The organism is Prauserella flavalba (genome assembly GCF_003202235.1).
GTDB classification, from domain to species: Bacteria; Actinomycetota; Actinomycetes; order Mycobacteriales; family Pseudonocardiaceae; genus Prauserella_A; species Prauserella_A flavalba.
Map to the genome: position 1 here is coordinate 116,388 of NZ_MASU01000009.1, position 57,671 is coordinate 174,058.

At 71.0% G+C, this 57,671-nt stretch carries 49 protein-coding genes and 1 riboswitch (2 of these 50 cut by a window edge); of the genes, 14 read left to right on the top strand and 35 right to left on the bottom strand.

The features are described 5' to 3' along the window. The 5 genes from BA062_RS22565 to BA062_RS22585 all read right to left on the bottom strand — a co-directional run. Positions 1-1,444, bottom strand: partial view of a hypothetical protein gene (locus BA062_RS22565; RefSeq protein ID WP_110339892.1) — the 5' portion only. It extends 356 nt beyond the left edge of the window; only the first 1,444 of its 1,800 coding nucleotides appear in the window; it begins with the start codon at positions 1,442-1,444; its stop codon lies off the left edge, out of view. Positions 1,445-1,514: 70 nt separating this feature from the next. Next, positions 1,515-3,350 carry a hypothetical protein gene (locus BA062_RS22570; protein WP_110339894.1) on the bottom strand — a complete coding sequence of 612 codons (1,836 nt, stop codon included), beginning with the start codon at positions 3,348-3,350 and terminating at the stop codon, positions 1,515-1,517. Between the two features lie 371 nt (positions 3,351-3,721). Next, entirely contained in the window at positions 3,722-4,210 is a 489-nt protein-coding gene (locus tag BA062_RS22575; RefSeq protein WP_110339896.1) for a glutathione peroxidase, read from the bottom strand. A gap of 72 nt (positions 4,211-4,282) precedes the next feature. Beyond that, entirely contained in the window at positions 4,283-4,642 is a 360-nt protein-coding gene (trxA, locus tag BA062_RS22580; RefSeq protein ID WP_110339898.1) for a thioredoxin, read from the bottom strand. Beyond that, positions 4,639-5,052 (bottom strand): MerR family transcriptional regulator, encoded by a 414-nt coding sequence (locus BA062_RS22585; RefSeq protein ID WP_110339900.1) that lies wholly within the window; start codon positions 5,050-5,052, stop codon positions 4,639-4,641. Before BA062_RS22585 ends, trxA begins: the two co-directional genes overlap by 4 nt. A 79-nt stretch (positions 5,053-5,131) precedes the next feature. On the opposite strand from BA062_RS22585, the gene BA062_RS22590 reads away from it, so the two are divergent. The 3 genes from BA062_RS22590 to BA062_RS22600 all read left to right on the top strand — a co-directional run bounded on the left by BA062_RS22590 (position 5,132) and on the right by BA062_RS22600 (position 6,917). Next, a complete protein-coding gene (locus tag BA062_RS22590; RefSeq protein WP_110339902.1) occupies positions 5,132-5,584 on the top strand; it encodes a VOC family protein in 453 nt (150 codons plus the stop codon). A 19-nt stretch (positions 5,585-5,603) separates the two neighbouring features. Continuing rightward, positions 5,604-5,966 carry a VOC family protein gene (locus BA062_RS22595; protein WP_110339904.1) on the top strand — a complete coding sequence of 121 codons (363 nt, stop codon included), beginning with the start codon at positions 5,604-5,606 and terminating at the stop codon, positions 5,964-5,966. Between the two features lie 81 nt (positions 5,967-6,047). Beyond that, positions 6,048-6,917: an LLM class F420-dependent oxidoreductase gene (locus BA062_RS22600; protein ID WP_110339906.1), complete on the top strand. Its 870-nt coding sequence runs from the start codon at positions 6,048-6,050 to the stop codon at positions 6,915-6,917. Positions 6,918-7,035: 118 nt separating this feature from the next. Here BA062_RS22600 and BA062_RS22605 read toward each other — a convergent pair whose 3' ends face one another. From BA062_RS22605 to BA062_RS22625, 5 genes are all read right to left on the bottom strand, one after another. Beyond that, positions 7,036-7,842: an MHYT domain-containing protein gene (locus tag BA062_RS22605; protein ID WP_110339908.1), complete on the bottom strand. Its 807-nt coding sequence runs from the start codon at positions 7,840-7,842 to the stop codon at positions 7,036-7,038. Next, positions 7,839-8,426, bottom strand: a complete 588-nt coding sequence (locus BA062_RS22610; protein WP_110339910.1) for a GTP-binding protein — start codon at positions 8,424-8,426, stop codon at positions 7,839-7,841. Before BA062_RS22610 ends, BA062_RS22605 begins: the two co-directional genes overlap by 4 nt. Continuing rightward, positions 8,407-8,793: a DUF742 domain-containing protein gene (locus tag BA062_RS22615; RefSeq protein WP_110339912.1), complete on the bottom strand. Its 387-nt coding sequence runs from the start codon at positions 8,791-8,793 to the stop codon at positions 8,407-8,409. The genes BA062_RS22610 and BA062_RS22615 overlap by 20 nt, the downstream gene beginning before the upstream one ends. Beyond that, positions 8,790-9,218: a roadblock/LC7 domain-containing protein gene (locus tag BA062_RS22620; RefSeq protein ID WP_110339914.1), complete on the bottom strand. Its 429-nt coding sequence runs from the start codon at positions 9,216-9,218 to the stop codon at positions 8,790-8,792. Before BA062_RS22620 ends, BA062_RS22615 begins: the two co-directional genes overlap by 4 nt. A gap of 65 nt (positions 9,219-9,283) precedes the next feature. Continuing rightward, positions 9,284-11,638, bottom strand: a complete 2,355-nt coding sequence (locus BA062_RS22625) for a sensor histidine kinase (RefSeq protein WP_110339916.1) — start codon at positions 11,636-11,638, stop codon at positions 9,284-9,286. Positions 11,639-12,081: 443 nt separating this feature from the next. On the opposite strand from BA062_RS22625, the gene BA062_RS22630 reads away from it, so the two are divergent. The 3 genes from BA062_RS22630 to BA062_RS22640 all read left to right on the top strand — a co-directional run bounded on the left by BA062_RS22630 (position 12,082) and on the right by BA062_RS22640 (position 14,565). Beyond that, the gene (locus BA062_RS22630; protein ID WP_146240061.1) at positions 12,082-12,822 is read left to right on the top strand and encodes a hotdog family protein; all 741 of its coding nucleotides are present in this window, start codon (positions 12,082-12,084) and stop codon (positions 12,820-12,822) included. A gap of 88 nt (positions 12,823-12,910) precedes the next feature. Continuing rightward, the gene (locus BA062_RS40270) at positions 12,911-13,828 is read left to right on the top strand and encodes a cobalamin-binding protein (protein ID WP_110339920.1); all 918 of its coding nucleotides are present in this window, start codon (positions 12,911-12,913) and stop codon (positions 13,826-13,828) included. Continuing rightward, positions 13,825-14,565 (top strand): GNAT family N-acetyltransferase, encoded by a 741-nt coding sequence (locus BA062_RS22640; protein ID WP_210406963.1) that lies wholly within the window; start codon positions 13,825-13,827, stop codon positions 14,563-14,565. The genes BA062_RS40270 and BA062_RS22640 overlap by 4 nt, the downstream gene beginning before the upstream one ends. Before the next feature lie 13 nt (positions 14,566-14,578). Here BA062_RS22640 and BA062_RS22645 read toward each other — a convergent pair whose 3' ends face one another. From BA062_RS22645 to BA062_RS22660, 4 genes are all read right to left on the bottom strand, one after another. After that, a complete protein-coding gene (locus BA062_RS22645; RefSeq protein WP_110339924.1) occupies positions 14,579-15,409 on the bottom strand; it encodes an HpcH/HpaI aldolase/citrate lyase family protein in 831 nt (276 codons plus the stop codon). Positions 15,410-15,454: 45 nt separating this feature from the next. Further along, the gene (locus tag BA062_RS22650) at positions 15,455-16,174 is read right to left on the bottom strand and encodes a GAF and ANTAR domain-containing protein (RefSeq protein ID WP_110339926.1); all 720 of its coding nucleotides are present in this window, start codon (positions 16,172-16,174) and stop codon (positions 15,455-15,457) included. After that, positions 16,171-16,782 (bottom strand): GAF and ANTAR domain-containing protein, encoded by a 612-nt coding sequence (locus tag BA062_RS22655; protein WP_146240062.1) that lies wholly within the window; start codon positions 16,780-16,782, stop codon positions 16,171-16,173. The genes BA062_RS22650 and BA062_RS22655 overlap by 4 nt, the downstream gene beginning before the upstream one ends. A 214-nt stretch (positions 16,783-16,996) precedes the next feature. After that, positions 16,997-18,610 carry a sensor histidine kinase gene (locus BA062_RS22660; protein ID WP_245959955.1) on the bottom strand — a complete coding sequence of 538 codons (1,614 nt, stop codon included), beginning with the start codon at positions 18,608-18,610 and terminating at the stop codon, positions 16,997-16,999. 249 nt (positions 18,611-18,859) lie between these two features. Between BA062_RS22660 and BA062_RS22665 the strand changes: the two genes are divergently transcribed. Both BA062_RS22665 and BA062_RS22670 read left to right on the top strand, forming a co-directional pair. Further along, positions 18,860-19,975, top strand: a complete 1,116-nt coding sequence (locus tag BA062_RS22665; protein WP_110339932.1) for a WD40/YVTN/BNR-like repeat-containing protein — start codon at positions 18,860-18,862, stop codon at positions 19,973-19,975. After that, positions 19,972-20,268 (top strand): MoaD/ThiS family protein, encoded by a 297-nt coding sequence (locus BA062_RS22670; RefSeq protein WP_110339934.1) that lies wholly within the window; start codon positions 19,972-19,974, stop codon positions 20,266-20,268. Before BA062_RS22665 ends, BA062_RS22670 begins: the two co-directional genes overlap by 4 nt. Before the next feature lie 9 nt (positions 20,269-20,277). Here BA062_RS22670 and BA062_RS22675 read toward each other — a convergent pair whose 3' ends face one another. After that, positions 20,278-21,549, bottom strand: coding sequence for a cytochrome P450 (locus tag BA062_RS22675; RefSeq protein WP_425452939.1), 1,272 nt, complete (start codon positions 21,547-21,549; stop codon positions 20,278-20,280). A 92-nt stretch (positions 21,550-21,641) separates the two neighbouring features. On the opposite strand from BA062_RS22675, the gene BA062_RS22680 reads away from it, so the two are divergent. Further along, a complete protein-coding gene (locus tag BA062_RS22680; RefSeq protein ID WP_110339938.1) occupies positions 21,642-22,661 on the top strand; it encodes an LLM class flavin-dependent oxidoreductase in 1,020 nt (339 codons plus the stop codon). Here BA062_RS22680 and BA062_RS22685 read toward each other — a convergent pair. Further along, the gene (locus tag BA062_RS22685) at positions 22,658-23,050 is read right to left on the bottom strand and encodes an SCO5389 family protein (RefSeq protein WP_110339940.1); all 393 of its coding nucleotides are present in this window, start codon (positions 23,048-23,050) and stop codon (positions 22,658-22,660) included. The genes BA062_RS22680 and BA062_RS22685 overlap by 4 nt on opposite strands. 325 nt (positions 23,051-23,375) lie before the next feature. Then, the gene (locus tag BA062_RS22690) at positions 23,376-24,341 is read right to left on the bottom strand and encodes a metallopeptidase (RefSeq protein ID WP_110339942.1); all 966 of its coding nucleotides are present in this window, start codon (positions 24,339-24,341) and stop codon (positions 23,376-23,378) included. 219 nt (positions 24,342-24,560) lie between these two features. Here BA062_RS22690 and BA062_RS22695 point away from each other — a divergent pair, with 219 nt between their 5' ends. Beyond that, on the top strand, positions 24,561-25,019 hold the full coding sequence (locus BA062_RS22695) for a hypothetical protein (protein WP_110339944.1): 459 nt from the start codon (positions 24,561-24,563) through the stop codon (positions 25,017-25,019). On the opposite strand, the gene BA062_RS22700 is transcribed toward BA062_RS22695, so the two are convergent. The 11 genes from BA062_RS22700 to BA062_RS22750 form a co-directional block, all read right to left on the bottom strand. Next, positions 24,980-25,654 (bottom strand): CBS domain-containing protein, encoded by a 675-nt coding sequence (locus BA062_RS22700; RefSeq protein ID WP_110339946.1) that lies wholly within the window; start codon positions 25,652-25,654, stop codon positions 24,980-24,982. The genes BA062_RS22695 and BA062_RS22700 overlap by 40 nt on opposite strands. 246 nt (positions 25,655-25,900) lie before the next feature. Continuing rightward, positions 25,901-26,377, bottom strand: coding sequence for an anthrone oxygenase family protein (locus BA062_RS22705; protein WP_110339948.1), 477 nt, complete (start codon positions 26,375-26,377; stop codon positions 25,901-25,903). A gap of 151 nt (positions 26,378-26,528) precedes the next feature. After that, on the bottom strand, positions 26,529-29,222 hold the full coding sequence (locus BA062_RS22710; RefSeq protein ID WP_110339950.1) for a family 78 glycoside hydrolase catalytic domain: 2,694 nt from the start codon (positions 29,220-29,222) through the stop codon (positions 26,529-26,531). Positions 29,223-29,347: 125 nt separating this feature from the next. Further along, positions 29,348-30,250, bottom strand: coding sequence for a methylenetetrahydrofolate reductase (locus BA062_RS22715; RefSeq protein WP_210406964.1), 903 nt, complete (start codon positions 30,248-30,250; stop codon positions 29,348-29,350). Between the two features lie 89 nt (positions 30,251-30,339). Next, positions 30,340-31,797, bottom strand: a complete 1,458-nt coding sequence (gene ahcY, locus BA062_RS22720) for an adenosylhomocysteinase (RefSeq protein WP_110339952.1) — start codon at positions 31,795-31,797, stop codon at positions 30,340-30,342. A gap of 11 nt (positions 31,798-31,808) precedes the next feature. Further along, a complete protein-coding gene (metH, locus tag BA062_RS22725; RefSeq protein ID WP_110339954.1) occupies positions 31,809-35,357 on the bottom strand; it encodes a methionine synthase in 3,549 nt (1,182 codons plus the stop codon). Between the two features lie 2 nt (positions 35,358-35,359). Then, a complete protein-coding gene (locus BA062_RS22730) occupies positions 35,360-36,337 on the bottom strand; it encodes a carbohydrate kinase family protein (protein WP_110339956.1) in 978 nt (325 codons plus the stop codon). Positions 36,338-36,405: 68 nt separating this feature from the next. After that, the gene (gene metK / locus BA062_RS22735) at positions 36,406-37,605 is read right to left on the bottom strand and encodes a methionine adenosyltransferase (protein WP_110339958.1); all 1,200 of its coding nucleotides are present in this window, start codon (positions 37,603-37,605) and stop codon (positions 36,406-36,408) included. Between the two features lie 48 nt (positions 37,606-37,653). Further along, entirely contained in the window at positions 37,654-39,357 is a 1,704-nt protein-coding gene (locus BA062_RS22740; protein ID WP_110339960.1) for a glycine/sarcosine N-methyltransferase, read from the bottom strand. Between the two features lie 888 nt (positions 39,358-40,245). Further along, on the bottom strand, positions 40,246-41,514 hold the full coding sequence (locus tag BA062_RS22745) for an alkaline phosphatase family protein (protein WP_110339962.1): 1,269 nt from the start codon (positions 41,512-41,514) through the stop codon (positions 40,246-40,248). After that, on the bottom strand, positions 41,511-43,139 hold the full coding sequence (locus tag BA062_RS22750; protein ID WP_110339964.1) for an alkaline phosphatase D family protein: 1,629 nt from the start codon (positions 43,137-43,139) through the stop codon (positions 41,511-41,513). The genes BA062_RS22745 and BA062_RS22750 overlap by 4 nt, the downstream gene beginning before the upstream one ends. Before the next feature lie 147 nt (positions 43,140-43,286). Between BA062_RS22750 and BA062_RS22755 the strand changes: the two genes are divergently transcribed. Both BA062_RS22755 and metE read left to right on the top strand, forming a co-directional pair. Continuing rightward, positions 43,287-45,017, top strand: a complete 1,731-nt coding sequence (locus BA062_RS22755; RefSeq protein WP_110339966.1) for a GGDEF domain-containing protein — start codon at positions 43,287-43,289, stop codon at positions 45,015-45,017. 293 nt (positions 45,018-45,310) lie between these two features. Continuing rightward, positions 45,311-45,528, top strand: a riboswitch (cobalamin riboswitch). Positions 45,529-45,568: 40 nt separating this feature from the next. Then, positions 45,569-47,881 (top strand): 5-methyltetrahydropteroyltriglutamate--homocysteine S-methyltransferase, encoded by a 2,313-nt coding sequence (gene metE / locus BA062_RS22760; protein ID WP_110339968.1) that lies wholly within the window; start codon positions 45,569-45,571, stop codon positions 47,879-47,881. Here metE and BA062_RS22765 read toward each other — a convergent pair. Continuing rightward, positions 47,851-48,951, bottom strand: a complete 1,101-nt coding sequence (locus tag BA062_RS22765) for a hypothetical protein (RefSeq protein WP_210406965.1) — start codon at positions 48,949-48,951, stop codon at positions 47,851-47,853. The two genes, metE and BA062_RS22765, sit on opposite strands and share 31 nt — an antisense overlap. Positions 48,952-49,251: 300 nt before the next feature. Between BA062_RS22765 and BA062_RS22770 the strand changes: the two genes are divergently transcribed. Both BA062_RS22770 and BA062_RS22775 read left to right on the top strand, forming a co-directional pair. Further along, a complete protein-coding gene (locus BA062_RS22770; protein WP_110339970.1) occupies positions 49,252-50,118 on the top strand; it encodes a DUF5753 domain-containing protein in 867 nt (288 codons plus the stop codon). Positions 50,119-50,166: 48 nt separating this feature from the next. Continuing rightward, the gene (locus tag BA062_RS22775; protein ID WP_110339972.1) at positions 50,167-51,039 is read left to right on the top strand and encodes a helix-turn-helix domain-containing protein; all 873 of its coding nucleotides are present in this window, start codon (positions 50,167-50,169) and stop codon (positions 51,037-51,039) included. Positions 51,040-51,241: 202 nt separating this feature from the next. Here the strand turns inward: BA062_RS22775 and BA062_RS22780 are convergent, their stop codons facing one another. From BA062_RS22780 to BA062_RS22805, 6 genes are all read right to left on the bottom strand, one after another. Continuing rightward, positions 51,242-51,913, bottom strand: a complete 672-nt coding sequence (locus BA062_RS22780; protein ID WP_146240063.1) for a hypothetical protein — start codon at positions 51,911-51,913, stop codon at positions 51,242-51,244. A 160-nt stretch (positions 51,914-52,073) separates the two neighbouring features. Further along, positions 52,074-53,792, bottom strand: a complete 1,719-nt coding sequence (gene tsrT / locus BA062_RS22785) for a tryptophan 2-C-methyltransferase (RefSeq protein ID WP_110339976.1) — start codon at positions 53,790-53,792, stop codon at positions 52,074-52,076. A 93-nt stretch (positions 53,793-53,885) separates the two neighbouring features. Next, on the bottom strand, positions 53,886-54,176 hold the full coding sequence (locus BA062_RS22790) for a helix-turn-helix transcriptional regulator (RefSeq protein ID WP_245959956.1): 291 nt from the start codon (positions 54,174-54,176) through the stop codon (positions 53,886-53,888). A gap of 92 nt (positions 54,177-54,268) precedes the next feature. Next, positions 54,269-55,240, bottom strand: a complete 972-nt coding sequence (locus tag BA062_RS22795; RefSeq protein ID WP_245959957.1) for an AraC family transcriptional regulator — start codon at positions 55,238-55,240, stop codon at positions 54,269-54,271. A gap of 725 nt (positions 55,241-55,965) precedes the next feature. Beyond that, positions 55,966-57,357, bottom strand: coding sequence for a tryptophanase (locus BA062_RS22800; RefSeq protein ID WP_110339978.1), 1,392 nt, complete (start codon positions 57,355-57,357; stop codon positions 55,966-55,968). Positions 57,358-57,373: 16 nt separating this feature from the next. Beyond that, positions 57,374-57,671 carry the 3' portion of a heterodisulfide reductase-related iron-sulfur binding cluster gene (locus tag BA062_RS22805; protein ID WP_245959958.1) on the bottom strand. The gene runs 236 nt beyond the window's last position, so the window shows 298 of its 534 coding nt (coding positions 237-534); its start codon lies beyond the right edge, outside the window; the stop codon is at positions 57,374-57,376.

Below are 57,671 nucleotides of genomic sequence, written 5' to 3' on the forward strand. Positions count from 1 at the left end.
TCGTGAGCAGCCACGGCGCGAGCTGGATGCCGTAGACGTAGGTCGGGGCCACCTGCTGCAGCCGCGCCGCCCGCGTGGTCGCCGTGTGCGCGGCCTCCCAGCCGCCCACGACCACGAGCGCGGCGTCGGCCGCGGGTTCGGCGAGCACCGGCAGCCCGCGACGGCCGGCCTCCTCGCGTACGGCGGCCGCCGCGGCGACACCCCTCGGCGACTCGTCGCCGGCCAGGGTGATCGCGGGCGTGCCGTGGTCGGCGAGGAAGCCGATCTGCTTGCGCAGCGCGTCGGCGTCGTCCTCCGACAGCGTGTCGGCAGGGCAGGCGCCGAGCACGGCCCTGGCACCGGCGACGAGCCCGCCCAGCGCCGCCGTGGCGCATTCGGGACCGTCCACACCGGACGCGGATTCGGGTCCGCGCTCCTCACCGGCGTCGACCTCCACCGAGTCCTCGTCGCCGTCGTGCCGGATCACCAGCTCACTGCGACCCGGCGGCAGGTCCACCTCGGCCCACGTACCGCCTGCGCCCGAGCGCAGCACGGCGGGCTCGGACAGCCCGCCCTCGACGCCGACGACGAGACCCTCGCCCGCGCTGCCGGGAAAGTGCACGAGGTTGCGGCCCGGCCGCTGCGGGCTCACGAGCACGGGCACGTCCCGGTCGTGCACCGACACGGTGGCGAGCAGCGGCACCCCGGGCGTGGGCAGCTCGGCGGGCTCCGGGACGACGGCGAGCGCGCTCCACGCCACGAAGGCGGCGGCGATCCCGGCCGCACCGAGCCGGTACGCACGGCCGGGGCCGTCCTGCCGCCGCAGGACGAGCACGGCGACGACCGTCGCCGCGGCGGGCAGGACGATCACAGCGGCGAGCAGGAGGCCGAACGCGGTCTCGTACAGGCGCCGGTCGGCGCCGAGCCCGGACAGCCCGAACCGGACCAGCCCGGCCACCGTCAGCAGCACACCGAGGGTGAGCGCGAGCGGCCCTGGACGCACCGACGAACCGCGCCACGCCGAGCGGTTCGCGCCGAGGGTCACGAGCGCGGCGCCCAGCCACACCGCGGCCCCGCCGACGTAGACCGTGTCGACGGCGAACTCGGGCCCGGAGCGGCCGAGCGCGGTCTCCAGCACCACGAGCAGCAGCAGCGCGGCCGACACCCAGCGGGCCAGCGGCGGCCTGCCCAGCAGGAGGGGGACGGCGAGCGTGAGCGCCGCATGCACCACGCCGCCGACGACGTTCACACCCAGCACGGGCACCGAGACGATCGCGAGCGTGGCGGCGAGGCCGCCCGCCGCGCCGGTGGCGAGCACCACCCGGCGCGACGGCGCGGCGACCGAGGGCCTGAGCAGCCCGGTTCCGGCGACCAGCACGGTGCCGAGCAGCAGGACGAGCCGGATCAGCAGCGCCGTCAGGTCGACGGCGGCGGAGCCGGTGCTCGCGTGGGGACCGTGATCCATGAGGGGTTCTTCCCGTTGTTCCAGGGGGTCGCGGATGCCGCGACCGGCACCCGCGACCCCGGTGATCCGGCTACTTCACGTCCGCGTCGGCGACGACGAACAGCTCCGAGTGCGGCTTCGCGTTGCCGAAGTCGCCGTGCGGCCAGGACTTCCGGTTGAAGTTGATGCCCACCTGCCCGGTGAACTCGTCGCGGAAGTTCTCGTCGACCGCGACGCTGCCGTCCTCGCCCAGGTTCAGCATGTTGACCTTGTGGTCACCGTCCAAACCGGACCGCGCGACGAAGTAGTTGGACACCGCGAGCCGGGTCGGGCGGTCGGTCTCCGTGTACAGGCCGTCGTCGTCGAGCACGAAGTTGTCGTAGGCGCCCCAGTGCGGGCCCGCTCCCGGCGTGCCGGGGTTGATCGGCGCCGCGCCCGCGACGGTCGGGCAGTCGGCCTCGGCACCGCCCTGCTCGGACTCGGTGATCGTGTCGATCCTGCACTCGAAGTCCGTGCCCGCCGCGAGCAGCTTCTGGATGTCCAGCACGTAGACACCGCCGGTCGCCCCCGGGTCGTCGGGGCCGAGCGTGCCCTTCTGCCTGCCGGTGATGGCGCGGTAGAGGAAGCGGTCGTCGGGGCTCGTCTGGATCCACCCGCCGTTGGAGCTCGACCCGACGCTGTCGTTGCCGGGGTAGATGCTCTTGCTCGCGGCGCCGTCGTCGAACACCTGCGTCCAGCGTGGCGCGGGCGCGGTGATGTCCGGTGTGTAGAACACCGCGCCGCCCTGCATGGTCTGGGCGAACGCACCCTTGTGGCCGGGCAGGTTGGTGACGGTGGTCTCCATGACGGCGCGGCTCTCGGCGTAGAGCGGGTCGGCCTTCGCGGCGCGCGGGCCGTCCGGCAAGTACGAGACCGACTTGAGCCTCGGCGCGTTGCGGTCGGAGATGTCCCACGTGCGGACGGTCGGCCTGCGCAGGTACGGCGAGGGCTGCTTGACCGGGTCGAGGATGATGTTCCTCGGCTCGGCGTAGTCGCTCGTGACGAGCGTGTCGAGGTCCTCGCGCGCCTGGATGCCGTGCGGGTTGGCGCACGTGGCCTGACCGAGCGTGGGCAGGTTCTCGCACAGCTTCTCGTTGTCGCCCTGCGGCGTCGCCGCGGACGTCTGCGAGAGCACCTGCCCGTTCTCGTCGAACCGGATCACGGCGCCGGGGCTGCCCGCGAAACCGTTGCTCAGCACGGTCTGACCGTTCTCGTAGGTGTAGGGGCCGGGGGCGACCGGCCCGCCCATGTAGGTGCCGTAGGCGGTGCCGTCCTCGAGCACCCAGTACGCGTCGGGCACGGAGCCGCCCAGCGTCTGCGTCGGCAGGCTGATGCCCTTGAGCTTCAGCTCGGGCAGGGCGCTGACGTCGAACGCGTAGGTGGCCGCGGCGAACAGCGCGCCCGCGTAGATCGTGTCGCCCTTGTGCCACACGTACTGCATGTGGTGCGGTTCGTTCTCCACGAGCGGCCCGACGGTCGCGGTGTTCACCACCTTGCCGTACGTGGACGATCCCGGCGTCGCGTCGATGACGGCGAGGAAGTCGGGGCCGGGCAAGGCGTTCTTCACCTTGTTCAGCCCGCCCGCGATGGTGCCCGGGAGGTTCTTGACGTCCTTCACCACGGTGTCGGCGATGTTCTCGTCACCGGCCCACACCAGCAGCCATTTCTTGCGCTGGCCCTCCTGTGCGGCGCTGCGGGCCACGTCGGACACGACATGGTTCTCCACCCAGTACCGATTGCCGTCGGCGGCGGTCTTCGCGTCGGTGAACACGTCGACATCGGCATAGGCGCCGGCGCCGGACCCCGTGTAGGTGAGTGCCCCGGCGGCGAGCACCGCCGCGAGCACACCTGTCAGCCCTTTTCGCCACAGGGGCGATTTCCTTGACATTCGAACTCTCCGGTTCTCAGGACAACCGTTGAAATGAATTGCCGCGCCGACCCCGGGGCGCGACGAGGAACGAGCGGATCAACGGGAAATTGTTCCGCTCGGAAAGAAACACTCAGGCGGCCTCGGAGGTGGGGAAGCCCGTCGCTGCCGGAATTCGACAAACACTCGCACAAAATGCGCGAACGAGATCGCCATGCGCGGGATCATGGCGGCCCCGGTTAACGGCTGTCAATTCGATGTCAAAGATTGGGATTAACGCGAACGAGTGAAAAAGGGTTGGGTTCTTACTGAAAGAAATGCCGCGCCCCGCCGGTATGACCGGCCGGACGCGGCGAGTACAAAGAGGACAGTGGGGTGGCGCCCCGCCGGTGTCACCGGCCCAGCGCGGCCTCGATGGCGTCGACGACCTCGGCCGCCTCGGGCTCGGTGCGGGGCCGGAAGCGCGCGAGCACCTCGCCGTCGCCCGCGACGAGGAACTTCTCGAAGTTCCACTGCACGTCGCCCGCGGCGCCCTCGGCGTCGGGCACACGCACGAGCTCGGCATACAAGCGATGCCTGCCCTCGCCGTTGACCTCGATCTTCTCGAACATCGGGAAGCTCACACCGTAGGTGGCCGAGCAGAACTGGGCGATTTCCTCGGAGGTCCCCGGCTCCTGCCCCATGAACTGGTTGCACGGGAAGCCCGCCACCGAGAAGCCGCGGTCGGCGTAGCGCCGCTGGAGCCGCTCCAGCCCCTCGTACTGCGGCGTCAGGCCGCACCGGGATGCCACGTTGACCACGAGCAGTGCCTTGGCGCCCAGCCCGCCCAGCGTCGCGGGGTCGCCGGAAAGGGTGCGCAGTTCGATCTCGGAAACCGACATGATCCCGACCCTACCCGCGGCACCCCGCAGTGAAGGCCACCTTCACTGCGTTCAACGCAGTGAAGGTGGCCTTCACTGCGGTCGTGGCGGGTTCAGTGCGTCGTCCAGCTCGGCGGCCAGGCGGGCCTTCGGCCGCGCGCCCACGATCGTCCGGATCGGGCGCCCGTCCCGGAACAGGATCAGCGTCGGCAGCGACATGACCTGATAGTCGCGTCCGGTCAACGGGTTCTCGTCGTTGTTGATCTTGCGGATGGTCAGCGACCCCGCGCGTTCGGCCGCGAGCTGCGCGAGCACCGGCGCGATCATGTGGCACGGCGGGCACCACTGCGCCCAGAAGTCCACCAGCACGGGCCCCGGCCGCTCGAGCACCTCGGCGCGAAAGGTCTCGTCGGTCACGGCGAGCACCTCGCCGGTCACGTCTGCCGTGGTCATCGGCTCTCCTGTTCGTTCGGTGGTGGCGCGCTGCCGGGCACGACACAGGGCAGCGGGCGGCGCGCGAGCGCCGACGCGAGCTTGGCGACGAGGCCCGAGCGCACCTCGCCGAGCTGGGTCAGCAGCGCGTCCACCTCGGCGAGCTTGCGTTCGTAGACCTCGATCGAGTCGGCGCACGAGTCGCCCGTCTCGTGCCCGGCACGCAGGCACCCGACGAACGGCCTCGTGTCGTCGAGGCTCAGCCCCACGGCCTGCAACGTGAGGATCTCGCCGACAAGGCGGACGTGCTCCTCGCCGTACTCCCGGTAGCCGTTCGCGGCCCTGGGCGCCGTGAGCAGTCCCTGCGACTCGTAGAAGCGCAGTGCCCTGGTCGTCGTCCCCGCCCGCCGGGCGAGCTCGCCGATTCGCATGAGAGCGAGCCTAAGGATTGACGTCAGCGTCAAGGCAACCTGGAATGTGGCACAGGTCACACAACGAAGGAGAACGACGATGAGCAGGATTTCGAGCTTCCTGTGGTTCACCGACCAGGCTGAGGAGGCTGCAGGCTACTACGTGTCCCTCGTGCCCGGCTCGAAGGTCGGCGAGGTGACCAGAGGCCCCGACGGCAAGGTCCTGTTCGTGACCTTCGAGCTCGACGGCCAGCGGTTCGTCGCACTCAACGGCGGGCCGCAGTTCCCTCCGACGGAGGCCTTCTCGATCTTCGTCACCTGCGACTCGCAGGCCGAGGTCGACGAGCGGTGGAACACGCTCACCGCGGAGGGGGAAGAGGGACAGTGCGGCTGGCTCAAGGACCGCTACGGGGTGTCCTGGCAGATCGTGCCGCGCAGGCAGCTCGAGCTGCTCAACGACCCCGACCCCGAGCGGGCCCGGCGGGCCATGGACGCCATGCTGGGCATGCGGAAGCTGGACGTGGCCGCGCTGGAGGCCGCGGCGCGGGGCTGACGCCTGGCACGGTGAACGCATGAACGCGCCACTCACCCTCGGCACCGTGGTACTCGGCGTCGACGACGTCCCCCGCGCGATCCGGTTCTGGACGGCCGCGCTCGGCTTCGTCCTGCGCGAGGAGCCCGACGACACGTGGGCCGTGCTGGTGCCGCCCGATCGCGGCGGCACCGGGATCGCGCTGGGCAAGAGCATGTCGCAGGTGCAGCGCCATCCCCGCGTGCACCTCGACCTCTACGCCCAGGATCAGGCGGCCGAGGTGGAGCGGCTGCTGAGCCTCGGTGCGACGCGCGTGGACTGGGACCGCTACCCCGCCGACCCCGACTTCGTCGTGCTGGCCGACCCGGACGGCAACCGCTTCTGCGTCGTCGACAAGGGCTGAGGTCCGATCCGGAGTTGACCTGGAGCGCGCTCCAGGATCTAGCGTGACGGGAGGATTCGTCTACGGGTAAAGGGGATTTTCATGGAGCTCGGTTTCCACGTGCCGAACTTCGAGATCGACGGCGGCAACACCGCCATCGCCGGTGAGCTCGCCAGGGTGGGCGCCGCGGCGGAAAGCTCGGGGGCCACCTGGCTGTCGTTCATGGACCACTTCTTCCAGATCGAGCCCGTCGGCCTCCCGGCCGAGGCGCACATGCTGGAGGGCTACACCACGCTCGGTTTCCTGGCCGCGCACACGTCCACGATCGAGCTGGGTCTGCTCGTCACCGGCGTGACCTACCGGCATCCCGGGCTGCTCGCCAAGATCGTCACCACGCTCGACGTGCTCTCCGGGGGACGGGCCGCGCTGGGCATCGGCGCCGCCTGGTACGAGCGCGAGCATCAGGGCCTCGGCGTGCCGTTCCCGCCGGTCGCGGAGCGGTTCGAGCGGCTGGAGGAGACGCTGCGCATCTGCGGGCAGATGTGGGATCCGGAGAACAACGGACCCTTCGAGGGCCAGCACTACCGGCTGGCCGAGACGCTCTGCTCCCCGCAGCCGGTGCACCGGCCCCGCGTGCTCATCGGCGGCGGCGGCGAGCGCAAGACGCTGCGCCTGGTGGCCCGGTACGGGGACGCGTGCAACCTGTTCGGATCCTCGCCGGAGGAGGTGGAGCACAAGCTCGACGTGCTGCGCCGGCACTGCGACGACGTCGGCCGCGACTACGACGAGATCCGCAAGACGGTGCTGGTGCACGATCCGCGGCCGGACGAGGGCGACGAGTTCGTGCGCGCGATGGCGCCGTTCGCGAAACTGGGCGTGCACACCGCGATCGTCATGCCTCCCGGCGGCGCACCCGCCGCGTGGATCGACCGGGTGGCGCCCGTGGTGCCGAAGCTCGCCGAGCTGAGCTAGCACCGGGGCACTGACGCGGCCACCCAACCGCGGTGAAGGCCACCTTGCCTGCGCCCGCTCGTCTCCCCCACCACCCAAGCGGAGGCGCTGCGCCGGTTGAACGCAGTGAAGGTGGCCTTCACCGCACGGCGATCCCGGAGCGGGCGGGAGCGTGGGGTTCCGGTGTCCCCGCGGGCGGCTCCTCGTCGCGCTCGCCGGGCGCCGGGGCCATCAGCACCGCGCAGATCGGCACGGCCATCGCGATCGCCGCGAGCACGAACACCGGGAAGAGGAACGAGAACACCTCCACCCCGGCCGGGTCCGGCGCCGCCATGTCGAGGTTCACGCGGACCGCGGCCATGCCCGTGTAGTGCATGCCCGTCACCGCCACACCCATCACGAGCCCGGCGAGGAAGCGGTGCACGAGCCTCCTCGTCGCCGCCGTGAACCACAGCGCGGCGGTGGCCGCCACGACGGCGATGAGGATCGAGAGCAGCACCAGCCCGGCGTGGTAGCCGATCTCGCCCTTCACCTGCACCGCCCACATTCCCGTGTAGTGCATGAGGTTCACCGCGAGCCCGGTGATCACGCCGGCGGCCACCAGCCGCCACCACGAGAACCGCGACCGGGCGCCGAACGCGAGCAGCCCGAGGAACACGGCGGCGACGGCGAGCACCGCGGAGAGGATCGTGCGCGCGATGTCGTAGCGCACCGGCATGCCGGGCGTGGAGAAGCCGAGCATCGCGATGAAGTGCATGACCCAGATGCCGGTGCCGCCGATGGAGAGGGCGGCCAGCCCGAGCCACGCCAGCCGGATCTTCGGCGCCCGCGCGTGGCGGGCCTGCAGCGTGCAGGCGAGGCCGAGGGTGCAGCCCACCACCGAGGTGAGGTAGGCGAGCACCATCAGCCACGCCCCCATCTCGAAGTGCAGGACGTCGTGGCTCATCGCCGGCTCCTCTCCGCGCGCAGTTGCGCGATGGCGTGCTCGCTCGCGGCGATCAGCGCCTGCTTGGTGGATTCCGTGGACCGCGCGTCGCACGTGAGCACCGGGACGTCGGCCGCGAGCGCGAGCGCCTCCCTGACCTCCGGCACCGGATGCCTGCGGGCTCCGTGGAACTCGTTGACGGCCACCACGAACGGCAGCCCCTTCGACTCGAAGAAGTCGATGGCGGCGAAGCTGTCGGCGAGCCTGCGCGTGTCGGCGAGCACGACCGCGCCGATGGCGCCGCGCACCAGGTCGTCCCACATGAACCAGAACCGGTGCTGGCCCGGCGTGCCGAACAGGTACAGCACGAGGTCGTCGGCGAGCGTGATGCGGCCGAAGTCCATCGCGACCGTGGTGGACAGTTTGCCGGGCACGGCCCTGTTCTCGTCGACGCCGATACCGGCCGCCGTCAGCACCGCCTCGGTGCGCAGGGGCACGATCTCGGAGATGGCGCCGACGAACGTGGTCTTGCCGGCCCCGAACCCGCCGGCGACCACGATCTTCGCCGACGCGGCCTGGCCGGCCTCAGAGGGTGCGTAGTCCACTGAGGACCCTTTCGAGCAGGTCGTGGCGCTCGTCCCAGCTCGCGTCCTCGCCCAGCGTGTCGCGAACGAGCACGTACCCGGCGCCGAGCAGGTCGCTGACGAGGACCCTCGCCACGCCCAGCGGCACCGACAGATGGGCGGCGATCTCGGCCACGGACCGGGGCCGCAGGCACAGCTGCGTCACCATCGACGCGGGACTCGCGCGGTTGTAGGGCACGGCGTGGCCCTCCGGCGTGGTCTGCACCAGTGCCTCGATGGCGAGCTCGATGATCGGCCGGGTCCGGCCCTCGGTCCACGCGTAGGGACGCGCCAGCGACGGCGCGGACCTCTGCTCGCGCCGGAAGCCGGGTCGGTCGGCCTCACTCACGGCCTGGCCTGGTGCGCCGGAGGACGGCGCATCGGCGTGTCGACCATCTTGCCGACACGGTCGACGAGCAGGGTCATCTCGTAGCCGACGAGGCCGATGTCGCAACCGGAACCGGCGAGCACGACGAGGTTGGAACCGTCGCCGACGCTCATCAGCAGCAGGAACCCCTGCTCCATCTCGATCACCGACTGCACCACCCGGCCCGCCGTGAACAGGTCGGCGGTGCCCACCGCGAGGCTGGAGAGCCCGGAGGCGATCGCGGAGAGCTGGTCGGCCCTGTCCTTGGGCAGGTTCTTGTCGGCCGCCACGAGCAGCCCGTCGGCCGACACCAGCGCGGCGTGCGCCACGCCCGCGACCTCCTCGGTGAACGCCGACACCAGCCAGCCGGTGCTCTGCGCCGTCGAGGCGGTGGTGGCTTCCGTCATGGTTCCTCCCCGTCGTCGCGGCAGGCCGGGCACGGTCCGCCCCGCGGCTGCGCCGGTGTCGTTCGTCATCGTGGGTCCGCCTTTCCCTCCGGGGCCGTGCCGGAGTCGGCGCGAAGCCGGGCCGCGCGCATGCCGTTGTAGTGCCGGGCCAGGTTGTTCCTGACGGCGTTGGGATCGCGGAATCCCGTGGCGGGCCCGGTGCGCGTGCGCGGCGCGGCGGCGCCGGGGGCGAGCTGGGCCCCCGGTGTGCGCGTCGGCAGCCCCGCCGGGGTCAGCTGCGCCGGGACCGGGGCCTCGATCGCGCTCTCCGCGGCGCGTCTGGTCTCGTCGACGGGGCTCTTCCAGTTCGCGGCGGGCCGGTCCGGCCCCGGACTCACCGGCGACTCGGCGAACCAGTTCGACACCACGTTCTCGTAGATCGGCGTGCGGGTCGGCGGCGGCACGGACCGGTCGCGGCCGAGCATGGGCTCGGCGACCGGGTCCGCGGGTGCACCGCGCCGCGAGCCGTTCGCCGCGAGCGCCGGCTCACGCACACCGTCGGCGAGCACCAGCTCGCCCGGCACGTGCACGCTCGCGGTGATGCCGGAGCGGCCCGCCTTCGCCATCGTCGGCCGCAGGCGCACGGTGACGCGATGCGGTGCCGCGAGCCTGCCCACCACGAACAGGCCCATGCGCCGCGTCGTCTCCGGGCTGACGGCGTCGCCCGCGGCGAGCCTGCGGTTGGCGTCGGCGAGGTCCTCCGGCGTCATCCCGAGCCCGTGGTCGACGACCTCGACGAGCAGCCCGCCGTCGGAGCCCCGGTCGGCGGTGAGCACCACCTTCTCCTCCGGAGGGGAGAACCGGATCGCGTTCTCCAGCAGCTCGGCGAGGATGTGCACGACGTCGGCGGCGACGTGCGAACGCACCGACCCGTTGGGGGCGTTGACGACCGTGATGCGGCGGTAGTCCTTGACCTCGGAGGTGGCCCCGCGCAGCACCTCGATGGCCGAGACCGGGCCGTGGTCGCGGCGCGACGGCGTACCGCCGGCGAGGACCTGGAGGTTCTCGCCGTTACGGCGCAGGCGGGTGGCGAGGTGGTCGAGGCGGAACAGCTCCTCCAGCCTGCCGGGGTCGCGCTCGTCGGACTCCAGCTCCTCGATCACGCTCAGCTGCAGCTCCACGAGCGACTGGCTGCGCCGCGAGAGCGTCATGAACATCTCGCCGACCTGCTTGCGCAGCTCCGCCTGCTCGCCGGCGAGCAGCACCGCCTGGCGCCGCATGTCGTCGAAGGCGCGCGCGAGCTGGCCGATCTCCTCGTCGCCCTCCACGCCGACGGTCTCCACCTCGCGCCAGTCGATCTGCTCGCCCGCGCGCACGCGCTCGATCGTCGCCGGGAGCGTGCGCCGCGCGGCGTCGAGCGCCGCGGCATGCAGCGTGCGCACCGGCCACACCAGCGAGCGGGCCACGAGCAGCGCGATGGCCAGCGCACCGAGCAGCGCGGCGAACACGAGCGCGGTGTCGCGCAATGCCTCCGAGCGGCCCTCGTTGGTCCGCTCCGTCACCGTCGCCGACAGCGAGTCCTCGAGCCCGCCGATCAGGTCGTCGAGCGCCGCCGCCTCGCGCGAGAGCGGCGCTGCCAGCGCCGACAAGTCGGCGATGCGGACGTCGGTGAGCGCGTTGCGCAGCGCGTCCTGCCGGGCGGCCGCCGACGCGATCACCGCCTGGAAGCGCTCCGCCTCCTCCGGTGACATGCCACGCTGGATCTGGTTGCTCAGCACGGTTTCCTCGGCGGCGACGCGGTTCGCGGCCGCGAGCGTCGTCCGGTCGGACGGCCCCGGCCGCGCCGAGTTGAGCAACGCCTCCTCGACGGCGAGGTTCATGCGCAGCTGCATCATCGAGCGCGTGGTGGCCGCCGTCGCGTCGAGGTCGCTGCTCCCGGCTCCGGCGATCAGCCCGGGCACGAGCTCGCTGAGCGTGAAGACGAGGTCCCGGTAGCCGTCGGTGAGCAGGATGGGATCGCCGGAGGCTCCGTCCGCCGTGCGCAGTCCAGTGAGCCCGCCGAGCGCGGTGTTGAGCTCGCGCCCGGTGTCCGCGGGCAGCCCTGCGAACTCGGCGTCGCGCTGCACCTCGGCGACCTTCGCGTCGACCTCGTCGATGCTCGCCCGCAGCGCCCCGCTGCCGGGCTGGGCCGAGGCGGTGACCATCTCGTCGGCGACGAGCTCGGCCAGCTCGACGGTGCCGCGCAGCACGGGCAGCTGGTCGCGCACGGCGCTGAGCCTGCCGGCCTCGTCCAGTGCGGCCTGCACGCGAAGACCGGCCAGCACCAGCGCGACGACGACCGGGAGCAGCAGCACCACCGCGATCTTCATCCGCAGGCTCCACGCCCTCGGATGCCACGACGCGCCGGCCTGCCGAGGAGATCTCGGCGCTGTATCGTCCATGTTCTCCGTGGCCCGCCCAGTTTGCCGTAAGGGTATGTCTCACGAATTCCGTGCAATTTCTCGCCGCGCGTACTCAGCGACGAGTCCCCAGGTGATCAGTCACGAGGAGACAACCGCAGCGGGATTCCTTTGTCAAGGCGGGAAGTCGAATTCGCGGCATGGAGCAACTTTTTCAGAACCGCGTTCCGCCGAATGCCGCAATACCGGTGAAGAACGGTCGGCTTCGCCGGCGAAGCGGGTTGGAAAAACATTGGCGAGGTGAACACCGGAAAGGTGCGGGTTCCTCACGGCCGCACCGAAGACGGCCGGTCCGGTGTGGACGGCAGCTCGTCGCCCACCGGCCGCAACGACCCGGCGGGCAGCTGCGACTTGCCCGGAAAGCAGCCATGAGGCGATGGGAACGATCGTTCGTGTCGCAGGGCACCCGGCCGCATTGGAGCACCATGACCACCCACCGGTACCTCGAGGACTTCGAGGTGGGGCAGCGATGTTCGGGCGAGCCCCGGCAGCTCTCCGCCGACGATCCCGCCGACCTCGGCCACTTCGGACCCGGCGCGCTCAGCGCGCTGTTCCAGCAATCCGGCGGCCTGCTCCTCGACGCGTGCTGGCACTACCGTGCGCCCATCAGGGCGGGCAGCACGCTGCGCTTCGAACAGACCGTCACCCGCTGCCGCCGCACCACCGGCGGCGAGAACGGCATCGTCACGCGGCACGGCGTGCTCGTGGACGAGCACGGGCGCACGGTGCGCGACGGCAGTGTCACCGTGCTCGTGCCCGCGCGGGCCGAGGGCCCCGACCCGGCCGGCCGCGCGTTCTGCACCCCGGCGTGGGCCGGGGCGCTGGCGGCCCGGCTCGGCGAGGACGACCGGTTCACCTCGGCCACCGGGAACTGGGACGGCACGATCGGCCTGCGCTGCGGCGACGACGAGGTGCAGCTGCGCGTGTACCGCGGCGCGGTGATCCAGGCGGCCGAGCGGACCCCGCACGGTGCGACGTTCACGCTCGGCGCGAGCGAGCGGACCTGGACGGAACTGCTCACCGGGCCCGGCGATGACCTCGCGCAGACCGTGCCCGGGCCCTTCGACGTACGGGGCGACGGCGAGGAGTACCTGCGGCTGACGAGAGCGATCGCACTGCTCATCGAGCACGCGCGCGAGCTCGCGGCCGGCCGCGGTGCGGTCTGACCGCCCGGACCCCACGGCCGAGCCCGGCCCGGCCGGGCTGTCCAGCAGATCCTGGCCGGGCCGCCGGGGCGCGGCCTAACCTGAGCCGATGCGGATCGTCTCACTGCTGCCCGCCGCCACCGACATCGTCGCCGAGCTGGGCAGGCTGGAGGACCTCGTCGGGCGCACGCACGAGTGCGACTGGCCCGCCGAGGTGGCCTCGGTGCCGGTGGTGACCGGCGAGGAGATCGGCGCGCACCTGGGCAGCAGGGAGATCTCCGCCGCGGTCGGCGGTTCCCACCAAGGCTCCGCACTGTACACAGTGGACACGGAGCTGCTCGGCAGGCTCGCGCCGGACGTCGTGCTCACCCAGGACCTGTGTGACGTCTGCGCCGTGTCCTACGCGCAGGTGTCGGCCGCCGTGCGGGTGCTGGAGTCCGGGCCGCGGGTGTTCAGCCTGGAGCCGCGCACGCTGCCCGAGGTGCTGGACTCGCTGCGCGTCGTGGGCGAGGCGCTGGGCTGCGCCGACGTCGCCGGGCGGAGGATCGCCGGGCTGCGCGCACGGCTCGACACGGTGCGGGAGCGGGTGGCCGGGCTGCCCCGGCCGAGGGTGGTCGCGATCGAGTGGCTGGACCCGCTGTGGCCCGCGGGCCACTGGGTGCCCGAGCAGATCGAGGCGGCGGGCGGCACGGCGCTGCTGGCCCGGCCCGGTGAGCACACGACGCCGATGTCCTGGCAGGTGGTGCTCGACGCGCGGCCGGACGTGCTGCTGGTGCTGCCATGCGGGTTCACGCCGGAACGCACCCTTGCCGAGCTGGACCTGCTCACCGGACAGCCGGGCTGGGGCGACCTGCCCGCCGTGCGCGACGGCGCGGTGTGGGTGCTCGACGGGCCCGCCTACTTCAACCGCCCCGGCCCGCGCGTGGTCCGCGGGGCCGAGGTGCTGGCCTTCGTGCTGCACGGCGTCGAGCCGCCGGAGCCCGTGACCGGGGCCGAAGCCCGCCGGATCGAAGGGACCGCGCGGTGACCGTGGTGCGGGAGCTGCAGGAACGGGCCGCCCGCGCGCTGCCCGCCGAGCACGTCGAACGGGACGGCGGATGGTGGCTGCGCCACACGCGCGGGGCGTCCTGGTGGGCGGGCTCGGTGCTGCCGCACGGCGAGCCCGGGGACCTCGCGAGCCGGATCGCCAGGGCCGAGGCGTTCTACGCCGAACGCGGTGCCACCACGCGGTTCCAGCTCAGCCCCGGCGCGTGCCCCGGCGGGCTCGACGCGGCGCTGGCCGCGCGGGGCTACCGCCGCGAAAGCCCGATGTCGCTGCGGACCGCGCCGGTCGCGCGCGTGCTGGCCGGCACGGACGGCCCGCTCGAGGTGCGCGTCGAGAACCGGCCGGGCCCGGCATGGTTCGCCGTCTGGCACGCCGTGCACGGCGACGGCGGCGACCCGCGCACCGAACGGGACCTGCTCGCCCGGCTGCGGCAGCCGGGTGGCTTCGCCTGCGCGCTGCACGACGGCGAGGTCGTCGCCGTGGGGCGCGCCGCCGCCGACACCGGCTGGGCCGGGCTGTTCGGCATGGCCACCCTGCCCAGGGCCCGTGGCAGGGGCGCGGCCCGCGCGGTGCTCGCCGCCCTGGCCCGCTGGGCGGCGAGCCAGGGCGCGAGCGAGCTGTACCTCCAGGTGGAGCGGGACAACGACGCAGCACTGCGGGTCTACGAGCACGCCGGCTTCACCGAGGTCTGCGCCTACCACTACCGCGTCGCGGCCTGAGCGGGCAGCACCCTCACGCGGCACCGGCGCCGGAGAGCCCGGCCCTGCTCAGCAACCGCTCCGCGCGCAGCACCACCGGGCGGTCGACCATCGTGCCCTCGTACACGCCGACGGAGCCCTGCTCGGCGACCGCGAGCACCTCGCGGGCCCAGCGCAGCTCCTCCTCGGCGGGCGCCAGCGCGGCGTGCACCGGCGCCAGCTGCCGGGGGTGCACGCACAGCTTGCCCGTGAAGCCCAGCTCGACGGCGTGCTCGGTGTCGGCGACCAGTCTCGCCTCGTCGTCGAGCTTGGCGGTGACGCCGTCCAGCGGCGGCGCGCAGCCCGCGCCCGCCGCGGCCAGCACGAGCGTGGAGCGCGCGGTGGCGAGCGCGGTGTGCGAGTCGGGGTCGACGCCGAGCTGCGCGGCGAGGTCGATGCTGCCGAACGCGGGCCGCACCGCGGCGGGCGCGGCACAGATCTCGCGAGCCCGCAGGACCCCGTCCGCGGTCTCCACGAGCGGCACCACACCGGTGCCCGAGCCCAGCACCGCGGCGGCGGCGGTGACGTCGCGCGCGTGCTCGGCCTTCGGCAGCATCACCACGGTCGCGAGCCCCGCGAGCGCGGCGAGGTCGGCGTCGTGGAACTCGGTGTCGGCGCCGTTGACGCGCACGACGGCCGCGTTGCCCTCGGCGAGCCAGGCCCGGACGTGCTCCCGCGCGGTGTCCTTGTCGTCCGCGCCCACGGCGTCCTCGAGGTCGAGCACCACACCGTCGGCGCCCGCGGCCGCCGCTTTCCCGAACCGGTCCGGCCGGTGCCCCGGCACGAACAGCAGAGTGCGTGCGGACGCGACGTCGTTCAACCGCATCGAGCATGTCCCTTCACGTGTCACCGATACCCAGCGCGGTGAACGCTACGCGATGTCGGTGACCCCGGGATCGTTGTCCACGACCGCGCGAGCAACCTCACGCAGCCTGCGGTTGTGGCTGCGGGCGTAGTCGCGCAGCACGGCGAAGGCTTCGTCGACACCCGATCCGAGTCGCTCCGAGAGCACGCCCTTGGCCTGCTCGATGAGGATCCGGCTGTCGAGCGCGGCCTGCAGCTGCCGGGCGAGCAGCCCACGATCACGCGCCGTGCGTTCCTGCAGGATGCCGATGGTGGCGATGTCCGCGAGGGCCTGCCCGATCGCGAGCAGTTCGTCCGCCAGCCTGCCCGGCCTGGTACCGAAGATGTTGAGGGCACCGATCACGTCGTCCCGCAGGCGCAGGGGCAGGGCGTGGCTCGACGCGAAGCCCTCGGCCTCGGCCACCGCGACGAACCGAGGCCAGCGACCGCGCTCCGCCGCCAGGTCGGCAGCGTGCACGGGAGCGGCGCCGCGGTAGCAGTCGAGGCAGGGCCCCTCGTCGTTCTGCAGCTGGAACAGCTCCAGCAGCCGGGCCCGCTCGCTCGACGCCGCGACGGTGTTCAGCGTTCCGTTGTGGTCGGCGAGCAGGACCCCGACCGCGTCCACCTCGAGCGTGTCCTTGCAGCGGGTCGCCAGCAGATGCAGGAAGGCGAGGAGGTCGAAGTCGTCGACCAGTGTGTCGGCCAGCTCCACGAACACGTGGGCGACCTGTCGTTGCGATGCGGTCATGCGCTGCCCTCCAGATCGGAATCCGAAACACTTCCGCCGTTCGGGCCGAAGCTGATCTCGCGCGCGACCACGGAGCGCGCGAGTTCGGTCAAGCGAACGTTCTGGGCGAACGCGCGTGCACGCAGTCGCAGCAGTGCGTCCACCACGGGAATTCCCAGCTGTACGGACAACATTCCGGCCGCCTGGTGCACTTCGGCGCTGTGCAGCACGGCCTCCCCGTCCCCGGTGCGCACGGTGGACTCGGCGGGGGAGGCCGCGATGCCGCCCCTGCTGTCGAGCACCAGCAGCATCGCCAGGTCGGTGTAGGCGAAGGCGTCGCCGAGGTCTCGCGGCGACAACGGGCCGGTGACGTCGCGGAAGACCTCCAGTACACCGACGTGGACGGCACCACGGCCGGCGGGGAAGCTGAACATCCCGCGAACGCCGCGGTCGACGGCCGCCGGGGCGAACACGGGCCAGCGCGTCACGCTGCCGGGGGACGCGAGATCATCGACCAGGACGGGCTCCCCCGACACCAGCGCTTCACAACCGGGTCCTTCGCCCACGGTCGCCTGCAGCTCCTCCAGCTCGTCCACCTTCGGATCGGTGCCGCTGACCGGCTCGAACATGCCCACACTACTCGTCAGGGCAAAACCGACCCCGGCCGCGGAAAGCGCCTCCGCGCACGCGGCGCAGACATGGCGCAGAGAAGGTGTCGCCCCGTCCTGCTCCGCGTGCCGCATGACGGTCTCCCACACGCGCGCCGCGCGATCGTTGACCACTTTCCGCCTATCCCGCCACGGTGCTCCGGTCTGAACACGGGCGCTTGATGTCCGGAACCTATCACCCGTCCGGCGAGCTGGGCGGAACTCGTGCCGCCCCCTGTCCGGGCAGGGGTGCCCGCCAGGTCAGGACGGTCTCACCGGCGGCACCGGGCGCCAGCACCATGGCACCTCCGCAGGCCGCGGCCCGCACCCGCAGGTCAGCGAGTCCGTGCTCGTCGAAACCGTTTCCGGAGCCGTCGTGCGCGACCTCGACCACGGCGTCGTGCCCCACCTGAACGTGGAGCCTGGCCCAGCTCGCCGACGCGTGCCGGAGCGCGTGCCGCAGCCCCGTCCGGACGACGGCCTCCAGATGGCCGGTCAGTTCGTCGGGCACGAGGGTGTCCACCGCTCCGCTGATCCGGATCGACGGTGTGACCGGCGTGTCCTCGGAGACCTCCGCCGCCGCGTCGAGCAGCCTTCGCCGGACGCTGCTCGGCTTCGCTCCGCCGTCCGAGGTGTGGAGGTCGAAGATGGACGTGCGGATCTCCTGCACGATCTCGTCGAGTTGCTTCACCGCGGACGTGATCCGGTGCACGGCGTGGCCGTCCTTGACGTGCTTCAGCGTTCCCTGCAGCACCATGCCTGTCGCGAACAGCCGTTGGATGACGTGGTCGTGCAGATCGTGGGCGATGCGGTCCCGGTCGGCGAGCACCGCGAGCTGACGTTCGCGGTGCTGCTTGCCGGTGAACTCGAGCGCGACGGTGGCCTGCGCCGCGAAGGACGACAGCACGGTCAGCAGATCGGCCCCGAACCGGGGAGCACCCTGACGGCGCGCGGCGAGCAGCACGCCACCGGTGTCACCTGCCTTGCGCATCGCCGCCACCACCGCGGGGCCGAACTCCGAGCCGAGCATGGCGCGTTCCGCCCGCGGCACCGCGTTGAGGTCGGCGACCAGCTTCGTCTCGCCCGTGCGCAGCACATCGCCCACCACGGGGTCGGTCCCGGAGACGCTCCCGCCTGCCAGCAGGCCGGCCCGCTCCCCCGCCGCCGCGGCGATCGTCAGGCGCCCGCCGTCCCGGCCGAGCACGATCAGGGTCACGTCGGCACCGGCCACCTCCTTGGCCAGTTCGGCGATGAGGTGCAGTGTCTCGTGGACGTCGGCGTCCGCGAGGATCGTCGCGTTGATCGTGCCGGTGGCCTCGAACCAGCGTTCCCGCATGCGGGAGTGTTCGAAAAGCCGCGCGTTCTCCACCGCGACGCCCGCGGCGGCGGCCAGCGACCTCAGCACGATCTCGTCGTCGGCGGTGAACCTGCCACCGTCCTTCTTGCCGGCCAGGTAGAGGTTGCCGAAGACCTCGTCGCGAACGCGGACCGGTACGTCGAGCACGCCCGGCCCGCTCGGCGGTTCCCCGGACCGCACCCTGGCGGCGCCGTCCGGCTCACGGGTGAACTCCGACAGCAACCGGGGTTCCTCACCGCGCACGGCCAGCGCGCCGTACCCGGCCCCGACGAGTTCGGCGGCCACGCGGACGATCCTCCGCAGCGTCGAGTCGAGTTCGAGGCCCGCACCGACCGCGAGCACGGCGGCGAGCAGCGCCTGCAGCCGGTCCCCCGCGCTGCTCAGCTCGGTCAGCCGCTGCTGGACGCCCGCGAGCAGGTCGTCGAGCCGCAGCCCGGCGAGTGCGTCGGACACCGAGTGGGGACGGTGCCGCGCGGAAGACTCCGATCTGCCGGACATGCTCTACGGCGCTCCCGAAGGCAGGTGCGAATCGCTGACACGCCGGGGTCTGGGGCGATACCGACAACCTAATCACTGCGTCCGCCCTGGACAACGGCGTATCACCGCCACGGACCAGGACACCACTCACCGAACCGTACTTGTTTTTCACAAGTTCAGCCGTTAGCGTGCGACCCGTCGCGCGTGGAACGGGAGGGACGAGAGATGACGTCGGTACGGGTTCTGGTCGGCACCCGCAAGGGAGCGTTCGTGCTGACCTCGGACGGTGCGCGGAAGAACTGGGACGTGCGGGGCCCGTTGTTCGGGGGCTGGGAGATCTACCACCTCAAGGGCTCGCCCGCCGATCCCCGCCGCCTCTACGCGTCCCAGTCCGGCGGCTGGTTCGGCCAGGTCGTCCAGCGTTCCGACGACGGCGGCACCACGTGGAACCCCGTCGGCAACGAGTTCACCTACGACGGCGAGACCGGCACGCACCAGTGGTACGACGGCACGCAGCACCCGTGGGAGTTCGCGCGCGTCTGGCACCTGGAGCCGTCGCTGACCGACCCCGACACCGTCTACGCCGGGGTCGAGGACGCGGCGCTGTTCCGCTCCGGCGACGGCGGGCGAACCTGGCAGGAGCTGCCCGGACTGCGCACCCACGAGTCGGGGCCGTCGTGGCAGCCCGGCGCGGGCGGCATGTGCCTGCACACGATCGTGCAGGACCCCAGGGACGCGGCCCGGCTCTACGTGGCCATCTCCGCGGCGGGCGCGTTCCGCACCGATGACGGGGGCAAGACGTGGCGGCCCATCAACAAGGGCCTGCGCTCGGAGGGCATCCCCGATGCCGACGCCGAGGTGGGCCACTGCGTGCACCACCTCGCGATCCACCCGTTCCGCCCCGACGTGCTCTTCATGCAGAAGCACTGGGACGTCATGCGCAGCGACGACGGCGGCGAGCACTGGTACGACATCGGCGAGGGGCTGCCCACCGACTTCGGCTTCCCCATCGACGTCCACGCCCACGAGCCCGACACCGTGTACGTCGTGCCGATCAAGAGCGACTCCGAGCACTTCCCCCTCGACGGCAGGCTGCGCGTGTACCGCAGCCGCACCGGCGGCGGCGAATGGGAGCCGCTCACCAAGGGCCTGCCGCAGGAGAACTGCTACGTCAACGTGCTGCGCGACGCGATGGCCGTCGACACGCTCGACGACTGCGGCATCTACTTCGGCACCACGGGCGGCCAGGTCTACGCCTCGGCCGACGCCGGGGACAGCTGGGCACCCATCGTGCGCGACCTGCCCGCCGTGCTCTCGGTGGAGGTGCAGACGCTGCCATGATCCGCGTCGTGCTGCCCACCCACCTGCGCAACCTCGCGCGCGTCGAGGGCGAGGTGCGGCTGGAGCTCGCGGGACCGGCGACCGTGGGCGGTGTCCTCGACGCGCTCGAGGAGCGCTACCCCGTGCTGCGCGGCACGATCCGCGACCACGTCACGCACCGGCGCCGCGCGTTCGTCCGCTTCTTCGCGTGCGAGGAGGATCTCTCCCACGAGCCGCCGGACACCCCGCTGCCGAGGGCCGTCACCGACGGCGTCGAGCCGCTGCTGGTCGTCGGCGCGATGGCAGGCGGCTGAGCCGGCCGCTCAGCGCAGCGTGACCGGCAGCTTCTCCACGCCGTAGACGATCGAGACCTTGCGGAACTCCAGCTCGTCGGGGCTCACGGCCAGCCGCATCTCCGGGAACCGGCGCACCAGCGCGGGGTAGGCCGACCGCAGCTCCATGCGCGCGAGCTCGGCCCCGATGCAGCGGTGCGCGCCGTAACCGAACGCCAGGTGCTTCGCGGGCACCCGCGTGCCGTCGAAGCCGCCCATGGCCTGGCCGAGCACGTCGTCGCGGTTGGCGCCCGACAGCGACACCACCACCATGTCGCCCTCCTTGATCGACTGGCCGCCGATCTCCACGTCCTCGCGCGCGAACCTCGGGAACGCCACCTGCACGACGGTCAGGTAGCGCAGCAGCTCCTCCACGAAACCGTGGATGGACTCGTCGTCGTCGCGCACCTTCGCGAACGACTCGGGATCCTGCAGCAGCACCAGCGCGCCGAGCGCGAGCATGCTGGCCGTGGTCTCGAACCCGCCGGTCAGCACGCCGTCGGCGAGCCCGGCGAGCTCCCGGTCGTCCACCTCGTCGCCGTGCTCCTTGATGATCATGCCGAGCAGGCCGTCGCCGGGGTTCTTCCGCTGCTCACGGACCACGCCGAGCAGGTACTCCAGCGACTCGGAGATCGCGCCCAGCGACGCGCCCGCGCCGCCGAAGAGGTCGAACCGCGCCACGGCGAGGTGCTGGAACGCGTCCCGCTCCTCGTAGGGCACGCCGAGCAGCTCGCAGATCACCAGCGACGGGATCGGCAGCGCGAACTCCTCCACCAGGTCCACGGGGCCGTCGGCTTTCGCCATCAGATCGAGCCGCTCGTTGACGACCTCCTCGATGCCGGGCTTGAGCCGGGACAGCCGCCGCATCGTGAACTCCGGCGTCAGCAGGCGCCGCAGCCGGGTGTGCACGGGCGGATCGGCGAACCCGAGACCGCCCGGGTTCTGCTCGGCGCCGTCCGCCTTGCCGACGAGGTGCTCGAAATCGTTGCTGAACGCCTTGGCGTCGCCCAGCACCGCCTTGGCCTCCTCGTAGCCGCTGACCAGCCAGAGGTTCAGACCGAACGGCACCGGCAGCTTCGTGACCGGGGTCTGCTCCCTGGCCCGGCCGAGCTCCGGCACGGGGTCGAGCGCGTCGCGTTTGAGCGGCATCAGCGCGGCGTCGGGCAGGATCGCGAGCTTCGAGAGGTCGAGGCCTTTCTTCTGTGCTCTGGCCAGATATCTGCGCGTGACCCAAGACACGATGCGTGTACGGAGATTCCCCACAAAAACGACGTTACCAACTGCTCAGTCGCCACCGCAGGCGGATCGCCCACGCCGGGCGCCGTCCAATTCGGACCATCGGTAACGTCGGCGCGGTGAGGTTCGGGATTTTCCTCCTGGCGGGCCGGTTCCCAGGACAGGACGACGCGGAGGCACTGCTCCGTGCGGCGGAGGCGGTCCGCGCGGCCGAGGTGGCCGGTTTCGACGACGCGTGGATCGCCGAGCACCACTTCATGTCCTACGGCGTATGCCCCTCAGCCGTGACGTTCGCCGCCCACGCGCTCGGCGCGACCAGCCGCATCACGCTCGGCACCGCTGTGAGCGTGCTCTCCACGACACACCCGCTGGCGCTGGCCGAGCAGGTCACGTTGCTGGACCGGCTGTCGGGCGGCCGCTTCCACCTCGGGGTCGGCCGCGGCGGGCCGTGGGTGGACCTGGAGGTCTTCGGAACCGGGCTCGGCCGCTACGAACACGGCTTCGAAGAGGGCCTGGACCTCCTGCTGCGCGCGCTCACCGAGGAGCGGGTGAGCGCGGCGGGCGAGCACTTCGCGTTCCGGGAGGTGCCGATGGTGCCGAGGCCCGGGGGCCGCCCGCCGGTGACGATCGCCTGCACGTCCCGGCCGACGGTCGAACTCGCCGCGGCACGCGGGCTGCCGATGCTGCTGGGCATGCACATCGGCGACGACGAGAAGGCCGGGCTCGTGGCCTGCTACGAGAAGGCGGCGGCCGACGCGGGCCGCGACCCGGCCGGGGTGCGGCACGTCTCGGCGATGCTGTGTCACGTCGCCGACGACCGGGCGCGAGCGGAACGGGAGCTGAAGGAGGCGATGCCGGGCTGGCTCGCCGAGGGACTCGCCGGCTACGTCCCGGTGGACGACCGGCCGAGGGCGCCCCGGGACCCGGACGCCTACACGGACCTGCTGTGCTCGCTGCACCCGGTGGGCAGCCCCGCAGACTGTGTCGCGCGGCTGCGCGCGAGCGCAGAGCGCACCGGCATCGAGCACGTGATCCTCATGGTGGAGGGCTGCGGCTCCCGCGAGCGCACGCTGGGCACCATCGCGCGCCTCGGCACGGAGGTGCTGCCCGCGCTGCGCGGGAGCGGCCCGGTCGCTTAGCAGTCGCGCAGCTCGGGGCTCTGGTTGAGCAGCTGGCCGCGCACGGAGATGAACTCGCGGTAGGTGTCGCTGTCCACCGCCGCGGTGCGGAACGCCGCGACCCGGTGGCAGTTCTGGAACGCGAGCTTGACGCCGAAATGCCGCTCCAGCCCGCCGCGGATCGCGTCGGAGGCCAGCGCGCGCAGCAGCTGGCCGCGCTCGGCCTCGCTCGGCGGCGGCGTGGTGTTGTCGGCGAAGGGCTCCTGGCCCGTCTCCAGGTCGGCGACCACGCCCGAGACTACCTGCCACGCGTAGGGCAGCGACTCACGCACGCAGGCGACGAACTCGGCGTCGTTCACCTCGCCTCGTTCGGCGCGGTCCAGCAGCTCGGTGGGCACGTTCAGCGACATGTGTCGGCCTCCAGCCTCGTCGGCGGTCGGGTAACCAGCACCTATCAGTGCTACTGGTGATGATCATCGTTTGCAAGAGAACCGCCCCGCGACCACCGGGAAGGAGGAGCGCTCCCCAAGGCCACCTTTGTTGCGCTCAACGCACCAAAGGTGGCCTTGGGTGCGGTCGGTCACGGGTGCATGCGGGCGCCCGCCCACCGCCACCGCAGTGAAGGCCACCATGCCTGCGCCCGCCCGTCTCCCCCCACCACCCAAGCGGAGGCGCTGCCCACCGCCACCGCAGTGAAGGCCACCATGCCTGCGTTCAACGCAGTGAAGGTGGCCTTCACCGCAGTCGGACCGGCTGGATCAGCGGCGCCGGTGCGCCATCGCGCTGCGCGGGCAGGTCCGCGGGGGGCCTCGGTGTGGGCGAGGGCCGTAGTGGCGGACCCGGCTCTGACGCCGGAACCGGCTCCGCGGCCTGAACCGCCGAAGCCGGAACCGGCGCCGCCGCCCGCAGCGCCTCGTCCTCCCCCTCCAGCGGCTCCGTGAACGGGATCGCCTCCGTCAGCACCTGACGGGCCGTCCGCAGCTCGGCCGCGATCCGGCGGCGCAGCTCCTCGCTTTCGCGGGCCCTCGCGGTCGCGTCGGCGAGCAGCCGTTCGGCCTTCGCCTTCGCCGCCGTCTCCCGTTCCTCGATGAGCCGCACGGTCTCCTCCCGCCGCCCGGCCATCGCGGCGGTGAACTCGCGCTCGGCCTCCTGCCGCCTGCGCGCCGCCTGCTCGTCGAGCTCGCGGCGCCGCCGTTCCGCCTGCTTCGTCATTGCCTCGGCATCGGCCTGCGCCCTGGCCATCAGCTCGCGGTGCTCGGTCTCCATCTGCGCGCGGCGCTCGTCCAGCTCGGCGAGCATCCGGTCGTAGCGCGACCGCAGCCGCTCGGCGGCCTCGTGCGCGGCGGCCCAGCTCTGTTCGGCGATCGTGCGCGCGTTCTCGACGATCTCGCCGGCTTCCTCGTGCGCGAGATCCACCATGCGCAGCAGGCGTTCCGAGAGCCCGTCCGTTTCGATGGGGCTGCGGCTGACCCGCTCGAGCCGCGCGCGCAGCGCATCGTTCTCACCGCGGACCGCGTCCAGCTCGACGGCGAGTCTCTCGGCGGTGTCGGCCGCGGAGTCGCGATCCGCCGTCAGCAACCGGATTTCCTCTTCCACCGCCCGCACATAACTCTTGACCCGCTCGCGGTCGTAGCCGCGCCAGGCGAACGTGAACTCGGTGCGAACCGGCAACACACCACTGCGGCTCTCCGTGATCGTCATCTGCCACCTCCGCGTTTGTCACCCGTTGTCGCGCACCGTGTTCCGAATCGGACTCGAACCCTGGACGAATTTTTTCGCCTGGCGTACTAAGGAATTGTGAAGCCCGCGGGCGCTGCGGTGAAGCCTCTGCCGGGGGTTTTCCGCGCGAACCGCGAGCAGGCCGGGCGATCGCCGGTGCGACCGCCGTTTCGGCAATCCGGCAACGCCGAAGGAGCGGACGTGGACACGCTCGAGCTGACACACTCCGACTGCCTCGCGCTCGTGTGTTCTCATGACCACAGCCACACCGCCATGATCGCGATCGACGGCGGGCGGCCCCGGCCAGTGGCCTGCTTCGTGCGGGAGGGTGGCGACGTGCTGGTGCCCACCGGTACCGACCCGTCGCTCACGCGCGCCGCGACGGGCAGACCCGTGACGATCTCCTTCGGCGGCGAGCGTTCCTCGTGGACCATCACCGGTGTCGGTCTCGCCCGCCCGCTCGGTCACCACGACCGCCCTCGCCTCCCTCACGTCCTCGCGCTGCGCTACGCGTTCGACAACGGGATCCTGGTCCGCATCGCCAGGCTGTCCGGGCACCGGTTCACGGACACGGCGCCCATCCCGGCGCAGCGCGACGCGTCGGCCGCGCCGGCACGGCCTCAGCGCGGGGCGAGCCCCGGCGCCTCGTCGATGCGGTAGTCCAGCAGGTTGTGCACGTGCACCACGCCGAGCACGTGCTCGGCGAGCCGCTGCGCGAGTTCGCCGTCGCTGCGGCGTTCCACCTTGCCGGACATCGTCACCACACCCCGGTCGACGCGCACGTCCACGGCGCCGTCGTCCATCGCCAGCGCGCGACCGAACACCTCGTTCCGGATCTCCCCCCGGATGTGCTCGTCGTCCCTGACGAACGCCTTCAGCAGGTCGCCGCGCGTGATGACGCCCGCGAGCCCACCGTCCTCGAGCACGTACAGCCTGCGTACCCCCGTCCGGCCGAACTCGCGCGCGGCCGCGCCGAGCGAGTCGCGGACGTCCAGCGAGTACACGGGCGTGATCATCAGGTCGAGTGCCCGCGTCGCCCACGACCGCTGCCACCGCTGCCGGGCGCGCCTGCGGGCGAGCGAGGGCGGCTGGCCGTCCGCCTCCGCGAGCTGCTCGTGCTTGAGCACCAGGTCGTTCTCCGAGACCACACCGAGGAGCAGGCCGTCCTCGCTCACGACGGGAAGGGCCCCGATGTCGTGGCTGAGCAGAAGCTCCACGATCGTCTTGAAGTCGGCGTCCGGCCCGACCGCGATGACATCGCGGGTCATCACAGCACCCACCGTGGTCTGGTACATGGCCGACTCCTCACTGGCCCTGAGGCCTTGGCCGACTCCACCGTCTTGGGTCTCCCCGGGCCACGCTAGGGCCTTACGGCCCTGCGTCCCCCCAGCGATTCCCGCTGCCGACCGGGCACCCGGACGGAGCAGTTCCTGCCAAGCCCTGTCCTGCAGTCTCGCACCGCATTGTCACAGACCGCAACAACCGGCGGGCTCAGGAAACGGGTTCACCGCAATGGTCCAGCGAAAGCTATATCCGGGAATTCAGCTATTCACCAAGGCGATGACGAAGAATGCACAGGACGTGAGCGAGGCGAGCATTCTGACGTGGTTCCACCGGGTCCACGCGGGAACGTAGCCGGTCCAGAACTCGGCTCCCTCGGCGCTGTCCGCGGCCACGCGCATCAGCGCGTCGTTGCGGGGAACGTGCACCATGCGCGTGAGAATGAACGTACCGGCGAGGTAAGAAACGGCACCGGCGAGCAGCCAGGCCCCGCCGCCGCGCACGATGGACAGAACCACGAGTGCCACCGACAGTAGCGCGGTACCGGCGAACACCCCCAGGAACACCGGATTGAGCACGGTCCGGTTCACCGACTGCATCGCCGCGGCGCCCTGCGCGGGCGGCAGCGACGCGAGTGCCCGCATCACGAACGACGAGAAGGCGAAGAAGACGCCCGCGACGAGCCCGGTGCCGAGCACGGCGAGCAGCGTCAGTGCGACAAGCGGTCCGTCAGTCATGCACCCAGTCAACCCGGGACGGCGGCGGTGAGCCCATCGCCGAGACGCTCGCGCGCATACGCCCCCGTCTCGGCGGCGAAGAACGCCCCCGGCGAACGCACCAAGGGCACTTCAGTCGCGTTGACCGCGACCGAAGTGCCCTTGGGGAGCGTCACGCCGAGAAGAAGGTGACCTTGCCGGAGCCGACCTCGTAGACGGCGTAGCCGTCCCGCCGCTCGACGAAGCGGGCCTGGCCGTGGACGCGCACGTCGTCCTTGCCGCCGGCGGGTACGTGCACCTCCGCGACCACGTTGACCGGCAGGTCCACCGTCAGTGACACGCCGTCGCCGACGCGCCGCCAGTCGACGCCGACCATGCCGCGCTGCACGGGCACCTCACCGGCCGCACTGTCCACACCGGACTTCGGCGGCCGGATGGCGACCTCGGAGCCCGCGGGCGCCGTCGGCGTCACGCCGAGGATCGTCCGCTGGATCTCCACCAGCGACGTCGCACCCCACGGGTGGGAATGGCTCTGCCCCGTCTCCGGCGCGTCCCACGATTCCCAGGTGAACGTGCCGCCGCGCGCGAGGATGTTCGCCCAGCCCGGCGATTCGGCGTCGGTCAGCCGCTCGACGACGTCGTCCGGCCTGCCCGCGAGCGCCTGCAGCAACCGGTGCGCCGTCATCGGCCCCATGCGCATCCCGAGGCTCGCCACGTACTCGCTCACCGCCGCCCGGTCCTCCTCCGGGACGACGCCGAACGCCAGCGCGTAGGCGTTCGCGATCTGCGAGGCGTGCGTGCTCGCCGAGCCGTCGCCGCGCAGGCCGTCGTGGTAGAGGCCGTCGCCGCGGCGCAGCGTGGCGTTGATCGCCCCGGTGAGGGCCGCCGCGTCGGCACGCAGGCCCTCGCCGGACTCGCCGAGCTCCTCCGCCGCGCGGGCCGTCGCGTTGAGCACGTCGACGCCGAGCACGTTGATCACGGTCCTCGCCGCGGTGCTCATGTCGTGGCCGTAGCGCATGGTCGCGGGCCAGTCGATGATGCCGTACCGGTACTCGCCCGAGCCGCCTTCGAGCCGCGTGACCAGGCCGGTCGCCGGGTCGATGTACCGGCGCACGTAGTCGGCCACCGCGCGCATCACGGGGTAGGCCTCGGCCAGCACGCCCCGGTCGCCGGTGCGCACGTAGTAGTCCCAGATCCAGCCGGGGAACATCTCGGTGTAGTCGGGGATGTCGCGCTTGCCGTCGCCGTTCGGGTAGACGGCGTTGAGTCTGCCGTCGGGCCAGTACCGCGCCTGCGACTCGATGAACTGCCGGATCGCCTGCCGGGTGAGCGTGCGCTCGCCGTACCCGGACATCGTGGCCAGCGAGATGTCGGCCGTGTCGCCGAGGAACTGCCCCTTCTCCCTGGTCGGGGTGTCGAGGAACTGCTCCTGCGAGCCGTAGAGGGCCGAGCGCCGCATCAGGTCGAACGCCGCGTCCACACCGGGGTCGGAGGTGCGCAGCCACGCCCGCCGGCCGTCGTCGACGGCCGTGTGCTGCACGACGGCGCTGATCTCGGCGGAGGGGTCTTCCACCTCGAGGTAACGGAAACCCAGGTACGTGAACGAGCGGAACGTCTGGTCGCCGTCACGCTGCGTGTGGCCGTAGGCGAGGTTGGTGTTCTGGTTGTCGTCGCTGTCGCGCGAGACCGTGCCGTCGGGGTTGAGCACGTAGCCCGCGTGCATGGCGACGTGCCTGCCCTGCTCGCCGTCGCGGAAGCGGACGACGGGCGCGGCGGGGATGACCTTGCCGAAATCGGCCACGAGCGTGCCCGAGTCCAGGCGGGTGACGCTCACCGGCTCGACGGTCTCGAACTGCAGATCGGTCTCCTGCGCCCGCAGCGACGTGAACACCCCCGCGGGGTGGGTGCCGAGCACCTGGGGCGTCTGCCACGCGGAGGCGTCGAAGCCGGGCCGGTCCCAGCCGCGCGGCTCGGCGGTGGCGTCGAACTCCTCGACGTAGTCGCCGCCGTCGCCGTTGCGCTTCGGCGCCGGCAGCCACGGGCCGCGGGTGACCTGCCAGCTGCCGTCGGTGACCACGGTCCGCGTGGTGCCGTCGGCGTGGTCGACCTCCAGGCGCAGCAGCAGGCCCGGCTCGCCCGCCGGACGCCCCTGGCCCCGGCCGTACCAGTGGTACTGCACGCCGACGACGGCGGTGCCGCCCGCGCGCAGCTGCCTGGTGACGTCGACGGCGCGGTAGTAGCCGGCGTCGGGGTAGGCGAACGTGCCGCCCTTGTCGACGACCGTGCCGTTGACGTGCAGGGCGTACTGGTGGCTCGCGGCGATGTAGGCGCGAGCGCGCACGACGGGCGAGCGGCCGAGGGTGAACTCCTTGCGCGCGAGCGTGTAGTCGTCCGCCTCGGCGGTGGTGCGGCGGATCCAGCTCGCCCGCCAGTCGCCGTCGTCCAGGCCGGTGTCGAACGCCGCCTGCCGGGCCCACGGCGAGGGCTGGCCGGTGCGGTCCCAGGTGCGGACGGTCCACGTGTAGCCGGTGGCGGGAGCGAGTGCGGGACCCGCGTAGGCCACGTACTCCTGGCTGCCGGAGGCGACGCGGCCGCTGTCCCACACCGGCTTGCCGTCCTGGCGGACGACGATCTGGTAGGCGGTCTGGAGCTCACCGGGGTCGCGGTCGACGGGCCGCCAGCCGAACAGCGGGGCGCCTTCCACGTTGAGGGGACGGTCGCGGTCCCCCACGGTCAGGTCGACGGGTGCGCCGGGAGCGTGACCGCGGGGCGCCGCCGTACTCGCCACGACGGCGGGTCCGGCGGTCACCAGTCCCGCCACCACGGCGAGCACCGCCGTACCGCGCCGGAGATATCGATGCCTCAACGAACGCCTCCTCCTTGAAACGTTTCAGCGCGAAATCGCTTTCAGACGTTATGCGCGCTGGGCGGGAGACGTCAAGGCACGGTCGGGAGGTGGCAGCCGCTCGCCGTTGAGCAGCCGCCACCGGCTCAGGTGAGTGCGAGCGGCGGCGCGGGCGAGCGCAGACCGAGCCGCTCGACCAGCTCACGGGTGGCCTTCGAGCGGTTGAACGTGTAGAAGTGCAGCTCGGGAACGCCCTCGGCGAGCAGTCGCGAGCACAGCTCGGTGACCACGTCGAGGCCCTCCGCGCGGAACGCCTTCGGGTCGTCCTCCAGCGGGGCGAGCCGGTCGACGAGCCAGGAGGGCGGGGTCGCGCCCGAGAGCTCGATCGTCTTGCGCAGGGTGCGCGGCGTGGTCAGCGGCATGATGCCGGGCAGCATCAGCGCGTCGCATCCGGCGGCGGCGACGCGGTCGCGCAGCCGCAGGAAGTCCTCGGCCTCGAAGAACAGCTGCGCGATGGCGAAATCGGCCCCCGCGCGCAGCTTCCGGACGAGGTAGTGGGTGTCGGTGTCCAGGTCGGCGGAACGCGGGTGCCCGTACGGGAACGCCGAGACACCGACGCAGAAGTCACCGAGCTCCCGGATGAGCCGCACCAGCTCCTCCGCGTAGTGCAGGCCCTGCGGGTGCGGCACCCACTCCCCCATCGGGTCGCCGGGCGGGTCGCCGCGCAGCGCCAGGATGTTGTGCACGCCCACCGCCGCGAAGTGCCCGATCACGTTGCGCAGCTCGGCGACCGAGTGGTTCACGGCGGTCAGGTGGGCCATCGGCACGAGCGTGGTGTCGGTGGCCACCCTGGCGATGTTGCGGATGGTGCCGTCGCGGCTCGACCCGCCCGCGCCGTAGGTGATCGACATGTAGGCCGGGTCGAGCGGCTCCAGCTCCCGGATCGCCCGCCACAGCACCGCCTCGTCGGCCTCGTCCCTCGGCGGGAAGAACTCCACCGAGAACGTGGGGCGGTGCGCGTTGTTCAGCCGGTCGGCAACCCTTCGCACGAGGCACCTCCGTTGTCTGGATCTGCCCCCAAGGCCACCTTTGTTGCGTTCAACGCAACAAAGGTGGCCTTGGGGGCCGGCAGCTGGGCTCAGTAGCGGTAGTGGTCCGGCTTGTAGGGGCCCTCCACGTCCACGCCGATGTAGGCCGCCTGCTCCTTGGTGAGCTTGGTCAGCTTCACGCCGAGCGCGTCGAGATGCAGCCGGGCGACCTTCTCGTCGAGGTGCTTCGGCAGCACGTACACCTGCTTGCCGTACTCGCCGGGCTTCGTGAACAGCTCGATCTGCGCCATCACCTGGTTGGTGAAGCTGTTGGACATCACGAAGCTCGGGTGCCCGGTCGCGTTGCCGAGGTTGAGCAGCCTGCCCTCCGACAGCACGATGATCGAGTGCCCGTCGGGGAACCGGTACTCGTGCACCTGCGGCTTGATCTCGACCTTGGTGACGCCCGGAGTCTTCTCCAGGCCCGCCATGTCGATCTCGTTGTCGAAGTGGCCGATGTTGCCGACGATCGCCTGGTGCTTCATCTTCGCCATGTGCTCGGCGGTGATGATGTTGAAGTTGCCGGTGGTGGTCACGAAGATGTCGGCCGTCTCCACCACGTCCTCGAGCGTGGTCACCTGGAAGCCGTCCATCGCGGCCTGCAGCGCGCAGATCGGGTCGATCTCGGTGATGATCACGCGCGCACCCTGCCCGCGCAGCGACTCCGCCGAGCCCTTGCCGACATCGCCGTAGCCGCACACCACCGCCACCTTGCCGCCGATGAGCGTGTCGGTGGCGCGGTTGATGCCGTCCACGAGGGAGTGCCGGCAGCCGTACTTGTTGTCGAACTTCGACTTCGTCACCGAGTCGTTGACGTTGATCGCCGGGAACAGCAGCTCACCGGTCTTCGCGAACTCGTAGAGGCGGTGCACGCCGGTGGTGGTCTCCTCGGTGACGCCCTTGATGCCCTCGGCGATCCTGGTGAACCGCTTCGAGTCCGCGGCGAGCGACGCCTTCAGCGTGGACAGGATCACCCGGTACTCGTGCGGGTCGTCCTCGGTGGCCTCTGGCACGGCGCCCGCCGCCTCGAACTCGACACCCTTGTGCACGAGCAGCGTCGCGTCACCGCCGTCGTCGAGGATCATGTTCGGACCCTGGTCACCGAACTGGAAGAGCTGGTCGGTGCACCACCAGTACTCCTCCAGCGTCTCGCCCTTCCACGCGAACACCGGCACGCCCTCGGGCTGCTCCGGCGTGCCGTTCGGCCCCACCACGACCGCGGCGGCCGCCTCGTCCTGGGTGGAGAAGATGTTGCAGGACACCCAGCGGACGTCGGCGCCGAGCTCCTTCAGCGTCTCGATCAGCACGGCCGTCTGCACCGTCATGTGCAGCGAGCCCGCGACCCGCGCACCCTTCAGCGGCTTGGAGTCCGCGTACTCCCTGCGAGTCGCCATCAGGCCCGGCATCTCGTGCTCGGCCAGCCGGATCTGGTGCCTGCCCGCTTCGGCCAGCTTCAGGTCGGCGACGGCGAACTCGAGGCCGTTGACCTTCTGCAACTTCGCGTTCATGAGTTCCTTTCCTAGGTGTTGAAGTACTTCGCTTCCGGGTGGTGGGCGACGATCGCGTCGGTGGACTGCTCGGGATGCAGCTGGAACTCTTCGGACAGCTCGACCCCGATCCGCTCCGCGCCGAGCAGCTCCACGATCTTGGCCCGGTCCTCGAGGTCCGGGCAGGCGCCGTAGCCGAGCGAGAACCGGGCGCCACGGTATCCCAGCTTGAAGAACTCCCGCACGTCGGCCGGATCCTCCGCCGCGACCGACGACCCCGAGGAGAACAGCAGCTCCTGCCGGATCCTGCGGTGCCAGTACTCGGCGAGCGCCTCGGTCAGCTGCACGCCCAGCCCGTGGATCTCCAGGTAGTCCCGGTAGGCGTTCTTCGCGAACAGCTCGTTGGCGTAGTCGGCGATCGGCTGTCCCATCGTCACCAGCTGCAGCGGCAGCACGTCGACCTGCCCGGTCTCCTCGGCCTGCTCCCGCGAGCGGAAGAAGTCGGCGAGGCAGAGCCGCCGGTCACGGCGCTGCCGGGGGAACGTGAACCGCAGGCGTTCCGGCGCGTCCGGCTCGTCCTTGTCCAGCACCACGAGGTCGTTTCCCTCGGAGTAGCACGGAAAGTAGCCGTAGACCAGTGCCGCGTGCTGGAGGATGCCCGCGGTGGACAGCTCGTCCATCCACGCCCGCAGCCGGGGCCTGCCCTCGGTCTCCACCAGCTCCTCGTACGACGGGCCCTCGCCCTTCCTCGCACCGCGCAGGCCCCACTGGCCGAAGAACGTGGCGCGCTCGTCGAGCAGCGAGAGGTAGTCGTTGACGGCGAGGCCCTTGACGACCTTGGCACCCCAGAAGGCCGGGACCGGAACAGGCGCGCCGGCGTCCACATCGGACCGTGTGGTGTCGTCCAGTGACGGCTCGCCGCCCAGCTCGGCCTTGCGCTTCTCGGCGATGCGCAGCGACCGCTCACGCCGGGCCTTCCGCTCGGCCTTTCGCGCCTCGTCCGCGGCGTCCTCCTCGGGGGTCTCGCCTCGCTTGGTCGCCATCAGGCGGTCCATGAGGTTGAGCCCCTCGAAGGCGTCCTTGGCGTAGCGGACGTCGCCCTCGTACAGCTCGTCGAGGTCGTTCTCCACGAACGTCCTGGTGAGCGCGGCACCGCCGAGCAGTACGGGGTACTTCGCCGCGACGCCGCGGGAGTTCATCTCCCGCAGGTTGTCCTTCATGATCACCGTGGACTTCACCAGCAGGCCGGACATGCCGATGGCGTCGACCCTGTGCTCCTCCGCGGCCTCCAGAATCGCGTTGATCGGCTGCTTGATGCCGATGTTCACCACGTCGTAGCCGTTGTTGGACACGATGATGTCCACGAGGTTCTTGCCGATGTCGTGCACGTCCCCTTTGACGGTCGCGAGCAGCAGCCTGCCCTTGCCGCCGGAGTCGTCTTTCTCCATGTGCGGTTCGAGGTAGGCGACGGCGGCCTTCATCACCTCGGCCGACTGGAGCACGAACGGCAGCTGCATCTGCCCGGAACCGAACAGGTCGCCGACCACCTTCATGCCGGCGAGCAGGTTCTCGTTGATGATCGCCAGCGGGGCCTTCTCCGCCATCGCCGCCTCGAGGTCGGCGTCGAGCCCGTTGCGCTCGCCGTCGACGATGCGCCGCTCCAGGCGCTCGAACAGCGGCAGTTTCGCCAGCTCCTCGGCGCGCGAGGCCCTGCCCGACGACGCCGTCTTGCCCTCGAACAGCGCCATGAGCCGCTGCAGCGGGTCGTAACCCTCGGAGCGCCGGTCGTAGACCAGGTCGAGCGCCACCCGCCTCGGCTCGTCCTCGATCTTGGTCATCGGCAGGATCTTCGACGAGTTCACGATCGCCGAGTCGAGCCCGGACTCCCGGCACTCGTTGAGGAACACCGAGTTCAGCACCTGCCGCGCCGCCGGGTTCAACCCGAAGGACACATTGGACAGACCAAGTGTGGTCTGCACGTCCGGGTGCCGCCGCTTCAGCTCGCGGATCGCGTTGATCGTCTCGACGGCGTCCTTGCGGACCTCCTCCTGCCCGGTGGTGATCGGGAACACGAGGCAGTCGATGATGATCGCGGACTTCTCCAGGCCCCAGTTGACCGTCAGGTCCTCGATCGCCCGCTCGGCGACCCGCAGCTTCCAGTCCGCGGTGCGGGCCTGGCCCTCCTCGTCGATGCACGTGACCACCACGGTCGCGCCGTGCTCCACCGCCATCTCCATGACCCGCCGGAACCGGCTGCCCTCGCCGGCGCCGTCCTCGTAGTTCACGGAGTTGATCGCGCACCGGCCGCCGAGGTGCTCGAGGCCCGCCTGCACCACCTCGGCCTCGGTGGAGTCGACCATGATCGGCAGCGTCGACGCCGTGGCCAGGCGCGAGGCCAGCTCGCGCATGTCCCTGGTGCCGTCCCGGCCGACGTAGTCGACGCACAGGTCGAGCATGTGCGCGCCCTCGCGGGTCTGCGCCTTGGCGATCTCCACGCAGTCGTCGTAGCGCTCCTCCAGCATCGCCTCGCGGAACGCCTTGGAGCCGTTGGCGTTGGTGCGCTCGCCGATGTTGAGGATCGAGGCGTCCTGCTGGAACGGCACGGACTGGTACACCGACGACACCGAGGGCACCACCTCGGGCGTGCGCAGCCCCGGCGTCAGGTCCGCCACCGCGCGAGCGACGGCGCCGATGTGCGCGCCGGTGGTGCCGCAGCAGCCGCCGACGAGCCGGGCCCCGAAGTCGGTGACGAACCCGGTGAGCGCCTCGGCCAGCTCCTCCGGCTGCAGCGGGTACACCGCGCCGTGGGGGCCGAGCTCCGGCAGCCCGGCGTTGGGCATCACCGAGATCGGCACGCTCGCGTGCTGGGCGAGCACGCGCAGGTGCTCGCTCATCTCGGCGGGACCGGTGGCGCAGTTCATGCCGATCAGGTCGATGCCGAGCGGCTCCAGTGCCGTGAGCGCGGCGCCGATCTCCGAGCCCACGAGCATCGTGCCCGTGGTCTCCACGGTCACCTGCGCGATGATCGGCACGCGCCTGCCCGCCCGGGACATCGCCCGCTTGGCCGCGATGATCGCGGCCTTGGTCTGCAGCAGATCCTGCGAGGTCTCCACGAGCACCGCGTCGACGCCGCCGTCGAGCAGCCCGAGCACGTTCTCGACATAGGCGTCACGCAGGGCGGCGTACGGAGCGTGCCCGAGCGTGGGCAGCTTCGTGCCCGGCCCCACCGAGCCCAGCACGAAACGCGGTTTGTCCACAGTGGAATACTCGTCGGCCGCCGTGCGGGCCAGGGTGGTCCCCTTCTCCGCGAGCTCCCTGATGCGGTCGGCGATACCGTACTCGCCGAGGTTGGCGAGGTTGGTGCCGAACGTGTTGGTCTCGATCGCGTCGGAGCCCGCCTCGAGGAAGCCCCGGTACACCGAGCTCACCACGTCGGGCCGGGTCTCGTTGAGGATCTCGTTGCAGCCCTCCAGCTGGGCGAAGTCGTCCAGCGTGAGGTCGTGCTCCTGCAACGCGGTGCCCATGCCGCCGTCGGCGACCAGCACCCGCTTCGCCAACGCGGCGAGGAACGCACTCTCCATGCTCACACCCGCAGTTTCGACTCGATCTCGGCCGCGGCGTCACTGCCGTAGGTCCTGGCGACCCGCTTGGAGAAGTCCGCGCGGTCCAAGGTGTACTCCTGAGTGCCCACGGTCTCCAGCACGATCGCCGCCAGCGTGCAGCCGACCTGGGCGGACCGCTCGACGTTGAGCTTCGCGTGCACGCCCCACAGGAAGCCCGACCGGAACGCGTCGCCCACGCCGGTCGGATCGGCCTCCCCGGTGACCTCGTGCGCGGCGACGGTCACCGGCTCGGCGCCCGTGCCCTCGATGCGCACGCCGTCCGGGCCGTGGGTCTGCACCCACAACCCCACGCGGTCGAGCACGTCCTGCGCCGACCAGCCCGTCACCCGCAGCAGCAGCGACGTCTCGTACTCGTTGGTGAACAGGTACGACGCGCCCTCCACGAGCGAGCGCACGTCGGGCCCGTCCATCCGCGCCAGCTGCTGCGACGGGTCCGCGGCGAAGGGGAACCCGCGCTGCCGGCACTCCTCGGTGTGGCGGACCATCGCGACCGGGTCGTTCGGCGCCACCACCACGAGGTCGATCCCGCCGAGCCGGTCGGCCACCGCCTGCAACTCGATCTCGCGGGCCTCCTCCATCGCCCCGGCGTAGAACGAGGCGATCTGCGCCTGCGTCTCGTCGGTGGTGCACAGGAAGCGCGAGGTGTGCCGGGTCTGCGACACGTGCACCGACTTGGTGTCCACGCCGTGGCGTTCCAGCCACGACCGGTAGTCGTCGAAGTCGGTGCCCACCGCGCCGACCAGCACCGGCGACATGCCCAGGCTGCCCAGCCCGAAGCAGATGTTGGCCGCGACACCTCCACGCCGGATGTCGAGCTGATCGACCAGGAACGACAGGGACACCTTCTCCAGCTGGTCCGCCACGAACTGGTCGGCGAACCGGCCTGGGAACACCATCAGATGATCGGTCGCGATGGAACCGGTCACGGCGATGCGCATGAGCGGGGCACACTCCTCGGGCTCGGTGGGACGGGACGGGCGTGCGGGGCGTGGAGGGCTGTGAGGGACTACGCCTTGGCGGCGTCCTTCAGCGCGGGCGCGCGGTCGGTGCGCTCCCACGGCAGGTCCACGTCCGTGCGGCCGAAGTGCCCGTAGGACGCCGTCTGCGCGTAGATCGGGCGCAGCAGGTCGAGGTCGCGGATGATCGCGGCCGGGCGCAGGTCGAACACCTCGTCGATGGCCTTCTGGATCTTCTCCGGCGCCACCTTCTCGGTGCCGAACGTCTCCACGAACAGGCCCACCGGGGCCGCCTTGCCGATCGCGTAGGCCACCTGGATCTCCGCCCGGTCGGCCAGCCCGGCCGCGACGATGTTCTTGGCGACCCAGCGCATCGCGTACGCCGCGGAGCGGTCCACCTTCGACGGGTCCTTGCCCGAGAACGCGCCACCACCGTGCCGCGCCATGCCGCCGTAGGTGTCCACGATGATCTTGCGGCCGGTCAGGCCCGCGTCACCCATCGGGCCGCCGAGCACGAACCGGCCCGTGGGGTTGATCAGCACCTTCGGCTCCTCGGCGGCGAGGCCGAGCGAGACGATCTCCGGCTTGAGCACGTTCTCGGTCAGATCGACCGCCAGCATCTTGTCCAGATCGATACCTTCGGCGTGCTGGCTGGAGATCACCACGGTGTCGAGCCGCACCGGCGCCTCGCCCGCGTACTCGATCGTCACCTGCGTCTTGCCGTCCGGCCGCAGGTACGGGATGGTCCCGTTCTTGCGCACCTCGGTGAGCCTGCGCGAGAGGCGGTGGGCCAGCGCGATCGGCAGCGGCATCAGCTCCGGCGTGTCCGAGCACGCGTAGCCGAACATCAGCCCCTGGTCACCGGCGCCCTGCTTGTCCAGCTCGTCGAGCGCGTTCTCCAGCCGCGACTCGTACGCCGTGTCCACCCCCTGCGCGATGTCCGGCGACTGCGAGCCGATCGCCACGTTCACCCCGCACGAGGCCCCGTCGAAGCCCTTGGAGGAGGAGTCGTAGCCGATTTCCAGCACCTTCTCGCGCACCAGCGTGGGCACGTCGACGTAGGCGTCGGTCGTGACCTCACCGGCGACGTGCACCTGACCGGTCGTGATCAGGGACTCGACAGCGACGCGGCTGCGCGGGTCGGCGGCCAGCATCGCGTCGAGGATGGAGTCGCTGATGGCGTCGCACATCTTGTCCGGATGGCCCTCGGTCACCGACTCGCTCGTGAACAACCTTCGATTTGCAGTCACAATGCTTCCTTTTGCCGTGGTTGCCGTGGGGGAAGGGAATTTCGGGACTCAGGCGCGGATGTGGAAGATTCCCCACGCGAGGTTGCCCGCACGACCGCCTTCGACCCAGTTCTTCAGTCCGATCTTCATCCGTGTCAGATATTCCGTACTAACGCTGCCGGAGAGGTCGTCGTTACGTCGCTCGGTCTCCTCGAGCACCCGCCCGTAGTGGGTGGCGAGCTGCGGGGTGTGGTCCTCGAAGTGGACCGAGGACATGCCGAGCCGGTTCAGTTCGCGCCGGTAGAACGACGGCGAGCCCATCGAGTCCAGGTGGAGCCGGTCCAGGATCGGCCGAAGTGCCGCCTTCTCGCAGCCGTCGGAGGCCATCGGGTCGGTGAAAATGAACTGACCCTTCGGCTTGAGGACCCTGGTCACCTCCTGGAGGACGCGGATCCGGTCGCCGCTGTGCAGCATCGCGTCCTGCGACCACACGACGTCGAACTCGTTGTCCTCGAACGGCAGGTCCTCGAACGAGCCGTCGACCACGTCGATCAAATGCCCGAGCCCCTGCTCCTCGCTGTACCGCCGGTTGCGCTCGTTCTCGACCTCGCTGAGGTTGAGACACGTCACCGCGCAGCCGTAGGTGGCGGCGAGGTAGCGCGCGGCGCCACCGTATCCCGAACCGATGTCGAGCACGCGCATGCCCTCGGTGAGGCCCAGCTTGCCCGCCATCCGCTCCACCGTGCGCCTGCTCGCCGGGGCGATCTCCTCGCCGGGCGAGTCGTAGAGCCCGACGTGGATGTCCTCCCCGCCCCAGATGTGGAAGTAGAAGTTGTCCGCGTCGCCCGAGTTGTAGTAGTCGCGCGCCACGTTCACCGCGGCCGAGTAGTTGCGGGTGTCCTCGTCGGCCTCCAGGTACCGCTTCTCGGCGACGTGGATGAAGAAGTCCGGGTCGTCCGCGGTGAAGGTCTCCTGGAAGTCGCCGTAGGTCTCCACGCGCTGGAACCCGACCTCGCGCAGCAGGCGGCGCGTGTAGTCCTTGCGCAGCGGGAACATGTTGAGGTGGTATTGCGAGCTGTCCGGGAACTGGTAACGGAACCGCGCGAGACCCTCGTCGACGTACTCCGGCTCCGCCGTCACCTCCTCGCCGCAGTAGTAGTACGTGTGCTTGCTGCTGAACCCACTGTCCAGAATGGAGTCGTAGTTGCGCTGGTCGAGGATCAGCACGCCGTCGTGCTTGAGCACGGCGTAGAACTCGGCGAGCGCCTTGCGCCGGTCGCGTTCGGAGAACAGGTGCGTGAACGAGTTCCCCAGGCACACCACGGCGTCGAACTCCCCGTGCACGTCGCGGTTGAGCCAGCGCCAGTCGGCGTGCACCACCCGCAGGATGTGCCCGCCGTACTCGAGCCCGTTCTCGAACGCCTTCGCCAGCATCTCGGCGCTGCCGTCGACGCTGACCGTGTCGAAGCCCTCCTCGACGAGCCGCACCGAGTGGAAGCCCGTGCCGGTGGCCACGTCGAGCACCGACTTGACGCCACGTGACTTGAGCAGGTCGACGAAGAAGCTGCCCTCGCTCTCGTAGCGTTTGCGCCAGTCGATCAGGTCGTCCCACTTCTCGACGAAGCCCTTGACGTACTCGTTGGTGTAGTGGTCGGTCTCGCGCACGGTCAACGGATCGGCACCGAACTCCTGCGCGGGGTGCGCCTCCACCCGGCTTCTCTCCGCGGTGCCAGCCGGGTCCAGGTCCGTCCGGCCGGCCGTCGATTCCGTCATGCGCGCTGCCTCCTAGGTCACGGCTCGCTTCGAAAATTGTCGGAAAAAGGGCGCACGAAATTGAGCAGGCCGGACCGGCAAATCGCCGTCAGTCCCGATATCGACCCGCGGCGCGCAGTGAGCGCAGCCAGGCACCGGGTCCGTCCGGACCCGTTCCCTTCACCCCGACTCGGCGGGATTGCAGCACATCGGCGCTGATCTGAGCAAACCGCCTGAACTCAATCTATTGATCAGGAGCACGCACGATCAATGCGTCGTTTGCGTGACGTGCGTTTTCACCCCATGTATAACGCCGAGGCACGCATTCCGTACCGGTGGGCGCTGCGCGCACATGGCGCCCCGGACGTCCCGGAACCGGTATACCGAGTGGTAGAGGCATTGCGCGGGCAGACGGTGGCGAGCCCCTTGACAGTGCCGCCAAGCGGTTTGTGCGCCACGTAACAGAACAACCCGTTTGGAGCAGTCGAAGCTACTCAAGGTTGCCCTGGGTCGACATTCGGCGGGATTTCTAGTCCACGCGCCTGACAAGTACCCGGCCGGTCGAGTTCGTAGCGTATTCAGCAACAGGTTGCGTAATGATCAACGACCCACGCCGCGTCCACCGCGGGTACCGGGGCGGGCACCGAAGGTGTACCCCCGGGACCGTGCTCTCAATCACCGGCAAGCCGGCGCGCGCCCCGCGAATGCGCGCGATGACCGGCGGCACCGTGTTTTCCGGGGTACTCACGGGGAAATCGGCACATCGGAACCGCACACCAGCACCGGAGGCTTTCCCAGAACCTCCGGATCGCCCCCGGCGGAAAGCGCTCGAGAAAAAGGGCAGCCCGGCCGCACGCGAATCCGCAGTGAAGGCCACCTTCACTGCGTTGAACGCAGTGAAGGTGGCCTTCACTGCGGACGGGACGCGAAGGGCTCCAAGCGGGCCGTGCCGTCGTAGCCGCCCTCTGGCGCGGGCAGACCGAACAATGCGCCCACCGTCGGCGCCACGTCGACGGTGCGTGCCTGCGCCGCCGAGGTGACCCCCGCACGCACCGAGGGATGTCCGCCCGCGACGAAAAACGGGATCGGCTCCGTCGCCGGATGGCCGTGGTTGCCGGGAATCGGGTTGGACCACACCGTGGGGTCGGTGAACCGCCAGCCCGCGCGGCAGAACACCACGAGGTCGCCCGCCTCCGGCCCGAGCCGCAGCTCCGGCGGCGCGTGCGCCGACAGCACGCCCTCGGTGCCGAGCGCGAGCGCGCGCAGCCGTGCCACCGCGGCGGGACGTTCCGCCTCGGGACCGGTGAAGGCGAGCAGGTCCGCGCCGCCGTTCTGCGCGATCTCCACCTTGCCCGCGAGCGCCGGGTCATTGTCCACACGCGACCGCAGCGAGACCACGCGATGCGGCAGTGACCAGTCCATCGAATGGTCGGCGAGCACCACGAGCACGCTCGAGAGCCACCGTCCGCTGCCCTTCAGCTCCGTGACGAACCGGCCCACCTGCAGGTCCGCCGACCACAGCGCCGCGGTGCGGGCCGCGCGCAGCGTAGTGCCGGTGAGGTCGGCGTGGCCGACGCGGTCGACGTCGCCGAAGTTGGCGAACACGAGGTCCGGATCGGACTCGCCGACCATCGCGAGCAGCGCGTCCACGGTCGCGAGGTCGGGCGCGTGGCCGGTGACCGGCAGGATCGGAAACGGCTCCCAGCGCACGCTCGCGCGCTCACCGAAGATGCCGTAGAGGTACTCCTTGCTCAGCACGCTGCCGGTGACCCGCCCCGTGGCGGCGAGCCGGTCGAGCAGGGTCGGCGCACGCAGGTCGGCGGGCTGGTCGAGGGTGCGCACGCGGCGGTGCGCCTGGTCGTAGACCGAGTTCGCGGGCACGCCGGTGCGGTCGGACCGCATCCCGGTCATCATCATCACGTGGTTGGGGATCGTCTCGGCCACGGCCAGTGAGCGCGCGGCGGGGAAGTTCGTCCCGTTCGCCCGCAGCTCGTGCAGGTTCGGGGTCAGCACCGGGTCGATCTCGTCGGCCCTCAGCCCGTCCACCACGAGTACGTACACCCGCAACGCGCGCGGTCCCGGCTCCGCCCGCGCGGTGCCGGCCGCGGCCGAGAGCACCACGGTGGCGCCCGTGCCCGCGGCGACGCGGAGAAACCGCCTGCGCGACAGCCCGGTCATCGCAGGGCCTCCCCGGTCCTCGCGACCCGCTGTGTGCCCGCGGGCACCGCGAAGGAGACCGAGTGCGCGGCGGGGCTCGCCGGGTCGGTGCGGTCCGCGAGTACGAACCAGTCCATCCGCACGGCCGCTGGAGTCACCTCCAGCACGGAGTAGCCGTGCGAGTCGAAGTCGAGGTACCGCACGTGCGGGTTGTTGAGCCGGATCGCCGACTCCACCGCGAGCGAGCCCGTGCGCGGCGGCACCCCGAGGATCTCGTCGAGGTTGTCGCTCGTCACGGAGGTGCAGACGAGCTCGGCGCCCACCGACTCGCGGGTGAGCGGGTAGGTCAGCGGATCGGCGGGCAGCTCCGCGGCCCACGCGGAGTGGATGTCGCCGGTGAGGAACACGGTGTCGCGCACGCCGTGGTCGCGCAGCACGCCGAGCACGCGGGCGCGGTCGGCGGTGTAGCCGTCCCACTGGTCGACGTTGTAGGGCGGACCGAGCAACGGCCCGAGCAGCCGCGAGAGCGCGTCGAGCTCGCGGGGAGCCAGCGTGGACGGGAAGCGCACCGGCGCGATCATCACGGGATTGCCGACGAGCTTCCACTGCGCGCTCGCGGTGACCAGGCCGGAGGTCAGCCAGCTCAGCTGCTCCGCGCCCGCGATGGTGCGCTCCGGGTCGCCGATGGCGGGGTCGAACGGATGCGCCGCCTGCCTGCTGCGGTAGGTCCGCAGGTCGAGCATCGACAGCTCGGCGAGCGTGCCGAAGGCCAGCCTGCGGTAGAGCCTCCCGCCCGGTTCGTAGCGCACCGGCATCCACTCGGCGTAGGCCTGCTGTGCCGCGGCACGGCGGGCGGTCCAGGTTCCCTCCGTGCCCTCGGTGTGGTTCTCCGCGCCGCCCGACCACGCGTCGTTGGCGGACTCGTGGTCGTCCCACGTCACCGCGAACGGCACGCGCGCGTGCAGCGCCCGCAGGTCCGGGTCCGACTTGTACTGCGCGTGCCTGCGGCGGTAGTGCTCCAGCGTCGTCATCTCGACCGGTGGGTCGTGTGGGCGGACCGCGTCGTCCTCGGCGCCGTACTCGTAGAGGTAGTCCCCGAGATGCACCACGAGGTCGAGGTCGTCGCGCTGCGCCAGGTGGCGGTAGGCGGCGAAGTGGCCGGCCTGCAGGTTGGAGCACGAGACGACGCCGAACCGGAGCCGCTCGACGACGGCTCCGGCGGCGGGCGCGGTCCGCGTGCGGCCTGCCGGCGAGGCCACGCCGGCGACGGCGAAGCGGTACCAGTACCAGGTGGCGGGCTCCAGCCCGGCGACGTCGGCCTTGACGGTGTGGTCGCGGGCCGGCCCCGTGGTGACGGCTCCCCGGGCGGCCACGCTCGTGAACGCCTCGTCGCGCGCGACCTCCCACGTGACGGTGACGTCGGGGCCGAGCCCCGAGCCGGGCACGGCCTCCGGGACCGGCGTGACCCTGGTCCACAGGAGCACGCCCCCGGGCAGCGGATCTCCCGAGGCGACCCCGTGTGCGAACGGGCCCGCCTCCTGGGCCGCCGCTGTCGGACCGAACATTCCGGCGCCGGCGACCGCGGCCAGCGCACCCCCGGCGCGGAACATGGCGCGCCTGCTGAGCGAGTTCACGCGGGCACACATTTCACGAATCGTCACGAGTTGTCACTACTGCTCAGTAGCTGTTCAGCAGAACTTCAGCTGGATGGCCTAAACAGGAAGTGTGCGGAAGCGCGAGCCAGCTTGATCGGCCGTTATTCCTATGTAACGATCGGGCTGTTTTTCACTGAAATGGGCCAAAAGCGGGTGAAGTATTCGGGCGTGGGAGTCGGTGTGAGCCAGGTTCGCTTCGCGTTCCAGCCGCTGTACAGCCTGCACACCGGTGGGGTCGTGGCGGTCGAGGCACTGGCCCGTCCCGCATCCGGAGGCGTCGGCGACCTGCTCGGCTCAGCCCTGCGCCGGGGCAGGCTGGTCGAGGTGGACGTCGGGCTCGCCGCCCGCGCCGTGCTCGACGAGGCACCGCACGCGACCCTTCTCCCCCTGCATCTCAACGTGACGGCGCTCACTGCCGCCGCGCCCAAACCGGCACTGCAGCCGCTCTTCGACGCGCTCGGCGAGACCAGCCGCAGGCCCCGCGAGATCGTCCTGGAGATCGGCCCGCCCTTCCACGGCATCGCGCCCGCCGCCCTGCTCGCCGGGATGGCCCGGCTCGGCGAGCTCGGCTTCCGGCTGGCCTTCGACGGCCTGGGCGCGGGTGATCTTCCCCTCAATCTGCTCGCCGAGTCGCGGGTGGATCTCGTGAAACTGGACCGCACGACCCTGCGCCGCCTCCCGGACGACCCGGCGACGGTCGCGCTCGTCGAGTCGCTCGTCCACTTCGCCGCCCGCACCGACCTCAGGCTCGTCGCCACGGGCATCGAGACCGAGGACCAGCTCAACACCGTTCGCAGGCTCGGTATCAGGGTCGTGCAGGGCAACCTCTTCGCCCCGGCGCGCGGCGGCATGGCACCGATGGGCGCGGCGACGCTGGCCACGCCCGACGGCCAGGAGGGCCCGCCGTCGTTCACGCCGACGAGCGCGCCGACCGTGAAGCACTTCCTGCGGCCCGCCACGACCCTGCCCGCCGAGGCGACGTGCGAGGAGGTCCGCAACGTCCTCGTGGACAACGACGCCCCGACCGGCATCATCGGCCTCGACGAGCAGGGCCGTCCACAGTGGTCGATCGATCGCACGCGGTTCCTGCTCGCGGTCACGGGCCCGTTCGGTCACGCCCTGCACGCCAACCGCCCCGCCGAACGCCTCGCCGACGCGCCGCACGTGATCCGCCACGGAGCCGCCGCGCTGGAACTGCTCGACCTGGTCACCGACGCCGACTGGGACCGCACCGCCGACGACGTGGTGGTGATCGACGACGCGGGCCGCTGCCAGGGCGTGGTGCTGGTGCACGAGGTGGTGCGCGGGCTCGCCGACGCGAAGATCGAGGAGGCCGCCGCGCTCAACCCGCTGACGCGGCTGCCGGGCAGCGACTCGGTGGCCCGCGCCGTGGACCGCCGCATCGCCGCGGGGCAGCCGCTGGTGGTGGGCTGGCTGGACGTCGACTCCTTCAAGAAGGTCAACGACACCGTGGGGTTCGCCGCCGGCGACGACCTGATCCGCGCGCTCGGCCGCAAGCTCACCGACCTCGCGACGAACCTCGGCGGTGTCACGGTGAGCCACGTGGGCGGCGACGACTTCCTCATCGCGTGCGACATCGACAAGATCACGACCGTGGCCGACGGGCTGCTGGACAGCCGGTGGTACGCGGAGGGGTTGCCGGTGACGGTGTCGCTCGCGACGCTGGTGTGCGCGGGCTCGTCCGTGGCTTCGTACCGGGAGATCTCGCGCCTGCTCGCCCCGCTGAAGAAGCACGCCAAGGACGTGACCGGGTCGAGCTGGGTCAACAGCTGGCCCGGCACCGACCGCATCGAGGTGCTGCGGGGCATCAACTCGCAGCAGATGCCGAGGCAGCGCCCGGCAAGCTAGCACCGCGCCGAGCCCGTCCGCAGTGAAGGCCACCTTGGCTGCGTTGAACGCAGTGAAGGTGGCCTTCACTGCAGCGATGTGGGACCCCGCGCGAAAAAGCGAGTGCCCCGGTGCTGCTGGGGGTTCAGCACCGGGGCACTCCTCACATGCCAGGGCGCCCTGGGGAGGGGGCTGTGGGCGCCCGGCAGGCCCGCAAACGTGAAAGTCTTTACGTTCGCTTCATGTTTGAGCATACGCCATGCGTGCTCGTTTGCATAGGTTTTCATCACTGTGCATCGCCTTCGCGGGCCGCTAGAGTCGGGCGTGCTGGTGGTTCGCCCGGCCGTGCGGTCCGGCGAGGCAAGAGGGAACCTGGTGCGAGTCCAGGACTGCCCCCGCAGCGGTGAGCGGGAACGACCGCCGTCATACGCACTGGGCACACGGTGCCTGGGAAGCGACGGCCAGTAGGAGCGCCGGAGATGTCCGGCCCGTGCCCGCGAGTCCGAATACCTGCCACCGCCGCGCGCACCGCCGGTGCGCGCGTGCCAGCAACTGCTCGCGAGGAGAGAGCCGTGGCAACAACGCAGCACAGTTCTGCCCTAAACCCGGACATCGGCGCCACCGTGCTGGGGTATCCGAGGATCGGTCCGCGCAGGGAGCTCAAGAAGGCACTCGAGTCCTACTGGTCAGGGCACACCGGGACGGACGAGCTCGAGGCCACCGCGGCGGCGCTGCGCCGCTCGACGTGGGAGACGTTGTACGCGAATGGGCTGGATTCCGTTCCCGGCAACACGTTCTCGTTCTACGACCAGGTGCTGGACACCGCGCAGCTGTTCGACGCGGTACCGGAGCGCTACCGCGGACTGTCCACACTGGGTTCCTACTTCGCGATGGCGAGGGGACGCCCGGGGCTGAGCCCGCTGGAGCTGACCAAGTGGTTCGACACCAACTACCACTACCTGGTGCCGGAACTGTCGCCGGACACCCGCTTCCGCCTGGCGACGGCCAAACCACTCGCCGAGTACCGGGAGGCGAGAGAACTCGGGATCACCACGCGGCCGGTACTGCCGGGACCGCTGACGTTCCTGCTGCTCGCCAAGCCGGCGGCGGACTCGCCCGCCGGCTTCCGCACGCTCGACCTGCTCGACGGCCTGCTCGACGTCTACGCGGAGCTGCTGGAACTGCTCGCCGCCGAGGGCGTCGCGTGGGTGCAGTTCGACGAGCCCGCGTTCGTCGCCGACCGTACGCCGGAGGAGCTGCGGGCGCTCGGATCCGCCTACACGCGCCTGTGCGCTCTTCCCTCCCGGCCGAGCCTTCTGGTGGCCGGGTACTTCGGCAGGCTCGGCGACGCGCTCGGGGTGCTGGCCGGCACGGGCGTCGAGGGCCTCGCCGTCGACCTGGTGAGCGACGAACGGGCGCTGGCGGAGCTGACCGCCGAGCGGCGCCTGCGCGACAAGACGGTGGTCGCAGGGCTCGTCGACGGGCGCAACGTGTGGCGCACGGACCTGCGCGCCGCGGTGCGCACGGCGGCGTGCCTGCTCGGCTCGGTCCGTGATCTGGGTGTCTCCACGTCGTGCTCACTGCTGCACGTGCCCTACGACCTGGACGCCGAGCGCGGCCTCGATCCCGTGGTGCGGCAACGGCTCGCCTTCGCCGCGCAGAAGGTGACCGAGGTGGTGACCATCGCCCGTGCCCTGCGCGAGGGCACCGGGGCCGTGGCCGGCGAGCTGGCCCGCGCGGACCAGGCGAGGGGCCTGGCCGGCAGGCGGGACGACCAGGTTCGCGCGCGGCTCAGCGCACTGCGCCCGGAACACCGGCGCAGGCCCGGATACGCCCGGCGCGCCGCCGCGCAACGAGACCGCCTGCGCCTGCCCGCGCTGACCACCACGACGATCGGCTCGTTCCCGCAGACGTCCGAGGTGCGCGCCGCGCGGGCGGGGCTGCGCGCCGGTCGTATCGACGAGGCCGGGTACACGGCCGCCATGCGGGCCGAGATCGAGCGCGTGGTGCGCCTGCAGGAGGACATCGGACTGGACGTACTGGTGCACGGCGAACCCGAGCGCAACGACATGGTGCAGTACTTCGCCGAACGGCTCGACGGGTTCGCGGCCACCGAGCACGGCTGGGTGCAGTCGTACGGATCGCGGTGCGTGCGCCCACCGATCCTGCACGGCGACGTGTCGCGGGCCCGGCCGATCACGGTCGGCTGGAGCACCTACGCGCAGTCGCTTACCGACCGTCCGGTGAAGGCCATGCTGACCGGGCCGGTGACGATGCTGGCGTGGTCGTTCGTCCGCACCGATCAGCCGCTCGCCGAGACCGCCGACCAGGTGGCGCTCGCGCTGCGCGACGAGGTCGCCGATCTGGAGCGGGCAGGGCTGCGCATCGTTCAGGTGGACGAGCCCGCGTTGCGCGAGCTGCTGCCACCACGGCAGGAGCGGCAACAGGAGTACGTGGACTGGGGTGTCGCCGCGTTCCGCCTCGCGACCGCGGGCGTCGCTGACGCCACGCAGATCCACACGCACCTGTGCTACTCCGAGTTCGGCGACGTGATCGCGGCGATCGACGCACTCGACGCCGACGTGACCTCGCTGGAAGCAGCACGGTCCACTATGGAGGTTCTGCACGACCTGGCCGCGGCCGGGTTCAGCCGTGCCGTCGGGCCAGGTGTGTACGACATCCACTCGCCCCGAGTGCCGGACCGCGACGAGATCCGCGCGGCGCTCGCGGCCGCCGTGGCGGCGCTGCCTGCCGAACGGTTGTGGGTGAACCCGGACTGTGGCCTGAAGACGCGACGCTACCCGGAGATCGAGCCCGCGCTGCGGGCGCTGGTCGAGGCGGCGCACGCAGCACGTCAGGACTCCGCTCCGCCCAGCCTGCGGTAGACCACGGCCTGCTGCCGTAGCCGTTCGGCGTCGTCGCAGCGGTCCTCGTCGTCGAGCCGGTCGGCGAGCTGGTCGGCGTCGTCGGCGAGCCGGTGCAGTTCGGCGGGCGACCTGCCCTCGGCGATGAGCCGAGCCTGCTCGGCCGCGTGCCGCAACGCGGCCGAGCAGGCTTCCCGCGCGGCCGGGGGAAGGGCACAGTCGAGGGCGTCCCGCTGGAACGCCTCCCGGACCTGGCCTGCCGCACGGGTGAGGACGCCGGCGAGCGCGGCCGGCACCCCGGCGTCGTGCTCCGCGGCGTCGTAGTCGTCCCACAGCGCGGTGGCGCCGAACGGTCCGACGCTGTCGACGGGATGGACCCAGTGACCGTCCGACACGCTCGCGTAGCCGTCGTTCGCCTCGACACCGGCCACGCGGGCGAGCGGGAGACCGGAACCGTCCACAATGGTCCCGGCCAGCTCCTCGGCCCGGATGCGGGCCTCGCCGGGGCCGGCGAGGAACAGCACCTTCTGCCGCACCCGCCAGTACTGCAACCGGATTCCGGGTGGGAAGGGGCCGCGCGCGGCGAGTGCGGGCTCACTCCGCTCGCCGTGCCGGGCGAGCAGGCGCGCGCGGCCCGAGGTCAGTGCGTCGGCGTAATGCTCGACGTGGGCGTGTTCGAACGGTCCGTAGGGCGTCCGGTCGCCGAGGTGCCCGAGCGCGGCTCGCGGGTAGTCGCCGTCGAGGAACTCGCGCTGCCCCGGCGGAAGGTCCCCGCACGGCACCGGGGCCTCCACGAAGTACAGCGAGGGCCGGTCGCCGGTGCGGTGGAAGGGATGGCGCAGGTAGCCGGCGAGGCGAAGCTGCGCGTCGTCGGCGTCGAGCGCCGCCGCCCGCACCTCGAGCCACGCGACCCACAGCCGCACGGCCCTGCCCCGCCGCCGTCGTTCCCACGCCTCGACGTCCGCCGCCTCCTGCCGTGCCCGGTAGGCGAGGTCGCTCCAGTCGTCGTCGGCGAAGCGGCTCGCCCGGCGCCGCGCGTCCTCGACCGCCCTCGCCAGGCGCGCCCAGTCGCCGGCGCCGCTGATGCTCACGGCACTCCTCCGTCCGCTTCCGGTCCATCCGCTTCCGGCGAGGCGTGTCGCGGCAGCGCACGCCCGGCGGGTCTCCCGGCCCACCCGACCTCCCCACAGTGACGACCCCAGTTGCACCGGCGACGCGACCGTGATCCAGGGGGTTTTCACGGCCGCGGCCACCGGGGGCTAACGTGACAGGTGTCAACAGCACGTAGCCACGACCAAATGTAGCGCGCTACGTAGGTAGTCCGCTACGCCTCGGCGTGGCCTATTCGGGTGAATGCGCGCGCATGTCACCCCACGCCGAGAGGTGGCCACTTGGTCGAGCCGGGGAAGACCGCGGTCAGGCGAGCCGTCGGCCGCGAGCTCAAGCGGATGCGCAACGCCACGGGACTGAACCTGAAGGCGGCCGCCCAGGCGGCGGGCGAGACCGGGGACAAGGCGCTCATGCAGGTCGAGCGCGGCCGCAACCTTCCGCAGGTCGCCAACATCGACACGCTGCTGTCCACCTACGGCTGCCGCGACCAGCTCCCGAACTTCCGCTCCCTGCTCAAGAACGCGGGCAAACGGAACTGGAAGGACTGGTGGGAGTACAGCTTCCCCGCCGACTTCGTGCCCGAGCAGTCCAAGCTGCTGCTGAGCTGCGAGGCCTCCGCGGTGCGGCTGCGGATGTACCAGGCGCAGTTCGTGCCGGAGCTGTTCCAGACCGGCGACTACGCCGAGGCGCTGGTGCGTGCGAGCATGCCGCACGCGAGCGACGACGAGGTCCGGCTGTGGAGCAGGCTCGCCGAGGGCAGGCAGGACGTGCTCGACCGGCCGGAACCGCCCGACGTGCAGTGTGTTCTCGACGAGGCGGTGCTGCGCCGGACGGTCGGCGGGCACGACGTGCTCGCCGCCCAGCTCGCACACCTCGCCGAGCTGGCGGCGCGGCCGAACGTCGACATCCGGGTGCTGACCGAGGAGTCCGGCGCGCACGCGGGCACGGGCGGGAGCTTCACGCGCATCGCGCTGCTGCCCGAGCTGCCGACCTATCCCGGCATCGTGCACGTCCGCACCGCCGCGCACGACCTCTACTACGAGGAGCCGGACGAGATCGAGCCCTTCGACGAGGTCTGGACCCTGCTGCTGGAGCAGGCGCTGTCCGCCGACGAGTCGCTCGCGCTGCTGGAGGACGCGGCGGGCTAGAGTGACGGGCGAACGGTCCCGTGACTCCAGCGCAGAAGGACAACCCCCGTGGTCGCACCGACTCCGGTCGTCACCGCCGACTGGTTCGCCGCGCGCATTTCCGAGCTCCGGGAGGCCAGCGGCCGCACTCCCGGCGAGCTCGCGGCCGCGCTCGGGAGGAGCGCCTCGGGGGTGCGTCACTTCGAGTCGTCGACGCGGCTCGTCGGCAAGCGGTACCTCAAGCTCGTGCTGGAGGAGCTCGGCCACGGTCATCTCGTCGGTCCCTATTCCACGGTCATCGAACGTTCGCGCGCGAAACCGCTGTGGTGGCAACAGGTTCTGCCGCAGGTGAAGCGTTCGGAGAAGCCCTCGGAGCTGCACCAGCTCGAACTCCTGGTCAACTTCGAGTCCTCGGCCACCCGGATCGGCGCCTACGCCCCGGACGCCCTGCCGGACCTGGTCCAGACCTCGGCCTACGCCGCGGCGCTGCACCGGATCGCCGAACCGCTGCTCCCGGAACTGCACCGGGAGCTGCTGCCCGGCCGTCGCGCGTTGCTCGACCAGCCCGACCCGCCACGACTGCACGTCCTCGTCGAGGAAACCGTGCTGCGCAGGGAGATCGGCGGACCCGAAGTGCTGCGGGAACAACTCGAGCACCTGACCGCGCTCGCCGCCCGGCCCGCCGTCGCCGTCCAGGTGGTTCCGTCCACTGCCGCGACGGGCACGGAAGGGAACTTCTCCGTGCTGGACCTGGCCGACGAGCTCGACGGCGACCCCGGAGCCGTGTTCGTCAAGACCGCCGCGGACTGGGTGCACTTCCGGCAACCCGCCAAGGTCGCCCGGTACCGCGCCCGCTGGTCGACCCTGCTGCAGCACGCGCTCCCCCCGGAGCAGTCGCGGGCGACCATCGAGCGGCTGGCACGGGAACTCCGCCCGCGCTAGCGCAACACCCCCTCGGCAATCGTCCCCACAGGTTCGGGTTGGCGGCGTGGCCGGAACCCGAAGGAGGCGGGGCCACGCCGCCAACGGCTACGTGTTGCGGATGAACGGTCCTGTAACAGCAGCCGCGGCCAGCGTAGCACGCTACTTCGGACCGCGCTACACCGCGGTGTCACGCATTTTCGGTCCACTGTGGACCACCGCGTCACTCCGGGTCGTCGTGCCCCGTGGGCCACCAGTTGTTCAGCAGGCTCATCCTGGCCTCGAGCAGTGCCGGATTGCGCAGGTCGAGCACGTGCACCTCGCGCCAGCGGTAGAACCCGATCCGCTCCAGCATCGCGGCCATCCGCACGGCGGCGAGCTCCGCGGAGACGCGGTCCGGCGCACTGCCGCGGAAGTCCAGCGGCGACAGGCGGCACGCCGCGAGCCGCGCGGTCGGCGCGAGCGTGCGCAGGGCCCCGGCGATCAGCGGGCCGGCGAGCCCGTGCCCCCGCCACTGCGTACCGAGCGTGACGTCGCGCAGGATCACCATGCGCGGCGGCCCCTCGCTGATCTGCGCGTCGAGTTCCGGATGCAGGCGTCCGTCCGCGGAATCCAGCACCGTTTCGGCGATGAACTCCAGCGCCCATTCGCCGAGTGCCACGGAGTCCAGCAAATTGCGCTCACGCTGCAGATCCGCGATGACCAGGGAGATGTCCCCGACGTGCCGGAACTGCTCGGGGCACAATTCCAGTTCCCACACGTCGGCCGACACGTCCCAGCGTTCGGGCAGGTGGTCCTCGTCGTCGATGTGCCACCAGAGCCGGTCGTGCCGGATGGACAGCCTGATGTTCAACGGGTTGGCAGGCAGGTCCGGGGCATCAGGCGCCAATGTCATGAGGCCACCTCACTTGCGTCACCGAGTCGGTAGCTCCGACCGATGTTCCGTCAACCGACACGAGGGTTGCAAGGCTACATAGTGACGTTCGGGTAACAAGATACCCCGGCGGAATTCTCCCACCGGGGCAACTTGCGAATTCTGTTCATGTAGTTTCCCGTCAGGTACACACCACCTGAGCTGGGGATTCTACTGTGCGTATTTCCCGGAGGATTTCCGTTCGTCTGGGCCAATGCGACCAGAAAGCGCCCGTGTACCCGAGCTGTACAGCGCGTAACAGGAAGGGGTTGTCGGCATAGTTGTCGTCGTCCTCCGTGAGGCCCTCCAGCGTGGGGAGCATGACGCGGTACCGCTCCCGCTCCGGCACGAGATCCCACAGCAACCGCACGCTGTTGACCCACCGGCCGCCCGGCGTGCGCACCGTCTCCGGCTCCTCCGGCAGCAGCGGCGACAGGTAGTACACCGGCCGGAACCGGCCGCGCGCGTCGAACACGAACTGCCGCTCGTAGTCCACCACCGGGCAGTCTCCCATCGGCGTGAGCACGATCGGCTCCTCCGCGGTGTCCGACTGCAGCCCCGGCACGGTCCGCGTCCCGCCGCACTCCTCGGCGAGCCGGATGCCGAGCGGCGAGTACGGGAACGCCCGGATGCCGAGGCTGTAGCCGACCACGGCGACATCGAGGTCCAGCGTCCGCCGCACGGCGTCGCGCACGGTCTCCTCGGTCTCGCCCGGCATCCCGAGCAGCACCTCGACCATCACCGGGATGCCGTGGCGCCGCGCCAGCTCGCACACCTCCCGCGCGTCGTCGAACGTGTAGTACCGCCTGCCGCCCGCGGTGAGCTTCCAGCCGTCGAGCATGTCCTCCCTGACGTGGTCGGGCGCGAGGTTGATGCCCGCGCAGCCCGCGTCGGCCAGCAACGCCATCAGCTCCTCGTCGAACGGCCTCGGCTGGGCGTAGACCCAGAGCCGCAGGTCGTGCAGCGGCGACCGCGCGCTCGCGGCCTTGCGCCGCACGATCTCCCGGAGCACGGCCTTGCTGTGGGCGATCACGAGGTTGAACTCGCTGTCGGTGGTATGCAGATCGTGCACGCCCTGCGCGACCAGCGACTCCATCTCGTCCACGACCGCCCCGACCGTCCGCCGCGTGAACAGCGTGCCCTTGGCGTCCGGCTCCACGCAGTGCGCGCACGCGAACGCGCACCCGTTCTTGGTGAGGATGTTGCCGAGCCCGCCCGCGCGGTAGTACCGCAGGTTGTCGACCTTCCACGGCGTGGCCGAGCGGCGCGTGTAGGCGGTGGTGGCGTTCACCGCCTTCATCGACGTCCTGCCGAGGCCGGCGGGCGCGAGGTGCCTGCGGGGCCGGCCGTCCGGCTCCGGCGCGGGGACCCGCTCGACCCGGCCGCCGCCGCGGTTGACGAACAGGCCGGGAAGCTCCGCGGGGCGGCGGCCCGCGAGCAGCACCTCGGCGAGCGCGACGAGGAGGTGCTCCCCCGGGCCCTTCACACCGAAGTCGAGACCGAGGTAGTCGGTGAGCGCGTACGGCATCGACGAGAAGCCGACACCGCCGCCGACGAGCGGCGCGCGGGTCACCGACCGGATTTCGGAAATGATGTCCCGATGGTCTCCGATGAACATTCTCTGCTGCTGCGCGTAAATGGTGTCGGTGTTGCGGATCGTGATCCCGACGAGTACGGGGTCACGGTGTGTGAAATAGTCGTGCAGCACCTTTCGCCAATTGTCCCGTTCGAAGGTCAGATCCACGACCTCGGCGTCGAAACCGGCGGCCTCGAGCGAGGTCGTGAGGATGTCGAGCGCGTACGGGGTGATCGGGGGGTGCACGAGGTTCGGGTTGACGAGCGCGACCAGTGCCTTGCCCATCGGGGCCTCCCACAGTCCATTGGGTACCGACTGCGGGAGTCTCGTCCACCCGGCGTCCCCGTAGCAGGGACCGTTTTCCGCTGGTCTCCGTGGTCAGCGAAGCCTGCGGCCACACCGCACGGCCGCGGCGAGCTCCTCGCCCGGCACGTCGAGCGCGGCGCTGAGCCAGCGGCGCCAGTACGGTCCCGGCACCCGCTTGCCCCGCTCCCAGCGGGCCACCTCGTCCCTGCTCACACTCTGGTTGGAGGAGAGGTCCACGAGCACGTCGGCGAGCTGGTACTGCGTGAGCCCCCGCATTTTCCTGACCCGACGCACGAGTTCCCAGATCGGTTCTCCGTCACCGTTTTCGCGCGGCGCTCGCTGCGCGGGCGCATTGGTCGTCATGTCACCGACAATAGGATCGGGCTGGCCCCTCAGCGAGCCGTTTCGCGCCTCGTCGTGTCCTTCTTGCGAATCGTCATAGGAATACATGGTCATCATCTGTGCAGGGTTTGTGATGGGGTCTCGTTGTACTTGCGCCGGTAGCTGGTGGCGAAGCGGCCGGGGTGGACGAACCCCCAGCGGCCTGCGACCTCGCCGACGGTGACGGTGTCGGGCTGCGCGGCACGCAGCTCGTCGTGTGCCCGCTGCAGCCGCACCCCGCGCAGGAACGCGCTCGGTGTGGTGTCGAGATGCCTTCGGAAGCCCTTCTGCAGCGCCCGCACGCTGACCCCGGCCTCGCGAGCGAGGCTGCCCATCGTGTGGGCCAGCTCGGGGTGGTTCTCGATGATCTCGACGGCCCTGCTGACGGCCCGCGACGGCGCGGGCAGCGCCTTGCCGTGCAGCATGTCGGCGTAGTTGCTGTGCTGCGCGATGAGCAGCCCGGACATCAGGTTCTGCTCCATCTGCTGGATCGACAGCGGATGGTTGAGCAGACTGTCCGGGCGGTTCAGCTCGGACACGCAGAACATCAGGTAGTCGTACCAGGTGCGCGCATAGCCCGAGATCGCCATGCCGAGGTCGAACTCGATGGGGTTCGGCAGCGACCGGTCGAGCAGGTCGGACAGCGTGGCTTCCAGCGCCGTCCGCTCGATCCGCAGGATCACGAGCTCGAGATCGCCGTCGAGCCGCATGCTCAGCGGCCTGGTCGGACCCACCACCACCGCGACGCCCGGCACACCGTAGACGTGCTCGGCGCCCTGCTGGAACAGCCCGGTTCCCATCAGCGGCACCTGGACGACGTAGAACGTGTCGAGCACCCCCGGGTCCACCCGCACGTCCGCGCCGTAACCGATGTAGCTCATGCCGACCTTGTCGAGCCGCTTGGAGTGCATCCGGGCGTCGAGCTCGCCGTCCCGCTCGGACAGCTCCATGCGGTGGTCGCAGAAGACCCGCCCGACCGCATCCCGGGTCACGTCGAGATCCTGCGAATGGAACAGCTCGAATCGGCTCAGTGGTTTCTGAATCATGCGCACACCGGGACACCGATCCCGAACGCCGGCTCGGACCTCCCCGCTTCACCTCCTCCGCTACTAGCGTTAACCGCGGGCGACATCCCTGGTACCACCAAACGGGTGCGGTTTGCTTTTAGCAAATTGCAGATTTCAAATCCGACGCGTGTTCGCGGGCCCGTGGTCAACCGGCCCCACCAGGACGGGAAGACGCCCGGGCGCGCACGGTACGACAAAGGGGACATCGGTTCGAACTCCAGTCTCCCGCTCGCGATCCGAAGACGCGCGAGCCAATGGGAAGTGTTCAACCGTTAATGCGCGAGCCGCGCCGCCGGATTGCTCCACTCGGCCCTATCCACCCAGAAAAGCGCAGCTCAGAAATAGACAAAGGAAACGAACCTCGCCGGACGTCCCCGCACGGCCGGTGTCTGGCTCGTCGCCGGGTGATCATCGCCCCACGGGGTGACGATGGTCTCCCGACCGGTTCGTCGATACTCCTCGGGCGGGGCACATCATGATCGAACTTCCACCCAGCCCTCGATCAGCCTTCCGGGACATGCCTGGCCCTCGTCAGTCAGCATGGTTCACTCAGTGAATCGCGAGTACCACCAAACGGGTCAAATTGCGGAACGCATCCTGCATGTTCACGAGCACGTCACGTCACGGTCACGACGAGACGTCGCGGTGGTGACGTTGAGCGGCAGCCTACCGGCGCCCCGTTACGCCGGTCCAGTGAGAATTTTTCAGCTACGCACACTCTCGGTGTCTCCCAACGGCGCGAGCGTGGCCGCGAACTGCCGCAGTGCGCCCGTCTGCTCGGTGATGCGGTAGCCCCTGATCGCCGACGCCTTCGCGGCGACCTCGCCCGCCACCTCCGCGACGTACTCCAGGTGGTTCGCGGTGTAGACCCGCCGGGGCAGCGCGAAGCGCACCAGCTCCCTGGGCGCGGGCAGGTCGGGACCACCCGCGGGATCGGGCCTGCCGAACACGAGCGTGCCGAGCTCCGTCACCCTGACCGCGCCGGCCAGGTACAGCTCGATGGCGAACGCCGTGGCGGGCAGCTCGTGCGGCGGGATGTGCCCGAGCAGCCTGCCGGCGTCGACGTACACGGCGTGGCAGCCCGCGGGCCGCACGACGGGCAGCCCGGCACGTTCCAGCCGCTCGGCGAACCAGCCCGCCGACTCCGCGCGGTACCGCAGGTAGGCGGGGTCGGTGACCTCCAGCAACCCCTGTGCGAGGGCGTCGAGGTCGCGCCCGGCGAGCCCGCCGTAGGTCGGGAAACCCTCGGTCTCGATGAGCTGGTCCGCGCACCGCCGCGCCAGCTCCGGATCCCGCAGCGCGATCAGGCCGCCGATGTTGGCGACGCCGTCCTTCTTCAGGCTCGCCCAGCAGCCGTCGGCGAGGTCGAACATCGCCCGCGCCAGCTCGCGCGGTGTCGCGCCGGCGTGCGCGGGTGAGCGCGTGCCGACCAGGTAGGCGTTCTCGGCGAACCGCGACGCGTCGAGCAGCAGCGGGACGCCGTGCGCGCGGCACAGCCGCCGCGCCTGCGCCGCGTTCTCCAGCGACACCGGCTGACCGCCGTTGGCGTTGTTGGTGACCGTGAGGACCACGCAGGCCACGCGCCCGCCGTCCGGCCCGGACAGCAGGCGCTCCAGCGCGGCCAGGTCGATGTTCCCGCCGAACGGCAGCACCGTGCCGGAGGGCACCGGTACCGGAAGGTCGATCGCCTCCGAGCCCGCCGCGAGCACGCTCGCACGTGTGCTGTCGAAATGCGTGTTGGCCACGCACAGCCGGCCCGGCCGCAGCAGGCGGTGCAGCAGGATGCGTTCCGCGGCCCGGCCCTGGTGCACCGGCAGCACCTCGCCGAACCCGGTCAGCTCGGTGACCACGCGCTCGAACCGTTCGAAGGACCGGGCGCCCGCGTAGGACTCGTCGCCGGACACCAGCGCCGACCACTGCGCCGCCGACATCGCACTGGTGCCCGAGTCGGTGAGCAGATCGATCGTGATCAGCCGCGCCGGGACGCGGAACAGGTTGTACCCGGCGGTCTCCAGCGCCTCGCTCCGCTCGCCCGGCGCAGGGAAGGGAATCGGCTCGACGGCCTTGATCCGGAACGGTTCCATGAACGACGGCATGTGCGGACCTCCCCGGTCAACCCGTCGAGTCTCCGGTCAGCCGCGAACTGCGCGGTAGGGGCCGTTCCCTGCCCGTTCGAGCAGCTCGGCCAGGTGCAGCGCGCACCCGCGACCGGCGGCGCCGCAGTCCCTGCCGCAGCTGCCGCAGACAGCCGGGGTTCACCGCGACCACGAAGTCCACGTCCGCCTCCTCGATGGCGTCGAGCTTCGGCGCGAGCAGCGTCGCGCTGTCCGACGGCCGCCGCAGCGAGTACGTCCCGGCCGCCCCGCAGCAGGCCGCCGCGCCCGGGAGCTCGACGTAGTCGGCGACCGCG

Coding starts and splice junctions, on each gene's coding strand:
- BA062_RS22665 (WP_110339932.1), top strand. CDS start 18,860: ATGACGTCGGTACGGGTTCTGGTCGGCACCCGCAAGGGAGCGTTCGTG.
- BA062_RS22600 (WP_110339906.1), top strand. CDS start 6,048: ATGGAGCTCGGTTTCCACGTGCCGAACTTCGAGATCGACGGCGGCAAC.
- BA062_RS40270 (WP_110339920.1), top strand. CDS start 12,911: ATGCGGATCGTCTCACTGCTGCCCGCCGCCACCGACATCGTCGCCGAG.
- BA062_RS22800 (WP_110339978.1), bottom strand. CDS start 57,357: ATGCCGTCGTTCATGGAACCGTTCCGGATCAAGGCCGTCGAGCCGATT.
- BA062_RS22690 (WP_110339942.1), bottom strand. CDS start 24,341: ATGACGATCACGGAGAGCCGCAGTGGTGTGTTGCCGGTTCGCACCGAG.
- BA062_RS22740 (WP_110339960.1), bottom strand. CDS start 39,357: ATGACGGAATCGACGGCCGGCCGGACGGACCTGGACCCGGCTGGCACC.
- BA062_RS22685 (WP_110339940.1), bottom strand. CDS start 23,050: ATGTCGCTGAACGTGCCCACCGAGCTGCTGGACCGCGCCGAACGAGGC.
- BA062_RS22645 (WP_110339924.1), bottom strand. CDS start 15,409: ATGCGGTTGAACGACGTCGCGTCCGCACGCACTCTGCTGTTCGTGCCG.
- BA062_RS22790 (WP_245959956.1), bottom strand. CDS start 54,176: ATGACGACCAATGCGCCCGCGCAGCGAGCGCCGCGCGAAAACGGTGAC.
- BA062_RS22745 (WP_110339962.1), bottom strand. CDS start 41,514: ATGACCGGGCTGTCGCGCAGGCGGTTTCTCCGCGTCGCCGCGGGCACG.
- BA062_RS22595 (WP_110339904.1), top strand. CDS start 5,604: ATGAACGCGCCACTCACCCTCGGCACCGTGGTACTCGGCGTCGACGAC.
- BA062_RS22585 (WP_110339900.1), bottom strand. CDS start 5,052: ATGCGAATCGGCGAGCTCGCCCGGCGGGCGGGGACGACGACCAGGGCA.
- BA062_RS22650 (WP_110339926.1), bottom strand. CDS start 16,174: ATGACCGCATCGCAACGACAGGTCGCCCACGTGTTCGTGGAGCTGGCC.
- trxA (WP_110339898.1), bottom strand. CDS start 4,642: ATGACCACGGCAGACGTGACCGGCGAGGTGCTCGCCGTGACCGACGAG.
- BA062_RS22620 (WP_110339914.1), bottom strand. CDS start 9,218: ATGACGGAAGCCACCACCGCCTCGACGGCGCAGAGCACCGGCTGGCTG.
- BA062_RS22730 (WP_110339956.1), bottom strand. CDS start 36,337: ATGCGCATCGCCGTGACCGGTTCCATCGCGACCGATCATCTGATGGTG.
- BA062_RS22570 (WP_110339894.1), bottom strand. CDS start 3,350: ATGTCAAGGAAATCGCCCCTGTGGCGAAAAGGGCTGACAGGTGTGCTC.
- BA062_RS22655 (WP_146240062.1), bottom strand. CDS start 16,782: ATGTTCGAGCCGGTCAGCGGCACCGATCCGAAGGTGGACGAGCTGGAG.
- BA062_RS22670 (WP_110339934.1), top strand. CDS start 19,972: ATGATCCGCGTCGTGCTGCCCACCCACCTGCGCAACCTCGCGCGCGTC.
- tsrT (WP_110339976.1), bottom strand. CDS start 53,792: ATGGGCAAGGCACTGGTCGCGCTCGTCAACCCGAACCTCGTGCACCCC.
- BA062_RS22795 (WP_245959957.1), bottom strand. CDS start 55,240: ATGATTCAGAAACCACTGAGCCGATTCGAGCTGTTCCATTCGCAGGAT.
- BA062_RS22705 (WP_110339948.1), bottom strand. CDS start 26,377: ATGACTGACGGACCGCTTGTCGCACTGACGCTGCTCGCCGTGCTCGGC.
- BA062_RS22630 (WP_146240061.1), top strand. CDS start 12,082: ATGACCACCCACCGGTACCTCGAGGACTTCGAGGTGGGGCAGCGATGT.
- BA062_RS22590 (WP_110339902.1), top strand. CDS start 5,132: ATGAGCAGGATTTCGAGCTTCCTGTGGTTCACCGACCAGGCTGAGGAG.
- BA062_RS22750 (WP_110339964.1), bottom strand. CDS start 43,139: ATGTGTGCCCGCGTGAACTCGCTCAGCAGGCGCGCCATGTTCCGCGCC.
- BA062_RS22575 (WP_110339896.1), bottom strand. CDS start 4,210: ATGTCGGTTTCCGAGATCGAACTGCGCACCCTTTCCGGCGACCCCGCG.
- metH (WP_110339954.1), bottom strand. CDS start 35,357: ATGGAGAGTGCGTTCCTCGCCGCGTTGGCGAAGCGGGTGCTGGTCGCC.
- BA062_RS22755 (WP_110339966.1), top strand. CDS start 43,287: ATGGGCCAAAAGCGGGTGAAGTATTCGGGCGTGGGAGTCGGTGTGAGC.
- BA062_RS22625 (WP_110339916.1), bottom strand. CDS start 11,638: ATGGACGATACAGCGCCGAGATCTCCTCGGCAGGCCGGCGCGTCGTGG.
- BA062_RS22700 (WP_110339946.1), bottom strand. CDS start 25,654: ATGTACCAGACCACGGTGGGTGCTGTGATGACCCGCGATGTCATCGCG.
- BA062_RS22780 (WP_146240063.1), bottom strand. CDS start 51,913: ATGACATTGGCGCCTGATGCCCCGGACCTGCCTGCCAACCCGTTGAAC.
- ahcY (WP_110339952.1), bottom strand. CDS start 31,797: ATGAACGCGAAGTTGCAGAAGGTCAACGGCCTCGAGTTCGCCGTCGCC.
- BA062_RS22605 (WP_110339908.1), bottom strand. CDS start 7,842: ATGAGCCACGACGTCCTGCACTTCGAGATGGGGGCGTGGCTGATGGTG.